The organism is Desulfofalx alkaliphila DSM 12257 (assembly GCF_000711975.1).
GTDB lineage: Bacteria > Bacillota > Desulfotomaculia > Desulfotomaculales > Desulfohalotomaculaceae > Desulfofalx > Desulfofalx alkaliphila.
The window spans coordinates 1-57051 of record NZ_JONT01000008.1; the positions used below are offsets into that span (position 1 = coordinate 1).

At 44.2% G+C, this 57051-nt stretch carries 63 protein-coding genes, 2 tRNA genes, 1 riboswitch and 1 other annotated feature (1 of these 67 only partly in view); of the genes, 41 read left to right on the forward strand and 24 right to left on the reverse strand.

What is annotated here, in order from left to right:
- The first annotated feature begins 352 nt into the window (after nucleotides 1-352).
- The 5 genes from BR02_RS0105410 to BR02_RS0105430 all read left to right on the forward strand — a co-directional run bounded on the left by BR02_RS0105410 (nucleotide 353) and on the right by BR02_RS0105430 (nucleotide 4661).
- A complete protein-coding gene (locus BR02_RS0105410; protein WP_274377115.1) occupies nucleotides 353-1234 on the forward strand; it encodes a putative PEP-binding protein in 882 nt (293 codons plus the stop codon).
- Nucleotides 1235-1304: 70 nt separating this feature from the next.
- The gene (locus BR02_RS0105415) at nucleotides 1305-2009 is read left to right on the forward strand and encodes a Crp/Fnr family transcriptional regulator (RefSeq protein ID WP_051688143.1); all 705 of its coding nucleotides are present in this window, start codon (nucleotides 1305-1307) and stop codon (nucleotides 2007-2009) included.
- Between the two features lie 158 nt (nucleotides 2010-2167).
- On the forward strand, nucleotides 2168-3778 hold the full coding sequence (locus BR02_RS0105420) for a DAK2 domain-containing protein (protein ID WP_031514974.1): 1611 nt from the start codon (nucleotides 2168-2170) through the stop codon (nucleotides 3776-3778).
- Between the two features lie 88 nt (nucleotides 3779-3866).
- Nucleotides 3867-4232, forward strand: coding sequence for a CGGC domain-containing protein (locus BR02_RS0105425; RefSeq protein WP_031514976.1), 366 nt, complete (start codon nucleotides 3867-3869; stop codon nucleotides 4230-4232).
- 147 nt (nucleotides 4233-4379) lie between these two features.
- A complete protein-coding gene (locus tag BR02_RS0105430; protein WP_031514978.1) occupies nucleotides 4380-4661 on the forward strand; it encodes a DUF503 domain-containing protein in 282 nt (93 codons plus the stop codon).
- 35 nt (nucleotides 4662-4696) lie between these two features.
- Here BR02_RS0105430 and BR02_RS0105435 read toward each other — a convergent pair whose 3' ends face one another.
- On the reverse strand, nucleotides 4697-4903 hold the full coding sequence (locus tag BR02_RS0105435; RefSeq protein ID WP_031514980.1) for a hypothetical protein: 207 nt from the start codon (nucleotides 4901-4903) through the stop codon (nucleotides 4697-4699).
- A gap of 139 nt (nucleotides 4904-5042) precedes the next feature.
- Here BR02_RS0105435 and BR02_RS0105440 point away from each other — a divergent pair, with 139 nt between their 5' ends.
- Nucleotides 5043-5684 carry a CBS and ACT domain-containing protein gene (locus BR02_RS0105440; protein WP_031514983.1) on the forward strand — a complete coding sequence of 214 codons (642 nt, stop codon included), beginning with the start codon at nucleotides 5043-5045 and terminating at the stop codon, nucleotides 5682-5684.
- Between the two features lie 131 nt (nucleotides 5685-5815).
- Complete coding sequence (locus tag BR02_RS0105445) at nucleotides 5816-6139, forward strand: hypothetical protein (RefSeq protein ID WP_031514985.1); 324 nt, start codon at nucleotides 5816-5818, stop codon at nucleotides 6137-6139.
- Nucleotides 6140-6168: 29 nt separating this feature from the next.
- On the opposite strand, the gene sdaAA is transcribed toward BR02_RS0105445, so the two are convergent.
- From sdaAA to upp, 3 genes are read right to left on the reverse strand one after another with little or no spacing between them, the layout of a single operon-like run.
- A complete protein-coding gene (gene sdaAA, locus BR02_RS0105450) occupies nucleotides 6169-7047 on the reverse strand; it encodes an L-serine ammonia-lyase, iron-sulfur-dependent, subunit alpha (protein WP_031514987.1) in 879 nt (292 codons plus the stop codon).
- 18 nt (nucleotides 7048-7065) lie between these two features.
- Nucleotides 7066-7749, reverse strand: a complete 684-nt coding sequence (gene sdaAB / locus BR02_RS0105455; RefSeq protein WP_238442409.1) for an L-serine ammonia-lyase, iron-sulfur-dependent subunit beta — start codon at nucleotides 7747-7749, stop codon at nucleotides 7066-7068.
- Between the two features lie 6 nt (nucleotides 7750-7755).
- On the reverse strand, nucleotides 7756-8394 hold the full coding sequence (gene upp, locus BR02_RS0105460) for a uracil phosphoribosyltransferase (RefSeq protein WP_031514991.1): 639 nt from the start codon (nucleotides 8392-8394) through the stop codon (nucleotides 7756-7758).
- A gap of 151 nt (nucleotides 8395-8545) precedes the next feature.
- Between upp and lgt the strand changes: the two genes are divergently transcribed.
- The gene (gene lgt / locus BR02_RS0105465) at nucleotides 8546-9328 is read left to right on the forward strand and encodes a prolipoprotein diacylglyceryl transferase (RefSeq protein WP_207640985.1); all 783 of its coding nucleotides are present in this window, start codon (nucleotides 8546-8548) and stop codon (nucleotides 9326-9328) included.
- 21 nt (nucleotides 9329-9349) lie between these two features.
- Here lgt and BR02_RS0105470 read toward each other — a convergent pair whose 3' ends face one another.
- The 3 genes from BR02_RS0105470 to BR02_RS0105480 all read right to left on the reverse strand — a co-directional run bounded on the left by BR02_RS0105470 (nucleotide 9350) and on the right by BR02_RS0105480 (nucleotide 11468).
- Complete coding sequence (locus BR02_RS0105470; protein ID WP_157834928.1) at nucleotides 9350-10396, reverse strand: GNAT family N-acetyltransferase; 1047 nt, start codon at nucleotides 10394-10396, stop codon at nucleotides 9350-9352.
- A gap of 127 nt (nucleotides 10397-10523) precedes the next feature.
- Nucleotides 10524-11267, reverse strand: a complete 744-nt coding sequence (locus tag BR02_RS0105475) for a tRNA 2-thiocytidine biosynthesis TtcA family protein (protein WP_031514996.1) — start codon at nucleotides 11265-11267, stop codon at nucleotides 10524-10526.
- A 21-nt stretch (nucleotides 11268-11288) separates the two neighbouring features.
- The gene (locus BR02_RS0105480) at nucleotides 11289-11468 is read right to left on the reverse strand and encodes a hypothetical protein (RefSeq protein WP_157834929.1); all 180 of its coding nucleotides are present in this window, start codon (nucleotides 11466-11468) and stop codon (nucleotides 11289-11291) included.
- A 153-nt stretch (nucleotides 11469-11621) separates the two neighbouring features.
- Nucleotides 11622-11768: riboswitch (SAM riboswitch) on the forward strand.
- Between the two features lie 97 nt (nucleotides 11769-11865).
- Here BR02_RS0105480 and BR02_RS0105485 point away from each other — a divergent pair.
- The 9 genes from BR02_RS0105485 (at nucleotide 11866) to BR02_RS0105525 (ending at nucleotide 22620) form a co-directional block, all read left to right on the forward strand.
- Nucleotides 11866-13065: a homocysteine biosynthesis protein gene (locus BR02_RS0105485; protein WP_031515000.1), complete on the forward strand. Its 1200-nt coding sequence runs from the start codon at nucleotides 11866-11868 to the stop codon at nucleotides 13063-13065.
- Nucleotides 13066-13095: 30 nt separating this feature from the next.
- Nucleotides 13096-13497 (forward strand): NIL domain-containing protein, encoded by a 402-nt coding sequence (locus BR02_RS0105490; RefSeq protein WP_031515002.1) that lies wholly within the window; start codon nucleotides 13096-13098, stop codon nucleotides 13495-13497.
- Nucleotide 13498: 1 nt separating this feature from the next.
- A complete protein-coding gene (locus BR02_RS0105495; protein WP_031515003.1) occupies nucleotides 13499-14239 on the forward strand; it encodes a UPF0280 family protein in 741 nt (246 codons plus the stop codon).
- 109 nt (nucleotides 14240-14348) lie between these two features.
- Complete coding sequence (locus tag BR02_RS0105500) at nucleotides 14349-16070, forward strand: DUF342 domain-containing protein (RefSeq protein ID WP_031515005.1); 1722 nt, start codon at nucleotides 14349-14351, stop codon at nucleotides 16068-16070.
- A 322-nt stretch (nucleotides 16071-16392) separates the two neighbouring features.
- Entirely contained in the window at nucleotides 16393-16998 is a 606-nt protein-coding gene (locus tag BR02_RS0105505; protein WP_051688144.1) for a 4Fe-4S dicluster domain-containing protein, read from the forward strand.
- Between the two features lie 16 nt (nucleotides 16999-17014).
- Nucleotides 17015-17866: a CoB--CoM heterodisulfide reductase iron-sulfur subunit B family protein gene (locus BR02_RS0105510; protein WP_031515009.1), complete on the forward strand. Its 852-nt coding sequence runs from the start codon at nucleotides 17015-17017 to the stop codon at nucleotides 17864-17866.
- A 67-nt stretch (nucleotides 17867-17933) separates the two neighbouring features.
- On the forward strand, nucleotides 17934-20942 hold the full coding sequence (locus tag BR02_RS0105515) for a CoB--CoM heterodisulfide reductase iron-sulfur subunit A family protein (RefSeq protein ID WP_031515011.1): 3009 nt from the start codon (nucleotides 17934-17936) through the stop codon (nucleotides 20940-20942).
- A 99-nt stretch (nucleotides 20943-21041) separates the two neighbouring features.
- Nucleotides 21042-21488, forward strand: coding sequence for a hydrogenase iron-sulfur subunit (locus tag BR02_RS14365; RefSeq protein ID WP_157834930.1), 447 nt, complete (start codon nucleotides 21042-21044; stop codon nucleotides 21486-21488).
- Nucleotides 21489-21504: 16 nt separating this feature from the next.
- Nucleotides 21505-22620, forward strand: a complete 1116-nt coding sequence (locus tag BR02_RS0105525; RefSeq protein ID WP_031515013.1) for a Coenzyme F420 hydrogenase/dehydrogenase, beta subunit C-terminal domain — start codon at nucleotides 21505-21507, stop codon at nucleotides 22618-22620.
- Between the two features lie 69 nt (nucleotides 22621-22689).
- Here the strand turns inward: BR02_RS0105525 and BR02_RS0105530 are convergent, their stop codons facing one another.
- Nucleotides 22690-23370, reverse strand: coding sequence for a Crp/Fnr family transcriptional regulator (locus tag BR02_RS0105530; RefSeq protein ID WP_031515015.1), 681 nt, complete (start codon nucleotides 23368-23370; stop codon nucleotides 22690-22692).
- Nucleotides 23371-23647: 277 nt separating this feature from the next.
- On the opposite strand from BR02_RS0105530, the gene BR02_RS0105535 reads away from it, so the two are divergent.
- The 4 genes from BR02_RS0105535 to BR02_RS0105550 all read left to right on the forward strand — a co-directional run bounded on the left by BR02_RS0105535 (nucleotide 23648) and on the right by BR02_RS0105550 (nucleotide 26946).
- Nucleotides 23648-23836: a 4Fe-4S binding protein gene (locus tag BR02_RS0105535; RefSeq protein ID WP_031515017.1), complete on the forward strand. Its 189-nt coding sequence runs from the start codon at nucleotides 23648-23650 to the stop codon at nucleotides 23834-23836.
- A gap of 99 nt (nucleotides 23837-23935) precedes the next feature.
- On the forward strand, nucleotides 23936-25567 hold the full coding sequence (locus BR02_RS0105540; RefSeq protein WP_238442410.1) for a [Fe-Fe] hydrogenase large subunit C-terminal domain-containing protein: 1632 nt from the start codon (nucleotides 23936-23938) through the stop codon (nucleotides 25565-25567).
- Nucleotides 25568-25674: 107 nt separating this feature from the next.
- The gene (gene glsA / locus BR02_RS0105545) at nucleotides 25675-26586 is read left to right on the forward strand and encodes a glutaminase A (RefSeq protein ID WP_031515021.1); all 912 of its coding nucleotides are present in this window, start codon (nucleotides 25675-25677) and stop codon (nucleotides 26584-26586) included.
- Nucleotides 26587-26679: 93 nt separating this feature from the next.
- Nucleotides 26680-26946, forward strand: coding sequence for a TM1266 family iron-only hydrogenase system putative regulator (locus BR02_RS0105550; protein ID WP_031515023.1), 267 nt, complete (start codon nucleotides 26680-26682; stop codon nucleotides 26944-26946).
- Between the two features lie 11 nt (nucleotides 26947-26957).
- Here BR02_RS0105550 and BR02_RS0105555 read toward each other — a convergent pair whose 3' ends face one another.
- The 4 genes from BR02_RS0105555 to BR02_RS0105570 all read right to left on the reverse strand — a co-directional run bounded on the left by BR02_RS0105555 (nucleotide 26958) and on the right by BR02_RS0105570 (nucleotide 29547).
- Entirely contained in the window at nucleotides 26958-27953 is a 996-nt protein-coding gene (locus BR02_RS0105555; protein ID WP_031515025.1) for an inorganic phosphate transporter, read from the reverse strand.
- A gap of 66 nt (nucleotides 27954-28019) precedes the next feature.
- On the reverse strand, nucleotides 28020-28523 hold the full coding sequence (locus BR02_RS0105560; RefSeq protein WP_051688145.1) for a MarR family winged helix-turn-helix transcriptional regulator: 504 nt from the start codon (nucleotides 28521-28523) through the stop codon (nucleotides 28020-28022).
- A gap of 127 nt (nucleotides 28524-28650) precedes the next feature.
- The gene (locus BR02_RS0105565; RefSeq protein WP_031515029.1) at nucleotides 28651-28890 is read right to left on the reverse strand and encodes a hypothetical protein; all 240 of its coding nucleotides are present in this window, start codon (nucleotides 28888-28890) and stop codon (nucleotides 28651-28653) included.
- 42 nt (nucleotides 28891-28932) lie between these two features.
- Nucleotides 28933-29547 carry a YigZ family protein gene (locus BR02_RS0105570; protein WP_031515031.1) on the reverse strand — a complete coding sequence of 205 codons (615 nt, stop codon included), beginning with the start codon at nucleotides 29545-29547 and terminating at the stop codon, nucleotides 28933-28935.
- A gap of 110 nt (nucleotides 29548-29657) precedes the next feature.
- Here BR02_RS0105570 and BR02_RS0105575 point away from each other — a divergent pair, with 110 nt between their 5' ends.
- From BR02_RS0105575 to BR02_RS0105630, 11 genes are all read left to right on the forward strand, one after another.
- A complete protein-coding gene (locus tag BR02_RS0105575; RefSeq protein ID WP_034638927.1) occupies nucleotides 29658-30890 on the forward strand; it encodes an HD domain-containing phosphohydrolase in 1233 nt (410 codons plus the stop codon).
- Nucleotides 30891-30985: 95 nt separating this feature from the next.
- A complete protein-coding gene (gene hslO, locus BR02_RS0105580) occupies nucleotides 30986-31861 on the forward strand; it encodes an Hsp33 family molecular chaperone HslO (RefSeq protein ID WP_031515035.1) in 876 nt (291 codons plus the stop codon).
- Between the two features lie 82 nt (nucleotides 31862-31943).
- Nucleotides 31944-32019, forward strand: a tRNA-Asp gene (locus BR02_RS0105585).
- A gap of 3 nt (nucleotides 32020-32022) precedes the next feature.
- Nucleotides 32023-32097, forward strand: a tRNA-Gly gene (locus BR02_RS0105590).
- A gap of 96 nt (nucleotides 32098-32193) precedes the next feature.
- Nucleotides 32194-33081: an RluA family pseudouridine synthase gene (locus tag BR02_RS0105595; RefSeq protein ID WP_031515037.1), complete on the forward strand. Its 888-nt coding sequence runs from the start codon at nucleotides 32194-32196 to the stop codon at nucleotides 33079-33081.
- 19 nt (nucleotides 33082-33100) lie between these two features.
- Nucleotides 33101-33655, forward strand: a complete 555-nt coding sequence (locus tag BR02_RS0105600) for a hypothetical protein (RefSeq protein ID WP_031515039.1) — start codon at nucleotides 33101-33103, stop codon at nucleotides 33653-33655.
- A gap of 123 nt (nucleotides 33656-33778) precedes the next feature.
- A complete protein-coding gene (locus tag BR02_RS15865; protein WP_034638929.1) occupies nucleotides 33779-34624 on the forward strand; it encodes a spore coat associated protein CotJA in 846 nt (281 codons plus the stop codon).
- Nucleotides 34625-34651: 27 nt separating this feature from the next.
- On the forward strand, nucleotides 34652-34918 hold the full coding sequence (locus BR02_RS0105610; RefSeq protein WP_031515041.1) for a spore coat protein CotJB: 267 nt from the start codon (nucleotides 34652-34654) through the stop codon (nucleotides 34916-34918).
- A 13-nt stretch (nucleotides 34919-34931) separates the two neighbouring features.
- A complete protein-coding gene (locus BR02_RS0105615) occupies nucleotides 34932-35504 on the forward strand; it encodes a manganese catalase family protein (protein ID WP_031515043.1) in 573 nt (190 codons plus the stop codon).
- 200 nt (nucleotides 35505-35704) lie between these two features.
- Nucleotides 35705-36079 (forward strand): hypothetical protein, encoded by a 375-nt coding sequence (locus tag BR02_RS0105625; protein WP_031515045.1) that lies wholly within the window; start codon nucleotides 35705-35707, stop codon nucleotides 36077-36079.
- The gene (locus tag BR02_RS0105630) at nucleotides 36079-37125 is read left to right on the forward strand and encodes a phosphodiester glycosidase family protein (protein ID WP_031515047.1); all 1047 of its coding nucleotides are present in this window, start codon (nucleotides 36079-36081) and stop codon (nucleotides 37123-37125) included. Before BR02_RS0105625 ends, BR02_RS0105630 begins: the two co-directional genes overlap by 1 nt.
- A gap of 77 nt (nucleotides 37126-37202) precedes the next feature.
- On the opposite strand, the gene BR02_RS0105635 is transcribed toward BR02_RS0105630, so the two are convergent.
- From BR02_RS0105635 to BR02_RS0105650, 4 genes are all read right to left on the reverse strand, one after another.
- Nucleotides 37203-38780, reverse strand: coding sequence for a sodium:solute symporter family protein (locus BR02_RS0105635; RefSeq protein WP_031515049.1), 1578 nt, complete (start codon nucleotides 38778-38780; stop codon nucleotides 37203-37205).
- A gap of 18 nt (nucleotides 38781-38798) precedes the next feature.
- On the reverse strand, nucleotides 38799-38906 hold the full coding sequence (locus tag BR02_RS16085) for a symporter small accessory protein (protein ID WP_420795380.1): 108 nt from the start codon (nucleotides 38904-38906) through the stop codon (nucleotides 38799-38801).
- Between the two features lie 57 nt (nucleotides 38907-38963).
- Nucleotides 38964-39338: a binding site (T-box leader), on the reverse strand.
- A 106-nt stretch (nucleotides 39339-39444) separates the two neighbouring features.
- Entirely contained in the window at nucleotides 39445-40302 is an 858-nt protein-coding gene (locus tag BR02_RS0105645; RefSeq protein ID WP_337999124.1) for a helix-turn-helix domain-containing protein, read from the reverse strand.
- A 66-nt stretch (nucleotides 40303-40368) separates the two neighbouring features.
- Complete coding sequence (locus BR02_RS0105650) at nucleotides 40369-40956, reverse strand: DUF6657 family protein (protein ID WP_031515053.1); 588 nt, start codon at nucleotides 40954-40956, stop codon at nucleotides 40369-40371.
- A 234-nt stretch (nucleotides 40957-41190) separates the two neighbouring features.
- Here BR02_RS0105650 and BR02_RS0105655 point away from each other — a divergent pair, with 234 nt between their 5' ends.
- On the forward strand, nucleotides 41191-41523 hold the full coding sequence (locus BR02_RS0105655; RefSeq protein WP_031515055.1) for a hypothetical protein: 333 nt from the start codon (nucleotides 41191-41193) through the stop codon (nucleotides 41521-41523).
- Nucleotides 41524-41579: 56 nt separating this feature from the next.
- On the opposite strand, the gene BR02_RS14740 is transcribed toward BR02_RS0105655, so the two are convergent.
- On the reverse strand, nucleotides 41580-42101 hold the full coding sequence (locus tag BR02_RS14740; RefSeq protein WP_051688147.1) for a MarR family winged helix-turn-helix transcriptional regulator: 522 nt from the start codon (nucleotides 42099-42101) through the stop codon (nucleotides 41580-41582).
- Nucleotides 42102-42242: 141 nt separating this feature from the next.
- On the opposite strand from BR02_RS14740, the gene BR02_RS0105665 reads away from it, so the two are divergent.
- Nucleotides 42243-42674 (forward strand): peptidylprolyl isomerase, encoded by a 432-nt coding sequence (locus BR02_RS0105665; protein ID WP_031515058.1) that lies wholly within the window; start codon nucleotides 42243-42245, stop codon nucleotides 42672-42674.
- A 53-nt stretch (nucleotides 42675-42727) separates the two neighbouring features.
- On the opposite strand, the gene BR02_RS0105670 is transcribed toward BR02_RS0105665, so the two are convergent.
- From BR02_RS0105670 to BR02_RS0105680, 3 genes are all read right to left on the reverse strand, one after another.
- The gene (locus BR02_RS0105670; protein WP_031515060.1) at nucleotides 42728-43102 is read right to left on the reverse strand and encodes a hypothetical protein; all 375 of its coding nucleotides are present in this window, start codon (nucleotides 43100-43102) and stop codon (nucleotides 42728-42730) included.
- Between the two features lie 50 nt (nucleotides 43103-43152).
- Nucleotides 43153-43776, reverse strand: coding sequence for a flavodoxin family protein (locus tag BR02_RS0105675; RefSeq protein ID WP_031515062.1), 624 nt, complete (start codon nucleotides 43774-43776; stop codon nucleotides 43153-43155).
- Between the two features lie 113 nt (nucleotides 43777-43889).
- Nucleotides 43890-44153 (reverse strand): hypothetical protein, encoded by a 264-nt coding sequence (locus tag BR02_RS0105680; protein ID WP_031515064.1) that lies wholly within the window; start codon nucleotides 44151-44153, stop codon nucleotides 43890-43892.
- Nucleotides 44154-44388: 235 nt separating this feature from the next.
- On the opposite strand from BR02_RS0105680, the gene glgP reads away from it, so the two are divergent.
- The 5 genes from glgP (at nucleotide 44389) to BR02_RS0105705 (ending at nucleotide 51782) form a co-directional block, all read left to right on the forward strand.
- Nucleotides 44389-46932: an alpha-glucan family phosphorylase gene (glgP, locus tag BR02_RS0105685; RefSeq protein ID WP_031515066.1), complete on the forward strand. Its 2544-nt coding sequence runs from the start codon at nucleotides 44389-44391 to the stop codon at nucleotides 46930-46932.
- 198 nt (nucleotides 46933-47130) lie between these two features.
- A complete protein-coding gene (gene murJ, locus BR02_RS0105690; protein WP_031515068.1) occupies nucleotides 47131-48693 on the forward strand; it encodes a murein biosynthesis integral membrane protein MurJ in 1563 nt (520 codons plus the stop codon).
- 77 nt (nucleotides 48694-48770) lie between these two features.
- A complete protein-coding gene (locus tag BR02_RS0105695) occupies nucleotides 48771-49373 on the forward strand; it encodes a YjgB family protein (RefSeq protein ID WP_031515070.1) in 603 nt (200 codons plus the stop codon).
- 93 nt (nucleotides 49374-49466) lie between these two features.
- Nucleotides 49467-51287, forward strand: coding sequence for a translational GTPase TypA (typA, locus tag BR02_RS0105700; protein WP_031515072.1), 1821 nt, complete (start codon nucleotides 49467-49469; stop codon nucleotides 51285-51287).
- A gap of 48 nt (nucleotides 51288-51335) precedes the next feature.
- On the forward strand, nucleotides 51336-51782 hold the full coding sequence (locus BR02_RS0105705) for a YaiI/YqxD family protein (RefSeq protein WP_031515074.1): 447 nt from the start codon (nucleotides 51336-51338) through the stop codon (nucleotides 51780-51782).
- On the opposite strand, the gene BR02_RS0105710 is transcribed toward BR02_RS0105705, so the two are convergent.
- Complete coding sequence (locus BR02_RS0105710) at nucleotides 51779-52006, reverse strand: hypothetical protein (protein WP_031515075.1); 228 nt, start codon at nucleotides 52004-52006, stop codon at nucleotides 51779-51781. The two genes, BR02_RS0105705 and BR02_RS0105710, sit on opposite strands and share 4 nt — an antisense overlap.
- A gap of 409 nt (nucleotides 52007-52415) precedes the next feature.
- On the opposite strand from BR02_RS0105710, the gene BR02_RS0105720 reads away from it, so the two are divergent.
- On the forward strand, nucleotides 52416-53774 hold the full coding sequence (locus BR02_RS0105720; RefSeq protein WP_031515077.1) for a glucose-6-phosphate isomerase: 1359 nt from the start codon (nucleotides 52416-52418) through the stop codon (nucleotides 53772-53774).
- A 25-nt stretch (nucleotides 53775-53799) separates the two neighbouring features.
- Here BR02_RS0105720 and BR02_RS0105725 read toward each other — a convergent pair whose 3' ends face one another.
- From BR02_RS0105725 to BR02_RS0105735, 3 genes are read right to left on the reverse strand one after another with little or no spacing between them, the layout of a single operon-like run.
- The gene (locus BR02_RS0105725; protein WP_031515079.1) at nucleotides 53800-54555 is read right to left on the reverse strand and encodes an amino acid ABC transporter ATP-binding protein; all 756 of its coding nucleotides are present in this window, start codon (nucleotides 54553-54555) and stop codon (nucleotides 53800-53802) included.
- A gap of 8 nt (nucleotides 54556-54563) precedes the next feature.
- Nucleotides 54564-55247, reverse strand: a complete 684-nt coding sequence (locus tag BR02_RS0105730) for an amino acid ABC transporter permease (protein ID WP_031515082.1) — start codon at nucleotides 55245-55247, stop codon at nucleotides 54564-54566.
- A 24-nt stretch (nucleotides 55248-55271) separates the two neighbouring features.
- Entirely contained in the window at nucleotides 55272-56102 is an 831-nt protein-coding gene (locus BR02_RS0105735; RefSeq protein ID WP_031515083.1) for an amino acid ABC transporter substrate-binding protein, read from the reverse strand.
- Between the two features lie 174 nt (nucleotides 56103-56276).
- Here BR02_RS0105735 and BR02_RS0105740 point away from each other — a divergent pair, with 174 nt between their 5' ends.
- On the forward strand, nucleotides 56277-57051 hold the start of the coding sequence (locus BR02_RS0105740) for a cell division protein FtsA (protein WP_031515085.1). Its footprint extends 1031 nt past the window's final position; only the first 775 of its 1806 coding nucleotides appear in the window; it begins with the start codon at nucleotides 56277-56279; the stop codon falls past the right edge of the window.

The window sequence follows — 57051 nt, forward strand, 5'->3', positions numbered from 1 at the left end:
AGGCCCTGCAGGGCCGATGGTGCTGGGGCATAGCCCTGGGAGAGTAAGGTCGCTGCGTGCCCTCTGGGGTATTGCCGAAATAAATTTTAGCCCCTGGGTATTCCCAGGGGTTTTATTTTTTACCTTGTTTAATTTACCGTAGTGCAAAATTGTTGTTAGAAAAAAGAAAAAAGAGACCACTGTTATTAGTAAAACAAAGTCGACGAAAACCCAAATTACCAAAGGAGTGTCTCTTGTGAATACTATTTTACTACAATAATGAGAAAAATCATTGGAAAAAGAGCAAGGAATTTGGTATAGTTTTATTTGCCATGTTATACCTTCGGAGGTGTGAGAACTGGAAAATTTAAGTATTCATGCAGATGTTTCTAACCTTGAAGAGTTGAAAAGGGCAATTAGCAATGGGGCCGAAGGTATTGGTGTTTTACGTACAGAGTTTTTGTATGGTAGTTCTGATAGTCACTCTGAAGAATATCATTTTCAAAATTACCGAGAGGCTATTAAATTGGCTGACAATAGACCCATTACCATCCGTACCTATTGTGGTGGCGCAGGTGACCCTTTAATGGGGCAATGGGGAATTAGACATAGCATGGCCAATGAAGAGCAGTTTATTACTCAAATACGGGCCATATTAAGGGCCAGTGCTTATGCTCATGGCAATAATGTAAATATTGTATTGCCGGGTATAGCAGATATAGAGGAGTTTAAATGGGCTAAGGATAAGATAACAACAGTAAAAAATCAACTGAAAGATGAAAATCAAGAAATCAGTGGCTATGTGCCCTTGGGCATAATGATAGAAATACCGGCAGTTGTATTGAGTCTAGAGATGTTTACCCACGAAGTTAACTTCTATCTGGTTGACTCTGACAAATTACTCCAATACATTATGGCCATAGATACGAGAGCCCCTGCGGCTCCAACACTTAATGATCCTATGCATCCTGCTATGCTGCGCACTTTAAAAAGGATAGTGGAATGTAAACCCGGGCAAAAACTAAATATATCAATATGCGGCAGGCTGGCTGAAATTGAATGTGCAATTCCTTTATTTATTGGATTGGCAATCCGCAGTATTGCAATTGACCCATCTTTGATTGCTAAACTGTTCAATTATATGAACGGTATTGATAAGGAAAGTTCTGTAAGGATAGCTGCAAAGGCATTAGCCTTATCCAACTCAGACAGAATAAAGAATTATGTGCATGCAGCCATTGACAAACTTAGGTGATGGGATGAAGTTGCTAGATTAAAGAAATACCCTTAAGCTCGGAATATGTGATATAATAACATCTGATTGTATGCAATTGGTGGATGCAAGGGGGGGAAAGACTTTGGGTATTAATAGCGGTGGCGAGGATTTAACTCTTAATGATAAGGAAAAACAATTAATACGTGCAGTTGGGGTGTTAATGCATTACCCAAAGGGACATACCCTTTTCTCTGCGGGTGATGTGGCTGATAAAATATATTTAATTGAAACCGGATATGTCAAAATCTATCGTATAGCCACTGATGGCAGGAGAGTCACCGTAGGCTGTATAAGAAGTCCCGGAGAACTAATGGGACTTGCAGAGGCTTTACACCATGGTGAGCGCACTTGCTTTGCAGGGGCAATAAATGATGTTAAGGCCATTGTGGTAAGAAAATATAAGTTTCAAGAGTTATTGTTACAGGAACCAAATTTGTCCATAAAAGTCGCCAAACTGTTGGGTGCAAGGATGCGTGAGGCTGAGGCCATTGTTCATGAAATGGTGTGTTGGCAAGTTTCAGGTAGACTGGCAATGATGTTATTGAAGGTTTCTGAGTTATGTGGAATAAAAACCGATCGGGGTATTAAAATAGATCTAAGACTGACCCACGAAGAAATGGCCAACATGATAGGTACATCACGGCAGACAGTTACTTCTGCCCTCAACACCTTTAAACAGGAAAAGAGTATTGCAATGGAAGGCAGAGATATTTACATTACCGATGTTGAAAAGCTTACCAGGTGGATTATGTGATCAAACCAGCTTAATAATAGGCTGGTTTTTATGTGGCTATGGTTGGTTGGGTGCCATAAAGAGTAGAATGGAAAATTTAAAGGCAGGAAACACGACAATAATCTAGAATAACTACTAAGGTTAGAGTAATTTAATGATAATTTGGGGGAGCGTTAGCTTTGAGTATTTATTCCTTAGACGGTGCAGGTTTAAAACGGATGTTAATGGGGAGTATTAATCTGTTGGCAACTTCTAAGCAAGAAATAGATGCACTTAATGTATTTCCGGTACCTGACGGAGATACCGGAACTAATATGTATTTAACCTTTCTTGAAGCTGCTAAGGAGATTCAAGCGGCAAAAACAAGTCATGTGGGAGAGATAATGGAAGCAGCGGCCAGGGGCTGTCTGATGGGAGCCAGGGGTAACTCCGGTGTTATTTTGTCGCAAGTTGTAAGGGGATTTGCCAACTCTTTAAAAGGTAAGTCAACGGCCACTGCAAAGGATATGGCCAAGGCCTTTGCGGAGGGAACAAATTTAGCCTACCAGGCAGTGGCTCAGCCTGTGGAAGGTACGGTGCTGACCGTATTGAGAAAAAGCAGTGAAGCAGCACAGCAGGCGGCCGATCGCAGCCCAGACTTACTGCGTTTTATGATCACTGTCTACAGACAGGCTGCAAGGGCATTGGATGAAACACCGGAACAACTGGCGGTTCTTAAAGAAGCAGGCGTGGTGGATGCCGGTGGCAAGGGTTGGGTGATAATACTCCAAGGGATACTCTATGCCTTACGCAGGGTCGAAGAAATAGAGCTGCTGCAAGATTTTGCATCCAGCCAAAAGAAACGTCTGGCCGAATTCACATTAAAAGAAATAGACAGTGATATTCATTATACATACTGTACCGAATTTATATTAAAAGGTACTGACCTGCCCATAGAAAAAATTAAAAACGAGTTAAGCCCCTATGGGGACTGTTTAATGGTTGTTGGCAGTGATCAAGTATTAAAGGTGCACATCCACTCCAACCATCCAGGCTTGGTCATTGAAACTTGTCTAAATTATGGTACTTTGCATCAAATGAATATTAGTAACATGCGTGAACAGAATTTAAGTCTTGAGAAAGGCCAAGCCGATAAGCCCCTGGCTGTTGTTTCTGTGGCAGTGGGCGAAGGAATTATTAAGATTATGGAAAGCTTGGGAGTAGATAAGGTTATTACCGGCGGACAAACCATGAACCCCAGCACCGAGGAAATTTTGCAGGCTATTGAAAAAGCACCGTCTCAAAACATTATTGTGTTGCCAAATAATAAAAATATTGTTTTGGCTGCCAAACAAGCGGCCCTGATGACTGAAAAATCTGTTGAGGTGGTAAACACCGTTTCTATTCCCCAGGGTTTGACTGCGCTGCTGTCATTAAACCCAGAGGGCACCTTGGAAGAAAACGCCGACAGAATGCAAGAAGCCCTTAAGCTGGTGAGAACGGGAGAAGTAACCACCGCAGTGAGAAATGTAAGCATCAATGGTCAAGCCATTAAGGAAGGAAATATTATAGGCTTAGCCGATGAACAAATTGTTGCATTTGGCAATGACACCTATCTGGTATTAAAGCAGTTGATGGAAAAGTTAACCTCTGGCGGAGAGGAGTTAATCACCCTCTACTACGGTGAAGATCAAAACGGTGAAAGTGCAAGGCAAACTGCAGAAATGCTGCAGCGTGATTTTCCTAACTTAGAATTTGAAGTTCATTACGGTGGTCAACCCCTGTACCCGTATATAATATCCGCTGAATAATAATAAATTGGTTTGGGCACAGGCAGGACTTAAAGACCGTTTAATAGAATACCTCTTAGTAGAGTTCATATCACTAGGGGGTATTATAATGTCAAAATCCATAGCAATTTTTTCTTGTAAAAAGATTCGAGATGTCAATTGCATTGCATGTATTAAGTGCTTTAAGGCTTTCTCAGATCGCGCCGGGGAATTTGAACGCTATCTAGATGAAGATGACGTAGAAATAGTGGCCATGAGTCATTGTGGCGATTGCCCGGGTCTATTAATTCCCCGTACCGTCTTGCTGCTGGAAAATTTGAGGGCACAGGGACGTGAGGTTGATACCATTCACTTTGGTACTTGTTTGGTAAAAGCCACTGAAACTGCTGCATGCCCAATTAACTTAGAAAAAATGAAAAATATTTTAGAAACTAAATTTAATAAGAAGGTTGTAATTGGAACTCATAACTACTAAATAAAAAGTCGGTGTGATTCACCGGCTTTTTGTTCATATCTGGCTTTGATTGCATATGGCAGCATTATTAGTTAATATAACTACAGGGGCGGCATATTCATTTGCAGGCCTTGAACAATAACTTTATTATATTTCAGGGGGCAAATTATGGTAGTGGGAACACTTACGGTTGAATTATTTGTTGGGCAAGCAAGCACTTTAAAGGACAAGCGCAGAGTCTTGAGGAGTATTTTAGACCGGGTGAGGGCTAAATACAATGTTTCTATTGCCGAGGTTGATAGGCAAGACACCTGGCAGCGAGCCACCCTGGGAGTGGCCTGTGTGAGCAATGAAACAGCCCATGTGCAAAGCGTTTTAAGCAAGGTGGCAAGGTTTATCGAATCCCTGGGAATTGCAGAAGTTATTTCATTGTACACCGAGATACTATAATACTATTATAAGCCCCAAGGTTATGTGGCCTGCCTTCAATCACTTGTACTCTTATTGGCGTCTGCCTGAAAATTATCAATAAAAGCCTGTGCCTTTTCTATGGTTGGAAATCCGGTAAATCTCAATGTTTCTTCTACATTTTGAATATTTTCTATGGCTTCGTTCACAGGCGTTCCTGCAGGCACAATTTCACTTAGATATTGCAGATGACCTTTAAGGCGATAACATATAACATCAAACACCTTGAAAACACTCCTTTCTATAAACATTATACCATAAAATAAGGTAAAAGCACCGAACATAATACTTGTATTTGGGTATTGCTTTGGGTTCTTTGTTAAGTTACAATACGTGTAAAAAATTCATTGAGGGGGAATTTAAATGTTTGTAGCTGATTATATGACTACTTCACCAATTACCGTTAGTAAAGATACTTCTGTTATTGAAGCCCTTGATATATTAAAAAAGAATAAAATTCGACAACTCCCTGTCACTTCAGGTTACAAACATATTGGTCTAGTAACCGAAAAAGAGTTACTTGCAGCCTCTCCTTCACCGGCTACCACCTTAAGTGTTTATGAAATCAAAGATTTAATGTCAAAATTATCGGTTGGCAGCGTCATGAATAAAAATCCCCTTACGGTTACACCATATTGTGCCATTGAAGAAGCTGCCTTGCTGATGAGAGAGAATAAGGAAAATAGCCTATTGGTGATAGACAAGGATGTGTTAGTGGGCATTATTACCGAGTCAGATATTTTTGATGCCATTATAAAAATGTCTGGTGCAAAAAGAGCAGGAACTCGCATTGTGATTGAAACCAAAAATAAAATTGGCTTAATAGCTGAAATCACAGGTATAGTAAGGGATTGCAATATAGATGTGGCCGGCATTGGTGTAATAGAGAGATCCGGGGGTATGGTGCAGATGATGCTGCGACTATGCACAGCCCAGCCCTTTGAGGTGATTAATGCTTTAGAGAAAGCCGGTTATAAAGTTGACCAAGCCGGTAGCTGTGGTTAAATGAACTTTAAAAAACCTTCTGACAATATGTTAGAGGGTTTAAGTTTTTATAAACATAAGTAATGCAGGAAAATGAAGAGTAATGCAAGAATATAATAGTATAATGCTAGGGAATTTAAGGGGTGTAATGGATGGGGATATTGGAGAAAAGACAGCCTTCTTTTATTACTTTTAGGGAGACTTTTTTAAATGCCGTTGAGCAAATAACGGGTAATATGGTTGAGCCATCTGCCTTGTGGAAAGAAATAGGTGATGAAGAAACAAGGGAGCAGGTATTGGAAAAGGTAGTGGATGACTTGGAAAAGGAATATGGCTTTAGAACAGTTATACCGAATAACTTGGTAGATTTTGATGGCGGAGTGGAGGGTGTGGCCAATCAAGTGCACCATAATTTTAATACCATGTATTTGATAGAAAAAATAAATGCCAAAATTATGGCCAGACGACAGTATTAAGGAGCGATTGACGCTCCTTAAATTATTTATCATGGGTTTGTAAATATACGTTTTTCCACTGCCTTGGCGGTTTTGGTGGTGGCTAAGCCGCCCATGGAGGTTTCCTTCAGTGTTTCCGGTAACGAGCGGCCTACCCGGTACATGGCATCAATCACTTCATCACAGGGTATTGCACTTTCTATTCCGGCCAGGGCCAGGTCTGATGCCACTATGGCCAGTGCAGCGCCGGTTGCATTTCGCTTTATACAAGGTACTTCCACCAAACCTGCCACCGGATCACAAACCAGTCCCAGCATGCTCTTTAATGCTATGGCCACTGCGTGGGAACACTGCCGGGCAGTGCCGCCTGACAATTGCACCACTGCGGCTGCAGCCATGCCGGAGGCGGATCCGATTTCTGCCTGACAACCACCGGCGGCCCCGGAGATGCCGGCCTTGTTAGCAATAACCAAACCAACGGCTCCGGCTGTAAACAGCGAATGGATCATTTCATCCCGGGAGGCGTTGAGATATGAGCCCACCGTTAAAATGCATCCCGGTACTATTCCGCAGGAACCTGCCGTTGGAGTAGCCACCACTGCTCCCATACAGGCATTTACCTCTGATGTGGCCAAAGCTGAGGTGAGCACCTCCATCATTAATTTACCGGACAGGGCTGTGGAGTTTTTATTATATGACGCCAATAGTTTTGCATCACCCCCGGCAAGCCCGCTGCGCGATTTTAGGTCTTCATTAATCCCCCTGGCAATGGCTTTTTCCATTATCGCCAGATGATCTGACATATTGCTAAATATTTCTTCCTCTGAAATGCCGGTGGTTTCTGATTCCTGCTTAATCATTACTTCGGATATCCTCATTTTTTCTGACTGGCATATATTAACAAGTTGTTCCATTGTTTTGAAGTACATGATTGTAACCGCCTTCTGCTATTTATTGTGAACCACCACATTTGTTACATGGGGTATTTTTTTTAGCTCTTTTGTAATCCTTTCCGGTATCACTTGATCGGTCTCTATGGTCATCAGGGCTTCAGAACCCCGTGACTTTCTGGCCACCTCCATATATCCAATGTTTATTCCCTCGGAGGCCAGCAATTTGGCAGCTGAAGCTATTACTCCATGGCGGTCAAAATGAAATATTATTAAGAAATTATTATCCGCCGAGATTTTAATATTAAAGTCATTGATTGAGATGATTTCTGCCCTGCCGCCACCGGGGGATATACCGACCACGGTTAGGCGGTGATTTTTATTGGCCATGGTTATCTTTACTGTGTTGGGGTGAGTGACGTCCTCTTCACTGGTTGTTATTGCTATATTTAACCCTAATTTTGCAGCGTGTTCCGCTGCTTGTACCAGGTGTGGGCTGTTTACACCGTAGCCCAGCAATCCGCCGATTAAAGCCAAATCGGTGCCGTGACCTTTATAGGTCTTGGCAAAGGAACGATAAAAAACCACTTCAATGTGCCGGGGCTGCCCATTAAAGATTTTACGGGCCATTAAGCCAATTTTTGCTGCACCTGCAGTGTGAGAACTGGAAGGCCCAATCATAGCCGGCCCTATGATATCAAAGACCGAGGTATATTTCATGTACTCAACCCTTCCACGCATACTATTTTACAGTAAAAATAGGCGGTCGCCGGCGTCGCCGCAACCCGGTATGATGTACCCCACTTCATTTAAACATTTATCAACCGATGCTGTGACAACTTTTATTTGTGGGTACTTTTGGTGCAGTTGTTTGATGCCCTCCGGTGCTGTAAAGGCACAAACTAAAACAATGGAAGCAGGGTCGATTCCCGATGCTGTCAGTATATCCATGGTTTTTACACAGCTGTTGCCGGTGGCCAGCATAGGGTCTAAAACATATACCCTCTGATAGGTGTCAAGCTTGTCTGGCAGAGAACGAAGATATACTTTGGCTTCCAGTGTTTGGTGATCCCGGGCCATGCCGATATGGGCAATTTTGGCCTCGGGTATTATTTCCAAAAAACTATTCACAAATCCAAGTCCTGCCCGCAATACCGGTATTAATAATACTCCCTTCATATCTAATTCTTCCACATCTGCCATTACATTTAAAGGTGTTTCTACCTGTGCCTGCCTGGTGGGCAAATCTGCAGTGGCCTGGTATGCCAGGCAAAGTCCCAGCCGTGACATACAGTCTCTGAAAAGGGCGGTGCCGGTTTTTTTATCCCGTAAAAATTTCAAGCAGTGTTTAGTAACCGGGTGTTCTACCACAACTACATTATCCAAAGGGTTGTCCTCCTTGCCAAATTATGATCTATATTATATATTAGCAACTATTGTTGATGAATAAAAGTAAAAACAGTGTAATTTGTCAAATCGGCCCCTCTTTCGTTATAATATTGCTTAATCCCTGCTAAAATATAAAAAAAACAAGGAGATGAAGTGTTTGATTGATCCCGTAGCCTTTACCATAGGATCTATTTCTGTATACTGGTATGGAGTAATTATCGCCAGTGCCTTTCTGGTGGGCATATTTCTCGCATACCGCCTTGCTCAAAGGACGGGTATAGATCCCGAGCATATTATTAACATGGTTTTACTGGTTATCCCTGCGGCTTTCATTGGGGCAAGGCTGTATTATGTTATATTTGAATGGCATCGTTACGCCGGTAATTTTTTGGAAATATTTGCCGTACGGCACGGCGGTTTAGCTATCCACGGGGGATTAATTGGCGGTGTTCTGGCCGGCTACCTTTACGTTCGCAAACATAGGCTGCCGGTTTATAAAATTGCCGATATTTGTGCCCCCAGCGTTATACTAGGCCAGGCTATCGGCAGGGGGGGGAACTTTTTTAACCAAGAGGCCCATGGTGGCCCTGTCAGTTACGACTTTATCAGCCGATTCCCGGAGTTTATTAAAAATCAAATGTACATTTACGGTCAGTATCATCATCCCACTTTTCTTTATGAGTCCCTGTGGAACTTGTCCGTTTTTGCTTTTTTAATGATATATTGGCATAAAAAACGTTTTGAAGGCGAAATTGCCTTTTTGTATCTTGGATTATATTCACTGGGCCGTTTCTTTATCGAGGGACTGCGCACAGACAGTTTAATGTTAGGGCCAATCATGATGGCCCAGCTGGTCAGTGTAGTGTTAATTGTCATTAGTGTGTTGGCAATAGTGCATTACCGCAAAAAAGAAAAACAGCAACGGCTGTAGGGCCGCTGCCGCTTTATGGCGCTAAGGCCTGCAATTTGTTGTTTTTCTATACACCCGAAATCTTTTTATAAGGTCGCATTTTAAAGTATCTTTTAGGATTCGGTTCATCATTGTGTTATTTTCTAATATCAGCGACAGCTCAGCATGGGGGTAGCCCTTTCTCAATAGCCTGGCCATGGTCTCGTGCATCAACAGGGCCGCCACCCCTCTGCTGCGAAACTTTGGTACCACTCCTAGCACTGCAACCCGGCAGCCGTTAATAAAGCCCTTAGAGTCGATATTGGGCAAGGTGAGGCAAATACCGGCAGGCTCTCTGTTTACCTCGGCAACTAACAAGAGATCGGGTTCAGCAAAGGAACGGTAGCTGTTTAAATAGTTTGCCGCATCCCCCACAGAAAGCTGTTTGCTTCCCCAATTACCCTGCATTGTTTGGTTATGCACGTAGGAAAGTATTTGTGCCTCCCTATGGATGTTATTAAAGTTGATCTTTCTTATTTGCACCCTTTGTTTTTTTCTGACCTTTTCAGCCACCCGGGCCAGTTTGTGGGGGAAGGGGTGCTTGTGGGTCCAAAGGTATGCCAACAGGTCTATGTATTTAGAAAAACCGGCGTACTCCAATAGATGGGAGTAATACCCCAGATTATAGGGCATATTTTGTTGGGGGGCATAGTTAAAGCCTTCTATCAGCAGACCGACGCTGTCGTTTGTATTATAGCTGACCGGGCCGGCCAGATAACCATATCCCCTTGCTTTGGCCCAGCGACAGCCGGCTACAAACAGCTCTTTAACTGCCTCCGGGTTATTGGTGCTTTCAAAGTAGCCAAATAATGCGGTGTTCCTTTCATGGTGTTTGGGGTTGGCCATAATGGCCACCCGGGATGTGACGATGTTATCATCCACTGCCACCAGCAAAGCAACTTCCCTGGTCGGGATCTTAAGCAGAATGTTAGCTGTTTTTTGGACGCTTGCAGGTAGCCAAAAGGGGTCCCGGTAATATATGAACTGGGGCAAGCGGACAAAAATATCAAACTCCCTATTTGTTGAAACCTGATATACATTAATCCCCAAAGCAATCACTCCAAAAAAAATAGGCCGGCCTAAGGCCAACCTGAGAAATTTCCAGCTTATGCGTGGCTGGGCTTTCTTTATTGTATGGAGTTTGGGTAAATGTGTGATTGCAAATGCAATGTTTTTATTAACGCATTACTTTTGGCCACAGATTGCGTGCGTCAAAGTTTTTTAGGGCTTTAACAAAGTCATCCCTCATTCGCGGGTAGCGCTTGGATAATTCTGTCACTAACTCTTTAGCTTCCTCCCGCTTAGTTTTACGGTTTGCCGGGCATGGATTATGAATGATAGGAACTTGGGCCTTATTGGCCAATCTAATTACGTCTTTTTCCGGCAAATAAACCATTGGCCTGATGATGGTTAAGTCCGTCCTGTCAAGATAGGTGCGCGGTGAAAAGGTGCGAAATTGTGCGTTGTAGAAGAAACTCATAAAAAAGGTTTCAATTGCATCGTCCAGGTGATGGGCCAAAGCCACCTTATTGCAGCCAAACTCTTTGGCTGCACTGTTCAAAGCACCCCGGCGCAGGTTGGCACATAAGGCACAGGGGTTTTTTTCCTGTCTGGCATCAAAGACTATTTTACCGATCTCTGCCGGTTCCACATGGAGGGTTAAATCCAGCGAACGGCAAAACTCTTGAAGCGGAGTGATGTCCATATCCCATCCCATGCCAACATGAATCGGTTGTATTTTGAAGTTGTATGGATAATATTTTTGATAATAAGCCATCACATACAGCAAGGTACTGCTGTCTTTACCGCCCGATACCCCAATGGCTATCTTATCTCCGTCTTCAATCATTTTGTAATCGGCAATGGCCTTTACTGATTCGCTTAATACCCATCTTAAAATATTGCTTTTGTTTTTACCCATGATGTCTCCTTATTTAAAGAATTATTTTTCGGTAAACTGCCCTTTACAAAGGGGGCAGGTGTGGTCCTTACTGCCCTTTTTCACCATTACCGTTTTCTGGCAGTGGGGGCAAATTGCGTTTTTGTATCTTAACAATTTGTAAGGAATCATTAATATCATAAAGACAAAAATAAAAAGCCATAAATAAACTAAAAACTTCATAAACTCCACCCCTTTTAACAACCAATATTTTATCATAAAATAATTGAAAATGTGTGTTATTATTAAAGGAGCTTTTTGCATATCAATAAATTCCCATTGACAAGGGATAACAAACTTGGTAAACTATCACCATTCAATTAAATAATCAGTGTGCTCTTATCCGGAGTGGTGGAGGGATCAGGCCCTATGAAACCCGGCAACCGCGTTGGCAGTGGTTAACAGGCTACAGTTAACTGTTTTTAAACTGCTGACGAACTGGTGCTAAATCCTGCAAGGGAGTTTTCCCTTGACAGATAAGAGGTAGCAATTTTTGTTTGCAAACCTCTTCTGTGTGTGAAGAGGTTTTTTACTTCATGCACCGAGAAAGGGCACCAAAAAGACAGGAGGTAATTTAAAAATGGCTGTTGAAAAAACCTATGCTGAGATTAATGCTAAAATCAAAAGCGGCCAGGCAGTGGTGTTGACTGCCGAGGAAGTTGTTTCGCTGGTAGCTGAGAAGGGAGTTACCCAAGCGGCAAAAGAAGTGGATGTTGTTACCACCGGAACCTTTGGGCCCATGTGTTCCTCCGGTGCATTTCTAAACTTTGGGCATCCTAAGCCGAGAATGAGAATGAGCAAGGTGCTGCTCAACAATGTGCCTGCTTATGCAGGGATTGCTGCTGTGGACGCCTATATCGGTGCCACTGAACCAACCCTGGATGACCCCTTGAACAAAAAATTCCCCGGCGAGTTTCGCTATGGGGGCGGTCATGTTATAGAGGACTTGGTGGCCGGTAAACCCGTTAAATTAAAGGCACAGTCCTATGGCACAGACTGCTACCCCCTCAAGGAGCTAGAAACAGAAATTACATTACAAGATATAAACGAGGCATTTTTATTTAATCCTCGCAATGCATATCAAAACTACAATTGTGCAGTAAACTTAAGTGACCGGACAAAGTACACCTACATGGGAATGCTAAAACCGAAACTTGCCAATGCCCATTACAGCACCTCAGGGCAGTTAAGCCCGCTGCTAAAGGACCCACACTTTTTGACCATTGGCATTGGCACCCGCATCTTCCTCGGGGGCGGTGAAGGTTATGTTGCCTGGTATGGAACACAGCACTTCCCATCGATGCTCAATGCCTCGGGTGTGGAGCTACACCCAAGCGGCGGAACCCTATCGGTGATCGGTGATTTAAAACAAATGAACCAAAGATATATTAGGGGATGCAGTTTCATAGGTTATGGATGCTCCCTTGCGGTGGGCATCGGTATACCTATCCCCGTTTTAAATGAAGAAGTTATGTATTGGGTTTCCCGTTCAGATAAAGAGCTTTATGCTCCTATTGTAGACTACAGTGATCATTATCCCAACCGCACCGGCGAAAACCTGGGGTTTGTAAGTTATGCTGACCTAAAGAGCGGTGAAATCACCGTTAACGGTAAAAAAGTAAAAACTGCACCACTATCCAGCTATCCCATGGCGGTGGAAATTGCCACAGAGCTAAAGGAAAGAATTAAAGCCGGAAAGTTTGAACTAACCCAACCGGTGCAGCAGTTACCGTCAGCCAAGGATAACATTGTACCCAAGTCCTTAAACGTCAAAGAATAGGACGAAAAACAGTATAAAGGAGTTGTAAAAATGTCACCTAAAAAAATAATCCTAAGGTTTTCTGCGGAAACTTCTGAAAAACCGATTATTTACCACTTGGTTAAAGACTATAACCTTATGGTTAATATTATTAAAGCCCGTATTAATCCGGCCCGGGAGGGTACAATGGTGTTGGAGTTAACGGGAGACAGGTATGAAAGCGGTATTAAGTATTTAGAAGAGCAGAACATAAAGGTGCAAAAGTTGGCTGAACATGTGAACCACAACCGGCAGAATTGCACAAGCTGCGGAGTTTGTACCGATGCATGTCCAACCGGCGCCTTATTTTTAGAGCGTCCGGCCATGGAGGTACAATTTAACAGCGACAAATGTATAGTTTGTCAGATTTGTGTAAAAGTTTGCCCCGTAAAGGCCATGGAGGTTTGTTTTTAATTTGGAATACATGGAAAGAACATACCGCAAGCTACACCGCCAACAGGATTTAGTTCATTTTCAAGCGGTGGTTAAAGAAACCGATTTGGATGTTGCGGTGCTGCGAACACGGTTTAATGACCATTTGGTTAAATGGGTAGAAAATTTGGTCATGGAATACCGCTGCCCACTGGAGCAGTATATACAGCGCCACCCGGAATTTGCAAAAACGTTAAAGCCATTATCGCCCTTAGACGGAGCTCCTGCCATGGCTGTGGAAATGGCTGAAGCCGCTAAGCTTGCCGGCACCGGACCCATGGCGGCAGTGGCCGGTGCCTTTGCCCAGTATGTGGGGAAAAGGCTGCTTGGCCGTTCAAGGGAGGTAATAATAGAAAACGGCGGCGACATTTATATGCGCTGTACAAAAAAACGCAAAATAGGCATTTTTGCCGGGCAATCACCCTTTAGTAATAAAATTGCCCTGGAAATCCCGCCGGAGCAATCACCGTTGGGAATATGCACCTCTTCGGGCACGGTGGGTCACGCACTTAGCTTTGGCACTGCAGATGCGGTGGTTGTTCTTTCCCCTTCAGCCATATTGGCAGACGCGGTGGCAACGGCCAGTGCAAATATGGTGAAAGACGTGGAAGATTTACAAAAAGCAGTGGATTTTGCCACCTCGATAAAAGGAATAACCGGAGCGCTGGCCATAAAAGATGATAAGATGGCGGTAAAGGGTCAGGTAAGAATAGCACCCTTGTAAAGTGCTCACAATAAACCGGTAAAAGACAGAGCCGATCTTCTAAAAAAGGTCGGCTTTTGCTATAATGTAGTTAATACTACATTATTTGCTAAAAAGGAGCAAGATACAAATGGGAAATGATTTTGTACTAAATGAAAAGGGTAAATTAGTTTTTCCCGACGGCTGGGAGCGATCAGTGTATCTTGTTCCCCATTCTGATATTACAATTAGTATTAACGGCCAAGCGGTAATGGAAACAACAGAGGCAAATGCTGGGGATGAAATATTATTTTCTTCCAATGCTGAGCTAGTAGAAGGTAAGGTGAAGGTAAAGATCAGCGATGATCGTTTAAAGGCCTTTGTTCAATTGGAACCGGCCATCAGAGTTCTGCCTGCCCTTGATGTTGAAGTAACAAGTACCGGTGTTTTTGTTAAAGCCGTGCCCTTGGAGAAAGAGGAATTTACATTTGAAAAGGAACAGGTCACCCAGGAACTGCAAAGGGCCGGCGTGGTCTACGGGATAGATAACCAAGCCATCGCAGATCTTGTGAAAACTCCGTCAATCGGTAAAGTGCTGGTGGCCAGTGGGAAAGAGCCGGTGCCCGGTATAGATGAATCTGTAAATGTGCTTTTTGACAGAGAATCCACTAAGCGCCCCCAAGTAATGGCTGACGGTAGGGTTGATTTTAAACAAAAACGCCTTGCTTCAGTTGAATTGGGCCAGGTACTGGCAGTAAAAACTGCCGGCAAAGAGGGTGAACCCGGTTGTGGAGTTGACGGTCAGCCCTTACCGGCGCCTGAGCATAAAAAAATATCAATGGTGGCCGGTTCCGGGGTGGTGCTCCAACAGGACGGTTTAACTGCAATAGCCTCACAAAAGGGATTGCCCAGTCTGAAAGTTGCCGGAAACACCTGGACCTTTCAAGTAAAGCCTGTATTTCAAGTCAATGAAGTAAACTTGAGTACCGGCAACCTTGAGTTCAATGGCGACATTCGCATTAACGGTGATGTGGCCGAAGGAATGTCTGTTTTTGCTGCCGGCAATATAGATGTTGGGGGGGCCGTTTACGGAGCCAAACTAACAGCCCTGGGTAATGTTTCGGTGGGTAAGAACCTTATTGGTTCCACCATTAATGCCGGTGGTTCTTCCCAATATCTACAAGACTTTAAATCTAAATTTAAAACTTTAGAGGAAAGCTTAAAAGAAATAATTACTTGGCTTAATGCTCTCAAAGACAAATGTGCTGAGTTAAATAAACCCTTTAGTGCCGGCCAGATGATTGTGGCCCTCATAAACAAGAAATACCAAGATACCCCTAAATTAGTGGATGAACTGAACAGTCTTTTGAAAAAGAATCAAACGGTTGTAACGGCAGAGCTGGAGAATTTAATTAGGGAACTGGTAATAAAGTATAGACGCTTAGGCTGGTTGAAAATCCAAGATATTGAAGAAGTGGATGCCCTGCGGCAGAGGATGTTAACTGTGATGACCTCTATTGATTCAACTGACGAAAAACAAGGGGATGTTTTGATATCCTACGCAGTTAACTCAACCATCGATGCGGCCGGCAACGTTCATGTATGCGGCAGGGGCTGTATTAATACAGTAATCAACGCCTCAGGTAACGTTGTTATTGACTCAATATTTAGGGGTGGGAACATAAACTGTAAAGGTGTCATTAAGATCAATGAGGTTGGCTCTGAGATGGGTGTTAAAACCACCTTAAAAACAACCGGCGATGCGATTAAGATCGAAAAGGCCCATCAAAACGTGATACTTACAGCGGGAGCCCGCATTTACACTGTTAATAGTACCGAGTATAAGGTGTTTTTTAAGGAAGATGATGACTAAGGTAGAACCGACCGGGGGGTCGGTTTTTTTTATTTACTAATGTGAACATGGACACAAAAATAAGCAAACAATTATCAGAATATAAATGAAACAAAAATGAATATATTAGCTGTAGCGAAAAGGATAATTAACGGCAAAGTAGTATAATAGTTTTAAATACAAAAGGGGCAGTAGCCTCAAAATTATCCTGCTATAGTAAAAATATTTTTTGCTAATTTTAAAAAAAGCAGAATTTTGGACTACAAAAACCTATAATAATGTGATAAAATTTCACTATAGATAGTGCGATAGTTGCCACTGGTTTTTAAGAGGGGGTGGGATAGTGAATATAGTAACAAACCAGGGCTCGAAGGAACTAAATTTTACAAATTTTGTTCTTGAGGTTAAGGAAAGAAGTTGTCAACCGTTAGAACTGTGCTATCAATGCCAAAAATGCTCTGCGGGATGTCAAGTGGGTGATTACACAGATTTTCATCCCAGTCAAATTATTCGCATGATTCAATTTGGTTTAAAGGAGGAGGTATTAAAGAGCAAGTTCATATGGTTATGTGCCAACTGTGAAACCTGTGGCGCCAGGTGTCCCAATGGCATTTCCACTTCAGCAATCAGTGATGCTTTGCGGGAAATAGCCTTAGAAGAAAAAGTACCGGCCAGTGAAAAGAATATACCCATATTCCATGAAAACTTCTTAAATGCAGTGAAGTCCAACGGCAGGATACATGAAGCGACAATGTTAGCCATGTATAAGCTGAAAAGCGGGGATTTATTCTCCGACATTAAGATGGGGCTGGATTTATTTACAAGAGGCAAGCTACCCCTTTTGCCTGCTCGCGTAAAAACTAAAGGTAAAATAAGACAAATTTTTAATGATGTAGACAAAACGAAAATGAGTAACTGCAGCAATAATGACAATTCCATCTCTATGTAGAAGGGGGGGAGCCTAAGTGAAGTTTGCCTATTACCCTGGTTGTTCGCTGGAATCGACAGCCAAAGAGTTTGATCAATCAATACGCGCGATCAGCAGTGCGCTGGACGTGGAATTGGTCGAGCTACCGGATTGGACTTGTTGTGGTTCAACGTCGGCCCACGCCACTAATCATAAGTTGGCACTGGCCTTAGCCGCCCAAAATTTAGCACTGGCGGAGGAAAGCAAGTTGAACCCGGTGGTGCCCTGTTCAGCCTGTTACAACAGGTTAAAGACGGCTGAGCATTCAATCAGGAAGAACGACGAGCTGAGGGGCCAAATGGAAGGCCTGTTAGGCCATCGTTTTACCGGTGAAATCACTACAAAGTCCGCATTGGAAGCATTTGCCAATGACGTGGGCCTGGTTGCAATTGCTAAGCGTGTGGAGAAAAAACTATCGGGGTTAAAGGTGGTTTGTTATTATGGGTGCTTAACTTCGCGCCCTGTAAAAGAGGTAGCCTTTGAAGACCCTGAAAACCCACAGAGTATGGATAAGATAGTGAAGGCTCTGGGCGCAGAGCCAATAAACTGGTCCTACAAAACCGATTGCTGCGGAGCCAGTTTTTCCATTACCAGATCATCAATGGTTTATGGAATGACCGGGCGCATCTTAGATGCAGCGGTTGAAGCAGGGGCCCATGCAATTGTTACTACTTGCCCATTATGCCAAATGAACTTGGAAACCAGAAGAAAACCTGAAATGAAAATACCGGTATTTTTCTTTTCAGAGTTGATGGGCTTGGCCTTTGGTTTGTCAGAAACCCAAAGTTGGTTTAAAAAACATATGGTGGATCCCACACCGCTGATTAAGTCGCTACAGTTGACAGGATGACATAAATTAATTAGCTGATTAACGGGACATCCGGACCAAACTATGAGACTGGAGGTCTGGTGAAATTATGAGCCAAAATCAAAGTAAAAAAACAGGGGCAGTTTTGGTGGTTGGTGGAGGTATTTCGGGTATGCAGTCCGCATTGGATTTGGCTGAAACAGGTTACAAGGTATACCTGGTGGAACAAAAGCCTGCCATTGGGGGCACAATGGCCATGCTGGACAAAACCTTCCCCACTAACGACTGTGCCATGTGTACCATGTCGCCTAAACTGGTGGATACCGGTAGGCATCTAAATGTTGAAATTATTACTAACGCTGAAGTGTTAGGACTGGAAGGGGAACCGGGAAATTTTAAAGCCCGGGTATTAAAAAGGGCTCGCTGTGTGATAGAAGATAAGTGCATAGCCTGCGGCGCCTGTGCAGAGGAATGTCCCATAGAAGTTCCCAGTGAATTTGATGGCGGTCTGGGAATGCGTAAGGCTATTTATAAGATGTACGCCCAAGCCACTCCAAATGCCTACGCCGTAGACAAGGAAAACTGTATCGAATGTGGAGCCTGTGAAGATGCTTGTGAAGCTGGTGCAATCGACCATGATATGGAAGATGAAGAGCTGGTATTAGAAGTTGGTTCGGTAATATTGTCCCCTGGCTTTGAGCCTATTGATCCCACCCCTTACGGTGAATTGGGCTGGGGAATTTACCAAAATGTGTTGACCAGTGTTCAGTTTGAACGTATGCTTTCCGCCTCCGGTCCCTTTCAGGGACATGTCTCTCGGCCGTCAGATCAAAAGGAACCCAAAAGGATTGCTTTTGTACAATGTGTTGGGTCAAGGGACGTAAACAGAGGTAAAGACTATTGCTCTGCAGTTTGTTGTATGTATGCAACTAAACAGGCAATTATTGCCAAAGAGCATATTGATGGCTTAGATGCGACCATATTCTATATGGATATTAGAGCGTACGGTAAAGACTTTGAAAAATATTATGATCGGGCAAGATTGCAAAACGGCGTTAGATACGAAAAGTCAATGATATCATCGGTTAAGGAGCTGCAGCAAAGCAAAAACCTCTTGATACGCTACCGCACAGCCGACGGTGAGCTGAAAGAAGAAGAGTTTGATATGCTCATTCTGTCGGTGGGGTTGAAGCCCAGCTCTACGGCCAAAGAACTGGCTGAAGCGGTAGGGGTTGAGCTGGATGAAGACGGTTTTTGCAGATGCGAGGAGTTCAATCCCAGTGGCACCACCAGACCGGGGGTTTATGCCGGGGGAGCCTTTGTGGCACCCAAGGATATTCCTGAGACAGTGGGAGATGCCAGCTGCGCAGCTGCCCAAGCGGCACGGATTTTAAGTGAGGCAAGGGGTAGCCTGGCCCAGGTGCAAGAATTTCCGCCTGAGAAGGACGTTCTCAATGAGGACCCCAGGGTGGGAGCCTTTATTTGCAACTGCGGCATAAACATCGGTTCGGTGGTTAAGGTGCCTGAGGTGGTGGAATACGCTAAAAGCCTGCCCGGGGTGGTACATGCTGAAGAGTTTCTCTTTACCTGCTCCCAAGATAACATTGATAGGATCAAAGAGCGAATTAAGGAACATAAGCTCAACAGGGTGATGGTGGCTTCCTGTACACCAAGAACCCACGCACCCTTGTTTATGTCCAGCATTCGTGAAGCAGGATTAAATCCATATTTGTATGAACAAGCAAATATTCGTGAACATGCTAGCTGGGTGCATCGGGACAACCCCGAAGCAGCCACGGAAAAGGCCAAAGATTTGGTACGCATGGCGGTGGCCAAGGTGAAACTGGCTAAACCGGTACATACCTCTTCGGTGGATTTAAACCGCAAAGCTTTGGTGGTAGGTGGAGGGTTGTCAGGATTAACTGCTGCACTAAACTTGGCCAATCAAGGGTTTGGGGTTTATGTGGTAGAAAGAAAGCCGGAGTTGGGCGGCAATGCCCACCACGTAAAATACACCATTGATGGTTCAAATCCCCAGCAACTGATCAAGGATTTAAGTGCCCAAGCAAATGAACACCCACTGGTAGAAGTATTTACCGGGGCGGAAATTTCTGAAGTGGCCGGCTATTTAGGCAATTATAAAACTACCATCAATATCGGCGGCGAAAGCAAGGTGGTGGAGCACGGGGCTGTTATTATTGCCACCGGAGCCCAAGAAGCTAAACCCAATGAATATTTATATGGCGAAAATGAGGCCGTACTTACCCAAAGAGAATTGGAAGATAAATTGGCAAACGGCGGATTGAGCGGAGTCAACAATGTGGTCATGATCCAGTGTGTAGGTTCAAGGCAAGAAGGCAGACCTTACTGCAGCCGCATATGTTGTACCCACGCCATTAAAAATGCGTTAAAAATTAAAAAGGATAACCCAGATACCAATGTGGTCATCTTGTACCGGGACATCAGAACCTACGGCTTAAAAGAAAGGTACTACCGTCAGGCAAGGGAGCAAGGGGTTGTCTTTGTCAGATATGAATTGGAAGAAAAACCGCAGGTCAGTGCTGTTGGGGATAAGATTACAGTGTCTGTGACAGATCCGGTACTGAAGCAAAGGTTGGAATTAAATGCTGATTTACTGGTGCTGTCCACAGGAATTGTGCCGGAATCGGGCAGTGAAGAATTGTCGCAAATTTTCAAAGTTCCCCTTAACGCCGACGGCTTCTACTCTGAGGCCCACATGAAGCTGCGTCCTGTGGACTTTGCTGCCGACGGTTTATACCTATGCGGTTTAGCGCACTCACCTAAGCTAATCGGTGAATCCTTAGCCCAGGCCAATGCTGCTGCCATAAGGGCTGTAACACTGCTATCCAAGGATCGCCTGGAAAGCTTGGGTATTGTAGCAACTGTCAATGAGAAGTGGTGTAAAGGTTGCGGCTTATGCGTCAGCATATGCCCCTATGATGCCCGCGTCATGGATGAATCAAAAGGTGTTGCCGGTGTGCGTGAAGTACTCTGCCAGGGTTGCGGAGCCTGTGTGGCTGCCTGCCCCAGCGGTGCATCACAACAAAACGGCTTTGAAAAGGAGCAAATTATCGCTATGGTAGATGCTGCCTTATAGACTTATTCTATCCTGCTGGGTAGCCCCTCTCCGCAAGGGGTGGGGTGGATGCCAAGTATAAACAAGCTCCTCAAAAGGAGGAGAAAGGAGGTCTCCCTTGTGAGCATTCCAGAGCAAAAAATCGATGCCCAGTTTGAACCGAAGATTATTGGTTTAATGTGCAACTGGTGTTCATACACAGGTGCTGACCTTGCCGGTACCTCCCGTATCCAATATCCTCCCAACGTTCGTATTGTGAGGGTAATGTGTACCGGTTCGGTTGACCCAATGTATTTGATGCGTCCCCTACTAGAAGGCGCCGACGGTGTCCTGGTGGGTGGCTGACACCCCGGTGACTGCCACTATGGTAGTGGCAATTACAAAGCCCGTCGCAAAATTGCGATGGTAAAAGAAACCCTGACGCACTTTGGAATTGAACCGGATCGCCTGTGGTTCCGTTTCATCAGTGCCTCAGAGGGCAACTATTTCGGTCAAACAATTACTGAAATGGTTGAAAAATTAAAAGAGTTAGGCCCCAACCCAATGGCTAAAAAGTGGGAAACCTAGGAGGTGAGATAAAGCCATGAAAAAATTTATATTAAAGGTAGAAAACAATAACCCGCCTGCAGCAGTGGCCGGCTTTATGAAAAACCTTCTGGCCCAAGGGGTTGTGGAGGCATTAATGCTGCAACAAAATGTAAAAGGTGGCGTTGCGGTACAAACCTTGGTGAGAGATCCCCAATCAGTGGATGATGCAAACCCCTTGGCACCCATTAGCTTGCAAAACGCTGCTCGCCTAGTGGCTGATCTCACATACCGTGGTTTGCAGCAAAAGGTGGGTGTGGTGCTGCGTTCCTGTGAAGTGCGCGCCTTGGTTGAGCTGGTTAAGCTACAGCAGGCCAACATGGATAATTTGGTCATCATTGGTGTGGATTGCTTGGGAACATTTGACCCCGGCCAATACCGTGAGCTGATCAAGGCAGGAAAACTAAATGCCGCAGAATGGTTAGCCAAGGCCGCTAACGGCCAAACAGCCGTTGATAATATAGATGTGCGCTTATCATGCCGCATATGTAACCATGTTACCGCTGAACATGCAGACCTCCATATCGGTTGGGTGGGGATGGATGTAAACAGTGGTTTGCTAGTTGAAGTGGATGACGGCCTTGCAGACCAGGTTGGCGGATTAGGGCTGTCGGATGCCGGCGATCAAGCTAAACGCAATGAAGCTGTACAAAAGCTAATAGAAGCCCGAACAGAAACCAGGAACAACTTGCTGGCTGAATACAGCGAAAGGTTTAACAGCATGGATAAACTGATGGATGAGCTGTCTGCATGCATTAAATGCAGTAACTGCCGTCAGTCATGCCCCATTTGCTTCTGCCGCGAGTGTGTATTCCTAAGTCCCATTTTCCAGTATGATGCTGAAAAATACTTGCAGTGGGCTGAAAGAAAGGGCAGAATTGAAATGCCCACAGATACGGTGCTGTTCCACCTCACCAGAGTAAACCATATGGGTGCTTCATGTGTTGGATGTGGACAATGTGAATCCGCTTGCCCAAGTAATATACCGGTGGGACTAATGTTCCAGGTGCTGGGCAGCAAAATACAAGATATTTTTGAGTACGTACCGGGGCGCGACCTAGAAGAAGCGCTACCCCTTTCCACTTACAAAGAGGTGGAGCTTGAGCCCAGGTAAAGGTTGAACAAAAAACACCAGGTTGGCACTAAGTGAGCTTAACCTGGTGTTTTTTATGTCATTTATTAATTACAGTAAACTTCTTAATTTTTTACGATCCTTAATGATGATTTCTTGCCTGGTAACTTCCAAGGCCATGGTTTTTCGCAAGTCATTAATTATTCTGTTTACAGATTCCCTCGATGTTCCCACCATGTTTGCCAATTCCTGATTGGTTAAAGGAAGGCTTAATACCAGGCCCTCTTTTCGCTGTACGCCATGCTCAGTGGCTAATTCCAAAAGCATAAAAATCAACCTGCGCCGCACATCATTTAAGGCCAGGTTCATTGCCTTGTACTGGGCAATGCGCAGTCGGCGGGACATAATGCGCAGCATTGATAAGGCAATGCTAGGGTTGTTTTGAACCAGTTGTTCCATATCTTTATTAAGTATGGAACCCACTATCGACGGTTGTTGAACCTCGGCGGTGGCCGGGTAATCACCGCCATCAAAAATAACAACCTCGGCAAATACTTCTCCCGGGTGGACAAAATGCAAAATATGCTCTCTGCCGTCTTCGGTTTGCTTAGTTAACTTAATTAAACCGGACTTTAATATAAAAAGTGCTTCTCCCGGCTCTTCCTCAAAGAATATAAACTGGCCTTTATCATACTTTTTATCCTTTACTAACTTAGCCATTTCTGCCAATTGCGCATCATTTAATTGGGCAAAAAGAGAGCATTTTTTTAAATATTGGATAGTTTCCTTCATTATACATACCTCTTATTTAATCTTAATAATAGTTACCCACCGATGGGTTAGAGTGGTGCCCTTAAGGGCTCAACCCTCCGGTAAGGATTGTATTAGTAGGGGTAATACTTATATGTCGAGGCAAAAGATGGTGTATATAGTAACTTTACTATTAAAAGGTATATTATGCAAGAAAACAAGGGCTTTAATATATAATCTATTTCTTACTGACAGAACTGTTGTCTCAATGCCAAAAGTTTATTATGATTATATAAACATATATTTTAGGGGTGATATTTTGAGACCGGAGATAGACAAGGATAACTGTATTGGTTGCGGCAATTGTTATAATATTTGTCCCGCTGAACCCAACGTTTTTGAAGCTGATGACCATCATTGTCAAGTGGTAAATCCCGACGCATGCATTGGCTGTATGGAATGCGAAGTAAATTGTCCCGTCAGTGCCATAAGAATGATAGATGACTAGAAGTAAGTTTTTACAACGTAACTTATTTCGATCTTTTTTGCAGGATTTCCAAATAAATTATTGAAGATACTTAACATTAATATATCCTGCTAATGAAAGGTGATTGCATTGACCATCATTCAAACAAACCTAGACAGATGCAGAAAATGTTATGCCTGTGTTCGGGCATGCCCGGTGAAAACCATATCCATATCTAACGGTCTGCCGGATATTAAGGAAGATGGTTGTATAAAATGTGGTAGATGTATTTCAGCGTGTTCCATTGGAGCAAAGATGGTTAATGATGAATCACTGGTGGTGCAGAATTGGATTGCTCACGGAGACAAAGTTGCTGCCCTGGTGGCGCCCTCTTTTGTTGCAGATTTTAATCCGCCATTGGCACCGGGCTTGTTTCGCAAACTGGGATTTAGCAAAGTTTACGAAGTTGCCTATGGGGCTGAAATTTGCACCTTAGAATATAAAAAACTTTTTAAGGAAGATCTGCATCAAACGCTAATTTCTACCCCATGCCCTGCAATTGTTCAACTGGTTGAAAAACATTTTACCGGTTTAATTGAATATTTGGCTCCCATTGACTCACCTATGATAATACAGGCTAAAATTGTTAAAGAAGCGCTGCCCCATTATAAAACGGTATTTATTGGCCCCTGCATTGCGAAAAAACATGAAGCTAAGAATGGCGAACAAAAAAATATTGTTGATGCAGTGATAACCTTTAAGCAAATAAAAAAATGGATCGAGGCCTTAGATCTTGATGTTAGCACAGTGGAAAAAGTAAGTTGGGATAGTCCCGGTGCCGGCCTAGCCCGTTCTTTTCCAATCAGTGGCGGTTTATTGAAAACAGCCGGCATTGCAGAAAACGTGGCGGCCATGGATGTGGTTATCACAGAGGGTGCAAAAAAATGTATAGAAGTTCTAAAGGCTATTGAAACAGGGGATTTTGCCCCTAAATTTGTGGATATGCTGGCTTGTGAAGGCTGTATTACCGGGCCGGAGATGATAAGCAATGCACCATATGTTACTAAGGCCGGCCTGGTGGCTAAGTATATTCAATCTAACAGTGACCATCATATTCAATTAAAAGAGTTTTCTAGCAACATAAATTTCAGACGGACTTTTACCGCTAAACCAATAAAAAGGAAAAAGTACACCGATGCCCAAATATGGGAAGTATTAAAGTCAACCGGAAAATATTCTGAAGATGACTTAATTAACTGCGGTGCCTGTGGTTATGACACCTGTTGGGAAAAGGCAGTGGCATGTTTTGAAGGCATGGCTGAAAATGAAATGTGTCTTCCTTACCTTTTAATGCAGGTGCCATCCATTAAGCAGAATCTGGAGAAGATCAGCAATGAATTGATGGCATCCATTGAATCTGTTCATTTTGCCATGTTAACGATAAAAACAACATCGAAGCAGATAAGTGAAAAAGATAAATTGTTGCAAGAATTAGTTGATGATCTAAAAGATATATTCACTGCCATCCCCAATATAAAAAGTGAAGAGATATCTGAGGACTTAATAAAGCAGTTAAATGCGGTAGAAACAAAGGAAAACTTAAATAAAATAACTAAAATACTGTCTGAGATAAGAAAAGAAAATATGGTGGTTATGGAACAGGAACAAGCCATTACCAAGGTGGCTTCATCCCTGGAGCAAATTGTGGCCACCTATCAGCAGCTGGTTACCCTGGGGTCAGCACTGGCAAATATCAGCAGGAATTACAGTTAAGGACTTTTGAGGCATCACCTAATGGTGATGCCCTTGTTTTTCCATAAGTATAAAAATTATCGGGTTTACACACCATTTATAGAAATTATAAACATGAGGGATTATTCATGAAAGAACTTCTGGAAAAGATACTGGAAGAAAACCGCCACTGGACAAAAAAAGGAAAGGTGGCAACTTACATTCCTGCCTTGGCAAAGGCTGACCCCAAAATACTGGGCATAACCGTGATTGACATCGACGGCAAAGCAGTGACAGTGGGGGATTGTGACACTAAATTTACCTTACAGAGTATATCAAAACCGCTGGCACTAATGCTGGCCTTAATGGATAAGGGCACCGATGAAGTTTTTAGCAAGGTGGGCATGGAACCAACCGGTGACCCCTTTAATTCCATAATAAAATTAGAAACCCTTAGAACGGGTAAACCCTTAAACCCCATGATCAATGCCGGAGCAATAGCAACCACCGCTTTAATAGAAGGGCAAAGCGGAGGTGAAAAAATAGAAAGACTGCTTGAATTTGTACGTCTCTTGGCGGGCAACAAGGACATCAGGGTAAATGAAGAGGTGTATCGTTCTGAGCAAGAGACAGGCGACCGCAACCGGGCCATGGCGTATTTTATGAAGGATTTGGGTGTGCTTGAAGCAGATGTGGACCAGATATTGGAAGTTTATTTTCGGCAATGTGCCATAGAAGTAACCTGCTCAGATATTGCACATATGGCGCGCTGCTTAGCAAATAAGGGCAATATTGCAGGCAAACAAATTATTCCCCATGAAATTGTGCGGCTCACCAATACCTTCATGGTCACCTGCGGCATGTATAATGCTTCAGGGGAATTTGCCATCAAGGTAGGCATCCCGGCAAAAAGCGGGGTCTCCGGGGGCATTATGGCCCTGGTACCCGGTAAAATGGGCATAGGTATCATAGGCCCTGCCTTAAATAAAATAGGCAACAGCATTGCCGGCGTTCATATGTTGGAGGATTTATCCCGGGCCCTGGACCTGAGTATTTTTTAATCTGAGGTGAATAAGGGGGTGCATTTGGGAAGAGAATATAATGAGACAGCCGCTCTTTTAGGCATAGCCGGCTAAAGGAAAGGGGAATGGAAAATGGATCGGGATATTACCATTATTGGTTTAGTTGTGGATGAAAGGGCTTCCCACGCACCGGAGGTGCAAGATGTTTTAACCCGCTATGGGTCTAACATTTTGTCCCGCAGTGGCATACCTGCCCCCAGTAAGAATAGGGGAATCATTACACTGGTAATGGAGGCCGGTGAGCAAGAAAGACAGGAGATGGAACAGCACCTACAACAGATACATGGTGTTCAGGTAAAGACAATAAGTTTTGGTATTCCTGCCGATTCCTTTAACTGACGGATTTGAAATTATAAGAGCATAATTACCCGGCAAATTACTGCACCCAGTATTATACTTACCGGCAAAGTAATAACCCAGGCAGATATGATGGCAGAAACCGTCTGCCAGTTAATATTTGTTAATCCCTTGCTCAGACCGACACCGATTATTGAAGAGGAAATGACATGGGTGGTGCTTAGCGGTAGGTGCAGTATTGTTGCGCCAATGATAATTCCCGCCGAGCTTAGGTCTGCAGAGAAGCCGCCGGATGGATATAAGGGTGTGATACCTCTACTTACCGTTTGAATAATGCGCCATCCCCCCACCGCTGTACCTGCCGCCATTGCTATGGCCGCTGACAACTTAACCCACAGGGGAATGCAAAAATCTTGCTGCAGGCCGCCGGCTACCAAGGCAAAGGTAATGACGCCCATTGTCTTTTGCGCATCATTTGTGCCGTGGCTGAAGGCTTGAAAAGAAGCGGTGACAACCTGCATTTTTTTAAAGTAGAATTCAGTTTTGGCCGAACTTAGAAATGAAAGCAGCAAGCGGATTGCTGACATCATTAAAAAACCGAGGGCCACTGCCAATAGCGGCGAAATAATTAAAACCTTTATTATTATTAACAAACCTAACAGGTTGACCGCATCCCAACCCGCTGCGCCGGCAAGGGCACCGGCCAAAGAACCTATTAAAGCATGGGAGGAACTGCTGGGCAGTCCCAAGTACCAGGTAAGTAAATTCCAGCCAATGGCTGACAGGACCGCGGCCAATACCACATACAGCCCATTGTTAAGATGTGTAGGATTTGCAATGCCTTCCCCTATGGTGTGGGCTACACCGGTAAAGGCCAGTGCCCCCAATAGGTTGAGAAATGAAGCCAGAATTATTGCCGTCCGGGGAGATAATGCCCCGGTGGCTATTGAGGTTGCAACGGCATTGGCGGTATCGTGAAATCCATTAATAAAATCAAATATTAGGGCCAGAAAAACCACAAGCAAAATAAGAAAAATACCCTCTGTCATAAGTCCTCCTACCTTGGTTAACCTTTAGAAAAACTTATGTAAGAAGGTAATAAATAAACACCGACTTTAGTTAATTATTTCATTTTCCAGTTTACTGCTTGATTGTTTAACGTAATTTACAAAACTGTCCCCGTGAAAAGTTTTATTGAGGTTGTATAGCAAGTTAATATGCTGTTCAATATTATTACCTTTATCTTCCTTTAGAAATTTAAAAAACCTAAAGGTAGAAACATGCTGAATTGAAGAGTGGAGAATTTTTTCTCCTTTCTCTGTTATAAAGACGCGCTTAGTGCGAGCATCGTTGGTATCAACTTCTTTACGCACTAAACCTGCCTTTTCCATTCGCTCCACCAAGTCCATTACCGTTGAAAGGTGCCATATGCCATAATCACTTATTTGTGAAAGGGTGGCACCGTTTTCAAAATGAAGTATCCAGAGCAAATGATGTTGTGAAACAGTTAAACCGGTTTTTGTGGCTGAGTTCCGCCAATCTTCATCCACTGCCTTATAAAGACCTCGGATTAGGTTAAGCAGTGTATGCATAGTAACCAGATCTTTAGCATCTTGCAAAACACCACATCCTTTTTGTTAAGTAATTATACATAATAATCCAAAGTCCTTTTTTTGTAGATTAAATACTACAAATTTATGGTATGAATGTTAAAATAAAAAAGAGCCCTGTGGCTCTTTAATGAAACTAATGAACTTTTCTCCTGGCGTTAATGTAAAGACTCTTACCGTCATCACTGCCCTTGGTTTGATAATCAAAACCGTTTTCCCTGAGTAAACTTATAATTGTGTCTGTTTGACTTGCCTCCGATGACTTAAGGGTGATGTTAATTTCACCGCCCGGCCCCAGATCATTAATTGCTTGCTGTAATTGATTATTGACATCCCAGTCTGTGTCGGGATGCAAATTTAAGGATATCTTTTCCATCTTGTAGCCTCCTGTTCGGCAGTATTTTAACCGGCCGGCCCTTTAGATATAAGTTTCTTTGCCCTTTTCTATGGTTACCTGAGCTGCGGTGGCATCAATTAATTCCCTGGTGATGGATTGAGCGACCTTTGACAGGAAGTAGGCAGATATTTTTACATGCTGCTCATATGCTATTTCGACATGCCGGCCCTGGTTTTGTTCAATGATTTTCTTTACAAGTCCAAATAAATTATAATCTACGGTTATATGTAGTTGTTGATGTAATGTTTTTACTGCTATTCCCGCTTCTTCAATACCCAGGACGGCCGCCTCGGTATAAGCCCGCACCAATCCACCGGCACCAAGCATTATGCCTCCAAAATAACGGGTTACCACCACTGCGGTTTTCACCAAGCCCTTATTGTTGATAACCTCCAATACCGGTCTGCCTGCGGTGCCGCTGGGTTCACCGTCGTCACTGTAACGTTGTATTTGCTCATTAATAACATAGGCAAATACATTATGGGTAGCTTGTTTGTGCTCCTCTTTTATCTGTTGTATAAAATTTGCAGCCTCTTCTTCATTATTTACCGGGGATACGGAAGCTATAAACCGTGATTTTTTAATTACTATTTCCGAACGATTAGGTTTACATAACATAACATATTGCTTATCCATTAAATCCACCTCAAACTACATATTAAATTAAGTTAATACATTAAGCAAGGGATGGCAACTAGGAATCAATGCTCCTGATGTAGAAATAATGCTTAAAGGGAGGGAAACTCTTGCAAGATTTACGAATAAATTTTTTAAAATTACTGTCCGCCCTATCCCATGCCTTAGATTACAATGGCAAGGGATTGATGCACCATCACACTAGGGTAGCGCTGATAGCCCAGCAAATTGCCCAAGAACTTGAAGTGGAAGAAAACCATATAAATAACCTGGTCTATGCAGCTATGCTACATGATGCCGGAGCTAAAACTTTTCGGGAAAAGGCAGAGTTAGTAATTTTTGAAGTGAGGGAAACCTCTGATCACTGCGTTAATGGTCATCGCTTGATGAAATTGTCGCCATTGTTAAATCCATTGGCAGAAATTTTGTTGTGCCATCATGATAGGTGGGATGGAGGCAACAGCAGCGGTTTATCCGGAGACGGTATTCCACTGGCCGGCAGAATCATTCACCTGGCTGACAGGGTAGATGTGCTTATTGGCGAGAATGAACATATCCTCAACCAGCGGTATGAAATAAGCAAGAGAATCGATTATTATTCCGGGTCATTATTTGACCCTAGAATTGTAAAGGTCTTTAAGAAAATTGCCCAAAAAGAAAGTTTTTGGTTAGAGCTTACTTCTGTTAACCCAGAGCAATTATTGACGGCTAGAATTAAAAACTCGGAAAAGGTTGTTAACCTTACAGACTTATTGGGTATAGGGGAGGTCTTTGCACGCATTATTGACAATAAAAGCCCTTTTACCCACCTGCATTCCCGCTTGGTCTCTAAGGTGGCAGCCGGCATGGCCATGCTGGCCGGATACTCGGAAAACCAGGCTAAAGCTTTGCAGTTGGCAGGTTTACTTCACGATTTAGGTAAGCTGGCGGTTCCGGAATCAATAATAGAAAAGCCCGGTCCTTTATCCAATGAGGAATACAATATAATCAAGTGTCATACCTACTACACCTATAATATTTTAAATATGGTGGATGGTTTTGAGGAAATAAGTCAGTGGGCGGCCTATCATCATGAGTGTTTAAACGGTAACGGCTATCCGTTTAAAATCGATGCAAGTGGCCTATCTGCAGAGGCAAGACTTATGGCAGTCAGTGATATATTTACTGCCTTGGTAGAAGACAGGCCTTACCGCCCAGGGTTACCCAGGGATAAGGTGACAGAAATATTACTGGAAAAGGCAAGGCGCCAAGATATAGATATTGATTGGGTAGAATTGTTATTGGATAACTATGGTTTCTTTCTTAAACAAAAAGAAGCGATTAACCATGGGGCTGTTCAATAGCTGCTGCCTTGTTGACAAAGACTGATTATATTGTGTTTTCCGGCTTATTTATGCTTTAATAGAGCCAGGGGTATAATGTAGAAGGAGGGTTAACAATGAATGATTACTTAGTTCGAGCAGTGGCTGAAGATGGGCAATTTAAGGTGCAGTGCTGTGTTACAACAAATTTAGTGGAAGAGGCACGCAAAAGGCACAATATGTGGCCGATACCCACCGCTGCACTGGGCAGAACAATGACAGCTGCCCTACTGCTGGGGGCTAATATGAAAGGCGAGGATATTATTACCATTAGGGTGCTGGGAGACGGCCCCCTGGGGGCAGTGGTGGTCACCGCAGACGCCCACGGCAATGTACGGGGATATGTTCAGAACCCTCAAGTTCACTTGCCAACGGTAAGGCTGGGCAAACTGGCGGTGGGGCCGGCGGTGGGTAAAGGCTCATTGCATATTACCAGAGACCTAGGTTTAAAGGAGCCCTTTACTGGCACTGTGGAATTAATATCGGGGGAGATAGGCGAAGATTTGGCCCATTACTTAACATATTCTGAGCAAACTCCATCTGCGGTGGCCCTTGGTGTGTTAGTGGACACAGATAACAGCGTCCGGGCGGCGGGCGGAATAATTGTGCAATTATTTCCCGGGGCTGATGAAGAGGTGCTTAGCACATTGGAACGAAACCTTTCCACTCTTCCGCCGGTAAGCAGTCTGGTGGATCGGGGGGCCAAGCCTGAAACAATAATACATATGCTTTGCAAGGGCTTACCTATTAAGATACTGGATAAAAACGAGGTACAGTTTTCCTGCCCCTGCAATCGGGAACGTTTAGAATCGCTTTTGGTTAGTTTAGGCCCGGAAGAGATTTCTCAAATGATTAAAGAGCAAAAGGGTGCTGAAGTGCAATGTCACTTTTGCGCAGAAAAATATAAATTTAACGCAGATGATTTAAAAAGATTATTGGCAGAGGTAAAATAATTGTTGAATACCCTGCGATCTATATTGACTTTTGCATTTGAATAATGTATATTTATATATGTCGCTGATGAAAGCACTAGAAGGAGCTGTGGTGTAGTGGTTAACATGCCGGCCTGTCAAGCCGGAGATCGCGGGTTCAAGTCCCGTCAGCTCCGCCATTTGCGGAAGTAGCTCAGTGGTAGAGCATCGCCTTGCCAAGGCGAGGGCCGCGGGTTCGAATCCCGTCTTCCGCTCCAGTAAAGACCAGGTTATAGCCTGGTCTTTTTTTGTACCGTTAACCGGCTATGCCAGTTAAATAACCCTGGGATTATGTAAGGTAGTGATAAAAACCAATGGAAGTAAAATATATTATTACCGGGCGCGAGGCCGGGCGTACCGTGGAAAACTTTTTGTATAAAGATATGGGTTTTTCCCGCACCATGATTCGCAAGCTCAAAAGGACCGCCGGCGTTCGGGTAAACGGTAAACCTGTCTTTTTTAGTGACCGTTTAAAGGCAGGAGATATTTTGTATGTGCCCTTAGACCTTGATGATGACTGTGAGGCCGGTTTTGAGCCGCAGGATATCCATATAGATATTATCCATGAAGATCCGCATATATTGGTTGTTAACAAACCGGCAAATATGCTGGTACACCCGGTGGCCCATGAGCAGCATAACACCTTGGCTAACGCAGTTTTATTCCACTATTCTAAGCAAAATTTAAAGGTGGCCTTTCGACCGGTGTCCCGCTTAGACCGGGACACATCGGGATTGTTGGTGGTGGCAAAAAATGCCCATGTGGGCTACCAACTGGCTAAGCAGCTGAAAACCGGTGAATTTAAACGATACTACCTGGGGGTAGTGCATGGTTTGGTGCAGCAGCCACAGGCTGTGATAGCCCTTCCCATAGGGAGATGCAAAGATGGCAGGGTAAGGCATGAAATCAATTTTAAAGGGCGTCATTCCATTACCCATTACTGGGTGGTGAACCATCTAGGCAGTAATACGGTGGTGAAATTAAGACTGGAGACGGGCCGTACCCACCAGATTAGGGTGCATATGGGAGCCATTGGCTATCCCTTGGTGGGGGACACCCTTTACGGTGGGTCTTGCTGCGGTATTAACAGACAGGCACTACACTGCCAGCGGCTAATTTTTAAGCACCCTATTACAGGGGAGCTATTAACCCTTGATGCCCCTTTACCAAAGGATATGCAGAAGCTAATTAATGATATTTAGTTTATGGTATAATACCCTTATGGCTAAAAATATTATAGATTATAAAGAACTCTATAAAATTACCCGGGAAGTAACACCTTTGCAAGAAGACTGTGGATTGTTATGTGGTGGTATTTGCTGCCGGCCGGATAAGGATAACACCATTGGCATGTACCTTTTTCCGGGCGAAGAAGTAATGTTTACCGGAGATGAGGATTGGTTGGTATGGGAACATTTTCATCCGGAGGAGGATGATTTTCCGCCCTCTTGGAGTTACCCGGTTTACTTTATTAAATGTACCAGAAGCTGCCCCCGGGAAAAGAGACCGCTGAGCTGTCGGTTTTTTCCCCTGGCTCCTCATCTGTTAAGCGATAACACCCTATTGCTAATACATGAGACGGTGCAGCTGCCCTACCGCTGCCCCTTGATCACCAAAAGAATACCCCTAAGGGAAGATTTTATACAGGTGGTGGCTTATTGCTGGCAGCAGTTGTTAAAAGATGGGCGCATAAGGGATTTAGTAAAAATGGACTCACAGGATAGGGAAAAATACGGGCAAAAACCCTATATATTATGGTGGGAAAATAAGGCGTAATGCCTTATTTTTTTTGTCATCATACCATAAGGAAAAGGCCCGGAATTAGAAATATTATGTAAGTAGTGACAATTATTGGTTATTTCACATAGTATATCAAAAACCATGAAGGAGGTTCAGTTAATGAAAATTACTTTTAGACCTGATCATCAAAACCCCTACAAAAATAATTCAGGTAAGAAGTTTAAAATACAGCCCAGTAGACCCCCACAAGAATTAGAAGAACAGCTGGCACAAGAAGAGAAAGAGGAGGAGCAAATTAAACACACTGGGGAAGAGTATTTTGAACATAATGATGCAGAATCCCCGGGGGATTTTGAAGAGCATCATTTAGTAAATTTTGAGGATGACGAAGAAGAAGCCCTGCAATTCCCAGAAGAATCTTTTTTCCCAGAAGATATGAACTACGCTGAGGAAGAGGAGCAATACCACCTCCCCCATGAAGACTACCACCAGGTGCCGCTTATAGAAGAGCCACAGCGGTTTGATGAAGATCGCCCTTGCTATGATGCAGAACAGTCTCTACCATTCCCCGGGGAGCAGTATTATGTAAACCCGACAGAGGACCAAGAGTATTACCCTTATCAATCCCAGCACTATTCCGATACAGACTCCGACTATTTTGAAGAACAATACTATGGACAAGAGGAGGAAAGTGCAATGCCATATGTAAATCATGGGGGTCACCCGCCCTGTCCCAATCCCAATCCTGACCAACCCGACCACTGTCCTGACCATAGATGCAGACCATATCCTTACCCAGGCAATTATTACCCACTGCAGTGTTTGGGGTATGATTATATCCCCTGGCAGCATTATATCTGTACCTATGATCCCCGACAGGCCCTTATGAAGGGAACCATGTTTCCGGAATTATATAGTCCCTATTACCCTGACAGGAAACCGCCGGTGATACCGGAACCATATATGAACCTGTGGCAAAAATTATGTAGAAAAGGCAGAAAATAGAACTTTTGCAACAAGGAGGGGTTTGTAATGGCATGTTTAGACGGAAGATGTATGAAATTGCTCTACGATTTGATGGAGTGGGGCTTTGCTCAAACAGAGTTAATTTTATTTTTGGATACACATCCCGATGATGTTAGGGCCCTTGAGGAATACAACAGGGTAACCCAAAGGATGAACCAATTAACCAGGGAGTATGAAGCATATTGTGGTCCGCTGGTTGTTCAAGATTTTGCTTGTCCGCAGGAGTACTGGGCATGGTTGGAAACACCATGGCCATGGGAAATTGACTACTAGGGGGAAGTAACTTATGTGGGTATATACAAAAAGACTGCAACATCCTGTGCGGGTCTGTAAACCCGACGTTAAAATGGCAAAGTTTTTACTGACACAATACGGTGGCCCCGACGGAGAACTCTCTGCTGCACTGCGTTACTTAAATCAGCGCTACACAATGCCCACCAAGAAAGCCAAAGGGTTACTGACAGACATAGGCACTGAAGAATTGGCTCACTTAGAAATGATTGCCACCATGGTTTATAAATTACTCAAGGGTGTGCCCCCCTCTGTACTGCGCCGGGAGGGCCTGGGGGAGCACTTTGCGGTGCATAACAGTGCACTCTTTTATACCGATCCGGCCGGTGTGCCTTGGACCGCTTCCTATATTCAGGCCCAGGGCGACCCGGTATCTGATTTACATGAGGATATGGCCGCTGAACAAAAGGCCCGCCAAGCCTATGAACAGTTAATATCCCTTACCGACGACCCTTGCTTAAAAGACGGCCTGCGTTTTCTAAGGGAGAGGGAAGTGGTGCATTTCCAGCGTTTTGGTGAAGCGCTAAATGATGTGCAAGGGTTTATGGAATCAAAAAGGTTTTATTAATGCAAAAGCCCTGGTTGGTCAGGGCTTTTTATATTTTTAAGGCATGGGCAGAGGGCTGGGCGGCCGAGGCAAGAATTTTATCAGGGAAACATCTCTTTTCTTGTCTAATTTAGAAGGAATATGGGGGTTGATTTGTCGAAGGAAAAATCAAGGTTTTTTAATAAAAATTAACTGATGAATTGTGAAAGGTGTGTTAGGTATTGAATAATTCTCAGGCCCCCTCAAAAAAGGATAAGAAACAAGCTTTAGATCAGCCTAAGGTATTACCCTTAGTAATAGCAGTTGTGGTGTGGATAGCGATAGTAGCCGGTGCGGGGTACTTCATTAAAGATTACATAGACCGCTCCATTCAATCTGTGCAACAGACAAACGCCATGCATGTGCAAACCCTTGAAGACCGCCTAAGTGCACTGGGTGCAGAAATGGAAGAAATCAAATATGCGCTGCAGGATACAGACCAAACATTGGCCAGCTCTGACTCTACCCAAAGGGTGCTCAATGATAAAATTGAAGAGCTGGACAGGCAGTTAAAGGATCTGGAAAGAAGTCTGAATGTACTGAAGGAGGCGCCCTGATGCGGCTGGTTAACATCTTTTTTGCTTTCTTAATGGCACCTGTGTTAGCCCTGGCTATAGCTTTATACCACTTTGACAATAGGGTACAGGCCATGGGCCTGCCGGCGGGGGAAATTACAAGGTCAGTGGAAGTGGTGGAAGACAGACTGTATGAGGTGCAGAAAAATGTAGATTTTGTTTATCAATCAATTCTTGAACAGCAGCGTCAGTATGAAGAACAGCAAAGGATTTTGGAAGAATTGACCTTGCGGAGCCATGAACACCAACAATTATCGGATGAGATATACGAAGAACGTATTTTGGCAATGCTGGGGCCGCCCATTGAAACCCATCGGTCTGAACGGGTGGAGATTAAGGTATTTAAGCTTGATGAACTGGGCTACCGAGGCTTTATTGCCAAGGTAAAACTGTTTGATCCAACTGCCTTTAGGGTGGTGCTGGCCAAGGATAAGCTTGGTGAGGAGGAAACAACCGGCCAAGCGGTACAAAGAACGGGGGCCATACTGGGGGTCAACGGCGGTGGTTTTTATAGGTTTATGCAGAACGGCCGCCAGTATACTTTACCCATAGCCAATACCGTCATTGACGGCCGGTTAATGAATGAATTTTATCCCTCCGAGAAGGGCATGTTTTTTGCCGGTACCACCAGAGACGGTAAAGTTATTGGGGGTAACTATTTTTCCCAAAAGGAATTGATGGCTGAAAATCCCTGGCAGGGGGTTAGTTTTGTTCCCATACTGATAAAGGAGGGCAAACCGCTGCCGCTGCCCCGGGAATGGCAAAACACGCGGCATCCCCGCACCATAATAGGAGAGTATGCCAACGGGGATTTGATTTTAATAGTGGTGGACGGCAGACAGGCCAGCTGGAGCAGTGGGGTGACCTTGGAGCGGTTACAAATTAAGCTTATTGAATTAGGGGTTAAGGAAGGCTATAATCTTGACGGCGGGGGTTCCAGCACCTTTGTATATAAGGGTAAGGTGTTAAACCGCCCGTCAGACGGCAGGCAGCGGCCCATGGCTACCCATATTGTTGTGATGCCATAGCAAAATATTGATAGATGAAGAATTTTAGGGGTGAACAAAGGTGTTCACCCCTAAAATTGTTAGCTCATAATGACCCTTTACCGTCCCGCTTTGAGGCAGGATGGGATTAGAACGCTGGCCGGTTGGGTTAACAGGCTTACCGTTACCAGTACCAAAGCGGACAAAGGCAGACTAATTACAATTGGGTCTAAGAAATTCCATGGGAAGGGAAGTAGGTAAGGTTTCCCAAACAAATACATACAAATTCCCAAGGCGGTGGATTCTTTGGCGTGAACAAATACCATTAATAAGATGCTCACCGCAAAACCCGATACCATGCTGGCGATGGCGCCGGCCTTGGTGGCCCGGGGCCAGAACAGTGCTGCCGTATAGGCAGGTAAAAACGAAGCTGCACAAATGCCAAAGAATAAGGCCGTGGCCACTGCCACTATGCTCACCGGCAGTTTCAATGTCAAATATAGGGTAATTATCAGAGCAACAACAATGCCGCATCTGCTGATGGTTAAATCGTTCTTTTTATAAATGTCATAACTAAATGACGAACCAATTACATGGAACTGACCGCTCAAGGTGGACATGGCGGCAGACAGCAGAGTTAACATAAATATATAGGAGAACCATGGGGGCATGGCCGTGCCAATGTACAGCGGTATAATAGTATCAATATTGGGTTGACCGGTGGCCGGGTCAACGGCTGCCAGCAGTGATATTTTACCCATGGTTTCCACAAAGTACACATTAGTGAGGGCGCCAACCACAAAGACAATCCCGGTCATGCCCAGAATAAATATACCACCGGCTATCACCGCGCGGTTTAGTTCCCGCGGTCCTTTAACAGTAAGGTATCTGACCACCAGTTGGGGCTGTGCCAAAACACCAATACCAACTCCCAATACAATTGTGGTGACAAGGGTTAACCAGTATTCCGATCCGAAGGCAGGCATGCTGGTCCAACCTTGGTGGCCGCTGGCTTTCAGCGATTCCGGTACCAGACCTGTCAGTGATGTCAGGGACTGATGGGCAGCGGATACCCCACCCAGCTTTGTGTACGTAAAAACTAACAGTGTAATCATGGCGACGAACATAATGGTTCCCTGAAAGGCATCGGTGTATAATACGCCTTTGAGTCCGCCAGCTATAACGTAAGCAGCCACAATCACTGCGAAAATAAGTACAGCCCAAACGTAGGGGATATCAATAACCAGTTCCATAAAGCGGACGGCACCAATCATTACGGCGGCGGCATAGAGCGGCATAGTAACAAAAATTATTACAGCAGAGAATTTTTGCATAAAGGGAGAAGAAAATCTTTTGCCCAGCAACTCGGGGAAGGTATTTACTCCCAATTCTTTACCAATGACTGCAGTGCGCTTGCCATACACAACAAAGGCTATAAAAATACCTACAAAAATATTTAAAAAAGTAAGCCATAACAGACCCATACCGAATAGGGCAGCTGTTCCGCCAAAGCCTACAATGGCAGAGGTGCTGATAAAGGTAGCACCATAGGCTAAAGCCATTAAGACCGGGTGTGTTTGACCGCCGGCAATGAGATAATCCTTGGTGGATTTTGTCCTTTTATAACCCAGGTAACCCAGGCCCAAAACTATAAATAAATAAACGATGACAATTATACAAAGAACAAGGTTATTCATATTAAGACTCCTTTCAAACTATTTGTCGCTATTCCAGTTTATTGTCCCATAAACAATACACAATAGGCTTGCGCCAATACACAGTATATAGGCCAGCCATATTTGTGGATCCGGTAAGTTAAGCAATATAAGCCCTCCTTTCTGCCCAATAAATATTAGCTAAAATAAAAAGTCTCCACGTCCTATAGGGACGGGAGACCCGCGTTACCACCCTTATTGACATATGTTTACATATGCCCACTCGGTTAAGGTACAGGATAAAATTCCCCTTAAAAAAGAAAAAACTTTTCGCTACAGGGGCGACCATGCCGCGGTACCACCCTGCTTAGCAAAAAGCTCACTCATTTAAGGTACGGGAACTTTTTCCGATACCTCCTTCCTTTTAACGGTGGAAGAGTCCGGCTTAACCTACTTTCCTTTGACACCCGGTGGCAAAGGTTTCAATTAGCAACTCAGGAGAGAACTTCAATAAGCCATGCTTTAGGAGTGCTTACAGTCTATGACACTCCCTCCCTGTAAAACTGGGCCTTACCTACTTTTCTCCGTCATTGTCTTTGCTATTAAATTTACAAGATAGTAGCATAGGTAAAAACCTTTGTCAATAGGTATTTTTATTTTTTTTATTTATAATTATAAATACATCTTGCAGGAGCATCATTCTAAGCTATGCCTTTAGATAATAGTAGTCCAGGTGTTCCAAAAAATAATTTAGCTCATCAATAACTTCCTGCAGGGGAATCGCCTGGGCTTCCAATTCGAAAATTGGGCGCCCAAAGGCCGTTCCCATTTCATACCGCTGTGCTCTAAACTTAGTTGTGGTGGCTTTATCTTTTAGCCACTTTTTGGCCACGTTATATGGGGTATGAAAACAAAAACGGTGTTCTGCATATTTAACCGTGAACTCATACAAACTGTAGTAACGGTCGTTTTTTATACACCAGGGGCAGCCGCCGGTCATACGTGCGTAATCGTGGTAACTTTTTCGTTGCCTTCTGGCCTTTCTTTTACAACTGGGGCACAGGAGTACCCGTTGTCCTCCCTGGACAAGGGATATGGTTAAACCATGTTCCTCATTGTAATGCTCAACAAATTTTTTTAACACCTTTTCTTTTAAATCATATAGATAATGATTACCGGCCTTGGCATAATGGTTAAGGTGAAATAAAAAATATGATGCCCGTAATAAATTGGCTGTTTTTTCCGGGGCAAGATCTAAAGAAAGCAAAAATTCTTCCTTCCTGGATTTAAGGCCATGGGCAGCATTAATTCTGTTTGAGCGCATTAAAGCAGCCTTTTTTGCACCCATGGCGGTGTTTTCTTCTGATTCCCAGCGTCTTAATATCCTGGGCATTTGCAGTTGTAGCTTATCTACTTCCGCTGGGTGGTAGAGGTGCAGGTCGCCGTGTTTCATCTTTGTAATTTCTTCAACTTCGAGATAACCTTCATGTGTTAACCGTCGCAGCTTTGTGGGGGTAATGCCAAGGATTTTGCATACCTCGGCTGTGGTAAGTAGTTGTTGCATCGTCTTCAAACACACCGCCCCCTTACAAAAGAATTTATTAAACTGTAATATGGAATCTTGTAAAGTCTATTGCAGTGCCCTTAACCGGTCCTTAGCCTGCTGTAAAGCTTCTTCAAAACGCCGGTTAGTTTCACCCATGGCCTTGGCGAGCTCGCCTTTAAACTCCGGTTGGCTTTCCAAATCCACACTTATTTCGCCACCGTATTGCTCCTCTAATTGCTGCATGGCGGCCTGGTATTTGTGTCTTAGTTGAGCATGAACCCGGGCTTTAACTTGCTCGATAACCTGGAGGTAATAGTCAAAGAGGTGCTGCAGTTCCCCTGCTAGGTGTGACAATTGCTGTTTGTCTTCTTTTATGGCAAACAAACCTTGCAAGGCAATTTCATTTAGTTTTTGCCCATCTTCATTCATGGGCAGTGAGATATTCTGGATCAGTGTTTCTTGTATGCCTTGAATAATATAAGGGCGCTTTTCACTGCTGTGTGCCTCCAATTCAGACTTAATATCGGCCTTATTATTGATATACCTGCCGGCAATGGCTTTGCCAATGGGCATGTAGTCCAGTCGGTTTAACTCTTCGTCGGATACTTCTTTAAAGGTTGCCGCTCTCTCTAAAGCTTTTTCCAGTGCGGTTTTAATTTTACCTTCACCCATAGTTATTGCCTCCTTTAAATGAAAGCTTTAATATCTATACTATTTCGGTATCAGGCATTTTAATCCCTGCCGGTCAACTTATAATTCAAGGCACCGCAAGGGGCGGTGGGGCAGGCAGTAAAACTATAAAATACTTATTATAAGTATTAACCTTTAAAAATGCAATACAAACTATTTACTAAAGACTTGGGATTGTGTATACTATCACAAAAGGGATGCTGGAGGTGTATGCAGATGTCGATTAGCATATTTACCGGTAATATTCAAAACAATCTAAATGTAGATATTGCTGAACTTCCTGCGGCAGTGGAAGAAGACTATTTAGAAAACTTGAACATTTATTATCAAACACTCTTAAATACCTCACTGGTGGAAGCCAAATTAAATTGTCGTGAGTTTGAAAAGGCCGATTTAGAAGAGTTTTATCGTGAGGAGTTAAAAAATCAGCAAAACGCCTTTAGGGCGATAAAGCAAATAGTTGATGAGTATAAACTCAACCGGGATATTATAATCCAATTGATTCATGATGGGGTGCGCTTTAAAATTTCCAGCTACATAACCAAGTAACACCGGCCCACCGGTGTTTTAATTTTTGTCAATTATAAAGCCCGGTGCAGCCAATATTAATCCGCTGAACTGTTTAACGGGCAGTTGTCGCTGTGTTCCACACCGCACTTCAAACAGACTTCGTTAAAGTCTTTAATATCAGCCAGCCCGGCCTTAATAAATGCTTCCAGACCCCTGACCAAGGCCTTTTTATCGTCGGCAGACATCTTGCTTAGCACTGAATTCCATTGGTGCATTTCTGCTTGCTCTGTCTTGGCAATTAATTCTTCTCCCAATTTGGTTACCTTTAAGGCTGTGGCCCTGCGGTCACCTGCACAGGAGATCCTTTCAACCAAGCCCTTCTTTTCTAAACGATCTGTCATCTTTGTCACGGCGGCATTACTGATGCCCAGGCCCTCTGCGATGCCGGTCAGCAAATTATTATTGTGCCGGGATAAAAATTTAATGGCCTTGAGTTGTGAAGGGGTAATGGTGCCCACATCTTTGCGGTGGTTGGATAAGGACTCAACTTTTATTCTGTTATGCATACGGCTAAATAATTCTGCTAAATTTTTTGTTTCCTTTGCTTGGTCGTTCATGGTTTTCACTCCCAATAACAATGGCGTATAAGATTAAGATTAACCTTGTTAGTAGATTAAGTCAATAAGCAATTATTAGCTAGTATTTGATAATATTAAGGGGTATAATAGCATTATGTAAAAAATGTTAGGAGGAGTACCGTGAAAAAAGCGATTATTGAGACAGACAATGGTAAAATTGTTATCGAACTCTTTGAAAAGGATGCCCCGGGCACTGTGGAAAACTTCGAGTCACTAATTAAAAAGGGCTTTTATGATGGTTTAAACTTTCACCGGGTAATTCCCGGTTTTGTGGCCCAAGGGGGATGTCCATACGGAACAGGCACCGGTGGCCCGGGTTATACCATTAAGTGTGAAACAGAAGGCAACCCACACAAACACCTGCGGGGAGCGGTGTCCATGGCCCACGCCGGAAAAGATACCGGCGGCAGTCAGTTCTTTATTTGCTATGACACATTCCCCCATCTGGACGGTGTACATACTGTTTTTGGCAAAGTGATAGAAGGCATGGATGTGGTGGATAAAATTGCACCCGGAACAAAAATGAATAAGGTTACAATTGAAGAAGAATAAAAAACTGAGCTTTCCTCTGATCAATAAAAAGGTGCCGATCCCTTCGGCACCTTTTATCGTTTGGAGTTACCGTATTTATATTTTCTCTTGTCCTTTGCAGGGCAATTAAAGTTAAATTGACACTGTTCACCGCGGGGATAATACTTTCGCGAGTAGGGTATATATTCAGGGCGCAATCCCATGGCCAGCACCCGTTTAAATTCCAAGCCAATAATTTGGCAGACCTCAGATAACTTGCAGCACCCCTGGCGCAGGTTATCCCCGCCGTAAAACTTAAACTGCATAGCCAAAACACCGCCCTTTTTAATGTGGCGGTAAACAGTTACCAATTGCAGACCTTCTAAACTATGTAATTGCTCTGCCACTGAGCTGTCCTCGGTGTATACTGCCCAGTAACCTTGTCCTAAATACCAAATATCATTAATCATACTATAATCATTACTGGCTCATCTGGGAAAATCCTGCATCAAAACAACAATTATTTTGTCGAATGACCTTTCCGCCCCTCTTTTATTTTGTTTACCAACTCTTTGCCTGCATTATAAGCCTTGTTTACTAAGATTTCATCCTTTAATACGGCGCCCTTTTCGAAAAAACCTTTGGCAGTGAGTTGGTCTACAACACTGACGCCAAGGGCTTTTAACGGCAGCAGCATGGCTTCCATCACTATGCCAAGGCCCTGGTCGTTGGGCTGTTCACATACCGAATATATTAGGGCCTTTTTGTTTGGCGGCAAGAGGCTGCGCCATTGGTGGCGGTTTTCCGGATTAAAATAATAAAAGGGGTACATTCTATCAATTAAAATTTTCATTCTCGCAGTTATGTTGTAGTTATAGGTGGGTGAACCCAGTATCAACCCTTGGGCGGCCTTGATCTTTGGATACAATAACTGCATATCATCCCTATGGGCCTTACATACTCTTGCGGCCCGGCAGCATTCACAGGCAATACACTGTTTTAGGCGCAGGTTTCTTAAATGAACTGTCTCAGTCACAGCGCCTTGAGATTTTGCACCTTCCATGATAATATGCATCAATCTCTCGGTGTTACCATCCCGTCGCGGACTGCCGGTAAAACCAAGAATGTATACCTTTTCCTCCATGATGGTAATTGTACCTCCTCCAGCGGGATACACCAATGATACATTAAAAAGAAAATTCTGCCAAGTACTTTGGACGCCGGTGGAAGCCTTAATTTTGTCCTTGGTATAGGATGCTAGGGTTTCATGCCCACAAAGGGGTCATATTTATCCAATATTTCTTGGTCTAGATCATTTACTAAGTCTTTAAGGCGTGAATAAGGGTGGCAGGTGTTTTCGTCTAATCGGTGCACAATAAAATTATCCTTGCTTTTGGTTACCTTCATCTTAATGTTACCGGTGGAGAGATTTGCTTCGTTAAATTGTTGCAAGCAATAGTCTATATAAAGTAGGATTTTCATTTGCTTGCGCTTATTAAATTTTTTTTGGAGGATGGTCATATTATTCACTCCCAAGGGTTATTTTGATTTCGCTATAAATAAATTCTGCTATCACTTAAAATATACGACAATATTACCTAAAGTCCTGCCTTAAAATTCAATTACTTCTTAAAAGTTTTAACAATTAAATCTGTGCAGGGAAATTTATCTTTTATGCATTTCTCACCCTCAAACTTGGCAAAATATCTTTATAATTTTTGTGTTGGCCTATAAATAATGTTTGGAGGGTGGCTGCATGTTCTATTATAAAACTGTATCAGTAAACCCGAAGTTGCCAAGCAGGATCAACCGGCTACAAGAGCTGGCCTATAATGTGTGGTTCAGCTGGAATCCCAGGGCCACTGACTTATTTAAAAGGATTGATCCTTACCTTTGGGAGGATGTTTACCACAACCCGGTTCGCTTTTTAATTAATGTTCAGCAGGATGAAATAAATGCTGCCGCTGAGGATAGCCAGTATTTAGAAGAGTATGACCAAGTGATGGCTGACTATGATCAGTACATGCATGAAGAAAAATGGTTTCAAAGGAACTATCCCCAGCACAATGGTCAGCCAATAGCATATTTTTCTGCAGAATTTGGCCTGCATGAATCGCTGCCTGTCTACTCCGGGGGCTTGGGTTTACTGGCCGGTGATCATACCAAGGCGGCCAGTGATCTAGGCTTGCCCTTTGTGGGGGTTGGTTTACTGTATAAACACGGCTATTTTACCCAGCGCATAAATAATGAGGGCTGGCAGACGGCTGAATACCCGGAGTTAAACTTTGCGGAAATGCCCCTGAGAACGGTGGTGGATGATGAGGGCAGGGAGCTAATTATTATGCTCAATTTCCCTGGCCGCAAGGTGTATTTAAAGGTATGGAGATTAAATGTCGGTGTTGTACAGATATACCTTTTAGATGCAGATATTGCCATGAACAGTAAAGAAGACCGCCTCTTAACCTCCCAGTTATACGGCGGCGGCAAAGACATGCGTATTTCCCAAGAAATTATTCTGGGTATTGGCGGTGTCAGAGCTCTGCGTGCAATGGGCATCAACCCCTACGCCTGGCACATTAATGAAGGCCATGCCGCATTTTTGTGTTTAGAGCGGATGCGCGAATTGGTATCCGCCGGTGTGCCCTTGGCAACGGCAAAGGAGGCCATCCGGTCTAACACCTTGTTCACCACCCATACACCGGTGCCGGCAGGGCACGATATTTTTGATCGGGGCATGATTGAACACTATATGCGCAATATGTACGATGAACTGGGAATGGATCTGGACAGGTTTATGCAGTTGGCTTCCGGCCATGGGGGAAGCACCTTTAATATGACCCTGTTGGGAATGAACCTTTCAGGATATACAAATGGGGTCAGTAAACTGCACGGCAGTGTCACACGCAAGATGTTTCACCATATATTTAAGCCAATACCCCTTGAAGAAGTACCCATTGATTCGGTTACCAACGGTGTGCACACTAAAAGCTGGCTGGCCCAAGAACTGTCAGACTTATTTTCCCAATACCTTGGTGAAAACTGGCATAAGGACATTGCTAATAAAGAGGTGTGGGAGAAGGTTGAAAACATCCCTGACGAACAATTGTGGCAAACACATAAAAAGCTTAAACAGAAAACCATTGAGTATGCAAGGGGGATCATAAAAGAACAGCGCAGAAGAAACCAGGAAACCGCTAAACGCATACATGAAGTGGATAACTATCTTGATCCCGAAGCATTGACAATAGGATTTGCCAGGCGTTTTGCCACCTATAAAAGGGCAACCTTATTGTTTAGGGACAAGGAGCGCCTGGCCCGGCTATTGTCTGACCCTGAGCGGCCGGTACAGCTTATATTTGCCGGGAAGGCTCATCCTGCAGACCAACCGGGCAAAGAATTTATCAAAGTAATTAATGATATTGCCAATGAAGAACCTTTCAAGGGAAAGATTGTCTTTTTGCAGGATTATGACATAAACATGGCCAGGTATTTGGTTCAGGGGGTAGATGTGTGGTTAAACACGCCCAGATGGCCCATGGAAGCCAGTGGCACCAGCGGCATGAAGGCAGGAACAAACGGCATATTAAACTGCAGTGTGCTGGATGGGTGGTGGCCGGAAGCATACAACGGCCAAAATGGTTTTGCCATCGGTGAAGATATAGAATATCCCAGTGAAGAAGAACAGGATCACCATGATGCCTCTTACCTCTATTCCCTCCTTGAGGACGTGATTATACCTGCCTTTTACGAACGCAAGAATGGCATTTCGCCGGAATGGATAAAGCGGATGAAATCATGCCTAAGAACAATAACTTGGCAATTTAGTACCGAGCGGATGGTAAAAGATTATACGCAGAAATACTATGTTAATTGTATTGAAAAGGGAATAAAATTTCAGCAAAATAATTTTGAGCTGGCTGCCCAGTTAAAAGGCTTTAAAGAATATATTAAAGAGAACTGGCATCATGTAAACATTGAGCAGGTTAAAACCCATGGCAAGGATGATATGTCAATTGGAGAGGAACTGCAAATGGAGGCGGTGGTTAGGTTAGGGCCAATTTGGTATAAGGATGTCAATGTGGATATTGTATATGGCAAGGAGTCAGGGAATACATTAAAAAATATTCGCAGTATTCCAATGAAGGATGTGGAAAAGCTATCTGACGGACTATACCGTTTTAAAGGTTCGCTCAAGTTGGATCAGGGCACCTTGGGTTATGCCTTGCGTGTAAGGCCGATCAATGAACACTTTACCCATAAATTTGAGCTACCTTTAATAACATGGGCACCTAACTTTTAATGAGGCAAGTTCCTTCAAATGCGCAACAGCCCAATAAGGTTGTTGCGCATTTGATATTAAAGGCATAGGTAGCTACCTGTTGCTTTAATTTATTTTAAAATCTGTGCAATGGGATGATGGAAAATAAGGTAATTATGTTATAATAAGAGATTGTTATAGTATTCTTTCAAAAAAGATAAGAAGATTGGGAGAGAGTCAATGTCAACAGGAAAAGTTATTGCCAGGGCAACCCTTGTAATTATCGCCATGTCCATATTGTCGCGGTTATTGGGATTTGGCCGGGAGGTGGCCATAGCCCATGGATTTGGAGCTACCGCCGCCACCGACGCCTATGTTCTTGCTTTTACCATACCCTACCTCTTCATGGGCGTGGTGGGCGGAGCGATGGCGGCCACGGTGGTGCCGGTATTTACAGAGTATGTAACAAAGGGGCAAAGGGACGAGGCATGGAAACTATTTAGCAGCGTCATCAATGTGCTGGGATTGGCCCTGCTGGCGGTGATCGGCTTAGGGATCTTGCTGGCACCCTATGTAATTAACCTGATGGCACCCGGTTTTCCCACTGAAACGGAGAAACTGGCCGTGCTTTTACTTCAGATTATGCTGCCCTCAGTATTGTTTTTGGTAATGGGCAATGTTTTTATGGGCCTGCTCAATGCTAACAATGTGTTTGGGCCTTCGGCCTTTGGTCCCGGGGCAATGAACCTGGGGATAATTTTTTCGGCCCTGGTGCTTGGCAAGATATATGGCATTGAAGGACTGGCCGTGGGCACTGTGGGCGGTGCCGCCCTTTCGGCTCTGATACAGGTGCCCTTCCTTTATAAAGTAGGTTTCCGTTGGTACCCCACCCTGGATTTGCGCCACCCCGGAGTGCGCAAACTGTTTTCACTGATGCTGCCGGTGTTGGCATCCATTGGTTTTGCCCAGGGCTATATTCTTATTGAGCGCATGCTGGCCTCCGGTTTAGTTGAAGGCAGCATTGCCGCCTTGAACTACGCCTACAAGCTTTTGCTGCTGCCCCAGGGCTTATTTGTGGTGGCAATCAGCATGGCTATTTTTCCTACCCTGTCTCGGATGGTATCCGAAGGCAAGTTGGAGGAGATGGGCCAAATATTGGCCAAGGGAATCAGGTTTATTTTTTTAATTTCCATACCTGCAGGTGTAGGCCTGATGATATTAAGGGAACCTGTAATAAAATTGCTCTTCGAGCGGGGTGCCTTTGATGAGACAGCCTCCCATATGACCGCTGTGGCTCTTTTTTTCTATTCCATAGGATTGGTTGGGCAGTCACTTAGTCCGCTCTTGATCAGGGGGTTTTATGCTCTGCAGGATGTTTATACCCCCCTTAAAATTACCTTGGCCATGGTGGCGGTTAACGTTATTTCTGCTTTATTGCTTATCGGGCCTCTACAGCATGGGGGATTGGCATTGGCCAACTCCATCGGCATGACCTTTAATATGCTTATGCTGGTGTGGCTGCTGCAAAGGCGTATTCCGGGAATTGTAGATAAATCTTTAATACGCTTTTGTTCTGGCACCTTGGCAGCTGCCGCAGTGATGGCGCTGGCGGTGTACGGCCTTGACGGATTTTTAGCCGGTCTCTTTAAAGGCGGCACCCTGGCTTTGGCCGGCCGTGTGGCAATAGATATCATAGTGGGGGCTCTGGTTTACTTTGCAGTTGCCTTTCTTTTGCGCCTGGATGAACTTAAAATGGCCATGGACCTTGGAAAACAAATGTTAAATAAAGTCCGTGGTGAATAAGAGCTTATTTTCTTGGAACCTTTAGCACAATTAGAAAGTCATAATTGACAAACTGATTGAGTTTGGGGGAAATATAATTGTTTAAAAGACCGACTCTCTTAATTCTTTGCCTAAGTCTGCTACTTGCCGGCGGATGTGCCGATGAAAGGCAGACCGAAGCTGACATCTCAAAGAACCAGGAAACCAAGGCAGTGGTAAATGACTATGATAATGAACTGCTGCATGAGATTTTTCAGTTAGCGCAACAGGGAAAGGTTATAAACTGCGAATTCTCTGTTGAAAGCACCGTTATTGATACCGTCAAGGAAAAGTGGGGAGAACCGGACCGGGCAGATTATATTGCTGCCGCTAAAGGCACCTACGCCACATATTTGGAGCATGATGTGGTTTTTGGGTATAATAAGGGTTCTCAGATTTTTGATGTGCGTTCTTACCGGGACAAACTAAAGGAAATTACCTTGTCCGGCCTTTATGACACCTTGGGCAAACCGGATAATATTCATAACTACGACAGTGAAGTTATGTTAGTATACCGGGCTGGGGAAAAATATCAGTTGTTATTTATTTTTCCAAAAATCAATGAGCAAAACCCTGACCCACACCTGGACCACTATAATGTATTTTACCCCAGGGGGACCGTTAACCTTATGTCGGGGGACCCGGGGCTGGACTATTTGTAATATTCATGGCAGCTCTTCCTTGTTAAGTGGTTGTGGGGGCTGCTAATACTTGGTATACTTAGCTGTGCTTTTAAAGTTAGGGAGGAACAGAAATTGCAAGATATAAGAAATATAGCTATTATTGCCCATGTGGATCATGGCAAAACCACCTTGGTGGACGGCATGCTTAAACAGAGCGGAATTTACCGTGATAACCAACAGGTGGTTGAACGGGTAATGGACTCCAATGAATTAGAGCGGGAGCGGGGCATTACAATTTTGGCAAAAAACACTTCGGTCCGCTATGGGGGCACGAAGATAAACATTGTGGATACCCCGGGGCACTCTGATTTCAGCGGTGAAGTGGAAAGGGTATTAAAAATGGTGGATGGGGTCTTGCTGCTGGTGGACTCCTTTGAAGGCGCCATGCCCCAAACCAGGTTTGTTTTGCGCAAGGCGCTGGAATTAAACCTTATGCCCATTGTGGTGATAAATAAAATTGACCGGCCCGATGCCCGGGTGGAAGAGGTTGTGGACGAAGTATTGGAACTATTCATTGAGTTGGATGCTTCAGATGAACAACTGGACTTTCCCGTGGTATATGCCTCTGCAAAGGACGGAGTGGCCACCGCTGATTTATCCAAGCAGGGCAGTGATTTAAGGCCCTTATTTGAAACAATAATAGCTCATGTGCCTGCACCCACCGGGGATGCTGAGGGGCCACTGCAGCTGCTGGTAAATAACACTGAGTATGACCCCTACCAAGGCAGAATGGTGGTGGGGCGTATCAGCAGGGGCCGTTTAAAGGCGGGTCAGGGGGTGGCCTTGATACGCCATGACGGCACCGTCCTACCTGCCAAGTTGGGTAGATTATATGTGTTTGAGGGACTGGAACGGGTTGAAGTTGATCAGGCATGCTGTGGGGAGATTGTTACCTTTGCCGGTATTGCTGATGTGAGGATTGGAGACACTGTGGCAGATAAGGATAGGCCGGAACAGTTACCGCCCATTGCAATAGGTGAACCCACTTTAAAAATGAATTTTATGGTTAATGACAGCCCCTTCAGCGGGCAAGAAGGTAAACACTTAACCTCCAGAGAGATACGGGCCAGACTTTATAAGGAAATGGAAAAGGATGTCAGCCTGAGGGTGAGGGACACCGATAGCCCCGATGTGTTTGAAGTGGCAGGCCGTGGGGAACTGCACCTGTCTATATTAATTGAAACCATGCGTCGGGAGGGCTACGAACTGTCGGTATCGAAACCGGAAGTAATCTATAAGAAAGAGAATGAAGTACTGCTAGAACCAATGGAACTGTTGATAGTAGACATTCCTGAGGATAAAATGGGGCCGGTAATGGAGATGTTGGGCAACCGCCGGGGGGAAATGCTAAATATGATCAGCCTGGGTGGCGGCCAACTGCGTTTAGAGTTTAAGGTGCCTGCCCGGGGACTGATTGGTTTTCGCACCCAACTGCTCACCGAAACCCGAGGCCATGCGGTGATGAACCACATGTATCATGGTTATGAACCCTATAAGGGTGAAATACAGAGCCGCTACCAGGGTGTTTTGATTGCCTCGGAAGACGGTGAAGCCACCGTTTTTGGCCTGCATTCAGTACAGGACAGGGGTACCTTGTTTATATCACCGGGCACCCCGGTTTATGAAGGCATGATAGTGGGAGAACACTCCCGGGAGCGGGACTTGGAAGTGAATGTGTGTAAGAAAAAACACTTGACCAACATGCGTTCCAGCCATGCCGAAGGGGCGTTAAGGCTGGAAGAGCCGCGAAAATACAGCCTAGAGCAGGCGCTGGAGTACTTAGCTAAAGACGAACTGCTGGAGGTAACCCCCACCGGCTTGCGCATGCGCAAAAAATATTTACAAAAACACCAGCGGGAGAAGGCTGCCAAAAATGCTAACAAACCGGCCTAGCGACAGCCCATTATAGATTTGATATTTAAAGATTAGAGGGGTATTGTTTTGAAGATTATTGTTGATGCCGATGCCTGTCCCAAAACAGTACTGATGATTTGCAAGCAGGCGGCCGCTGAAAATAATCTGCAATTATGTACGGTGGCCAGTTTCAACCATCATATAAACTCTGATTACCACCTTGTGGTGGGCGACTCTCCCCAGGAAACTGATATAAAAATAGTTAACCTGGCAAAAAAAGGCGATATAGTTGTTACCCAAGATTGGGGCCTTGCTGCTATTTTACTGGGCAAAGGCGCAGGGGTAATTTCACCCACAGGAAGAATTTTTCGAGCCAAAACCATAGACTTTCTTTTGGAGGAGCGCGAGGCAAAGGCTAAGTTTCGCCGGGCCGGTGGCAGAACCAAGGGCCCGCGAAAGCGTACGTCAGAAGATGATGAGAGGTTTGTTTCCGCTTTAAAAACCTTGATAAATCAAAGACTGACCAAATACTAACTTAAACCTAAAATGCTTCTTAATGCCTTAATATGACGGCATTGAAAACCCTGATGGAAACGGGAGCGGAATATGAAAGTACAGCAATCACAGCTAGTGGGAGTGGTGGTTAATTCATAGCGGCAATCGTAATCTATCACATGGGCAAGTTCTTCAGATTCCAGATAGACCACCAGACCGTCAACTTCGTAAGGAGTATGGATTTTAACCTTATCCCTGCTCATTGTGTTCAACCCTTTCATGACTTAATCAACAAACATGGATATTTTAACATACATTACTTAAAAAAACATTAAGCCGGAGGTGGAATTTGTTGCAACCAACCTCCGGCTTATTGGTTTACAATGTTGTTTGTTTGCTTTTCCTGCTTCATTTGCTCCTTGTCATCGCTTAACTTTTCTAAACCAATGCTGCGCAAGATTTCTTCAATTAAGTCTTTACTCATCTGCTCACCTCCTTGTTATTAGGTTTATTATATACAAATATGGTCCAAATGCCAATTAAAGACGGTAAAAAACTATTAATATTTTTGCCTTTTTTTCAAATACTAAAATTTGTAAAGAGATAGTTTTTTATCTGGTGATGGGTTAATATTTATATGTATTGTAAGGTTCCGTTAGGAGGTTGATCTTGTTGACAAGGGGTTTAACATTTGATTATACCAAGGCCCTTAATTTCGTATCCGAGCATGAAATTGAGTTTCTTGAACCTGCAGTTAACACTGCCCACCGGCTATTGCACAGTAAAACAGGTCCGGGGAGTGATTATACCGGCTGGGTAGAATATCCTAAGCAGTATGATAAGGCAGAATTTGAACGCATTAAACTGGCTGCCGAGCAAATTAAAGACCGGTGCGATGCTTTGGTGGTAATTGGTATAGGCGGTTCATATATCGGTGCCAGGTCAGCCCTGGAGATGTTGGGGCACACCTTTTATAACCAGCTGCCCAAGACCAAGAGAAAAACACCGGAAATTTATTATGTGGGCAATAACATCAGCCCGGTATACACCTCACACCTGCTGGAACTGCTGGAAGGGAAAGAGCTTTGTGTCAATATAATTTCAAAATCCGGCACCACCACTGAACCGGCCATTGCCTTTCGTATTTTTAGGGAGCTGCTAACAAAAAGATACGGTAAAAAGGAAGCAAGAAAACGCATTTATGCCACCACCGACAAAGAAAGGGGTGCCTTGAAAAAACTGGCCGCCCAAGAAGGCTACCAAAGTTTTGTTATTCCAGATCAGGTGGGCGGTAGATATTCAGTGCTGACCGCCGTTGGTCTCCTGCCCATTGCAGTTAGCGGGGCGGATATAGACCAAATAATGTCAGGTGCCGCTGATGCCATGGATGCCTTTGGCAGTGCATCAATTGCCCAAAACTATGCCTACCAATATGCAGCGGTGCGCAAGCTTCTTTACCAAAAAGGCAAGACCATTGAACTGATGGTTAACTACGAACCTTCCTTGCATTACTTCTCTGAATGGTGGAAGCAGCTATTTGGCGAAAGCGAGGGCAAGGACGGCAAGGGGATTTTCCCTGCATCGGTCAACTTCTCCACCGATCTTCATTCCATGGGGCAATATATACAAGACGGAAGGCGCAACATCTTTGAAACGGTAATCCATGTCCAGGAGCCCCCACAGGATTTGGAAATAATGGAGGATGAAGAAGACATAGACGGGCTGAACTTTTTGACAGGCAAAACAATGGATTATGTAAACAAGAAAGCCTTTGAAGGCACCATGCTGGCCCACACCGACGGAGGGGTGCCTAACCTCCTTGTAAAGGTGCCGAAAATAAACGAGTACTACTATGGTCAAATGGTCTACTTTTTTGAAAAGGCATGCGGAATCAGTGGCTATCTTTTAGGGGTGAATCCCTTTAATCAGCCGGGTGTAGAGGCATATAAGAAAAATATGTTTGCTCTCTTGGGAAAATCAGGCTATGAAAAGGAAAAGGCTGAGTTAGAAAAGAGGTTAAAGGGGAATTAAATTTAAGGGGTGGCCGCTCCACCCCTTATAATAACTTGCTTAAAAACTCCCGGGTACGGGGGTGCTTAGGATTGCTGAAAATCACTTGGGGAGAATCTTCTTCAATGATTCTGCCATTGTCCATAAAGACCACCCGGTCGGATACTTCCCTGGCGAAACTCATTTCATGGGTAACCACAACCATTGTCATACCGTCCCTGGCCAAGTCTTTGATAACAGCCAGCACCTCTCCTACCAGCTCTGGGTCCAATGCGCTGGTGGGTTCGTCAAACAGCATGGCCTTGGGATGCATGGCAAGGGCCCTGGCAATGGCCACCCGCTGCTGCTGACCGCCGGAAAGTTGACTGGGGTATGAATCTGCCTTATCTGATAAGCCCACTTTAGCCAGCAGTTCCTCTGCCCGGGACCGAGCCTCTGCCTTAGGCATTTTGCTTACAGTTAATGGGCCTTCCATAACGTTTTGCAGTGCAGTTTGGTGGGGGAATAAGTTAAACCGCTGAAAAACCATGCCCACTTGACTGCGCAGTTTGGCAATGTTTTTTCTGCTATCGTCAACCAAGCGGCCATCGGGCCGCTTTACTTTGCCCACCGGCTGCCCATCTATGGTGATGTAGCCCCTATCAATTGTTTCTAAATAATTAAGACAGCGCAAAAAGGTACTCTTACCGGAGCCGCTGGGGCCGATTATTACCACCACTTCACCCTGGTTGACGGTTAAACTGACATCCTTTAAAACTTCTAAACTGCCAAAACTCTTGTAAATATTTTCTGCTTTAATCATGGGCAAGCTCACCTTTCTGTATTGTCACCGTCAGATAGTGCAAATCTTTTTTCCAGGCGTCCCAGAAGATAAATAAATACTGTGGTTAGGGCTAGGTATATTGCTGCCACTGCAAGGTATATTTCCATTGAACGGAAATAGGTGGTATTTAACAAAACCCCTGTTCTGGTTAATTCCACCATGGTAATTACCGAAACCAGTGCGGTGTCTTTCATTAACAAAATAAATTCGTTGCCCATGGGCGGGATTAACCGACGATAGGTTTGGGGTATAATAATTCTGCGCATGGCCTGGGGATAGGACATGCCCAGGGACAGGGCCGCTTCCATTTGGCCTTTATCAATGGATTGAATACCTGCCCTGATAATCTCGGCTATATAGGCGCCGCCGCAGATGCTTAGTCCCATAATTGCCGCTGTCTGGGGACTTAATTGAATACCTATGTGCGCCAAACCGTAGTACAGTATATACAACTGAACAAGAAGGGGGATTCCCCGGATGATCCAGGTATAAACCCCCCCAATTATTACCAAAATTTTAAAGCGCGAAATTTTCATTAGGGCAATGAACAACCCAATTAAGGTCCCGAAAAAGATTGCAGCCACTGATAATTCAATTGTTATTATTGCACCTTTAAACAGTACTGGAAGTATTTTTAGATAAAACTCGATGTCAATTGGGCCGAATTGCATTGTTTCACCCCGTTAATATTTTACTTAAGCTTCCGGAGACAAGTCAGCACCTTGGAACCACTTCTGGGAAATAGCGCTGAGGGTACCGTCTGCCATCATTTCAGTCAGAACCTCATTAATTGCTTCTCTTAGATCTGTATCTTCCTTACGAACACCGATGCCGTAATAATCGTCCACTAAAGGTTCGCCGGCAATTTTATAAGTATCGGGCTTAAGTTCCATGAAGTGAACGGCTGTGGTTAAGTCAACAACAATTACGTCAACCCGACCAAGGGCAAGATCCTGGAATGCTTCGGGATACTGGTCGTACAGCCTAACGTCTTCTAAACCTAACTCCTGGCAAGCCAGGTAGCCGGAGCTGCCGGTTTGGGTGGCAACAACTTTGCCCTTCATATCGTCACCAACCACTATATCGTCGTTGTCTGCCAGTACCACCATGCCAATGCCGGCTTCAACGTAGTGTCTGGTAAAGTCAATTTCTTGTTTACGCTCCTCGGTGATGCTCATGCCGGAAAGAATAATGTCAAACTGTTTAGATTTTAGTGCACCCATTACGCCGCCCCACTCGGTGGGCACCCACTGGATTTCTACGCCAAGACGTTTGGCAATTTCTTCACCCATATCGATGTCGTATCCAACCAGGTTGTTATTTTCATCACGGTATCCCATTGGTGCAAAGGTGTCGTCTAATCCGGCCACCAGAACCCCTTTTTCTTGAATTAATTCTAAAGTAGTCTTTTCGGTTTCTTGTCCGGACTGCTCGTCCGACGGCTGATCGCTGCCGCCGCAGCCCATGGCCACCAATGCCAGGCCTAAAACAAGCACCATTAGCCATAAATACTTGGTTCTCCGCATTTCTCTCCATCTCCTCCTAATAATAAAAGTTTCCCATTAACAGTTTAACTAACTAAAGAATTAAAGTCAATACTTAATACACCCTGTACAAAAAATAATCACCCAGCGGGAAAAAGGGAAAATATAACAAGGTGTCGAAAAATATAGTTAATAACATTCATAAGGTGTGTTTCAATGGATAACAAAATTTTTGCATTGGATATTGGTACCCGCAGTGTTATTGGTGTGGCAGTGGTACCGGAAGATGACAAATTAAAAATTCTGGCCCAATACTGCCTAGAGCATGACAGCAGGGCCATGTATGACGGTCAAATACATGATATTCCAAAGGTTGCCAAGGGTGTAGCTAAAGTAAAGGAAGAGTTAGAAAAGAAACTGGGCTGTAAGTTGGAAAGGGTGGCAATAGCCGCCGCCGGCAGGTCCTTAAAAACCAGAATTGCCCGGGTGGAAATGTCTGTTGAAGAGCATGCCGAGATTGATTCAGTCCTTGTTCAAAGCCTGGAAATGAGCGGATTGCAGAAGGCCCAGCAAGAATTAGCCGCAGAAAATAAAGAAGATACCTATTATTACTGTGTGGGCCATACGGTGCTCAGCTACTACTTAAATGGTTATGCCATTGCAAATTTGCTGGGGCACAGCGGCAAGACCATTGGGGCAGAAATACTTGCCACCTTTCTACCCGATTCGGTGGTTAACAGTTTGTACAGTGTATTGCACAAGGTGGGACTGGAGCCAACCGGTTTAACACTGGAACCCATTGCCGCCATTGATTTAGCCATTCCTGAAGACGTGCGCACATTAAACTTAGCCCTGGTGGATATAGGTGCCGGAACCGCTGACATAGCCATTACCAATGACGGTACAATTTCTGCCTATGGTATGGTGCCGGTGGCAGGTGACGAAATTACCGAGGCAATTATTGAAAACTTTTTAGTGGATTTTAAAACTG

Bases quoted from the DNA above. Each gene is read 5' to 3' on its own strand.
- BR02_RS0105415 (WP_051688143.1), top strand. From the start codon at position 1,305: ATGCAATTGGTGGATGCAAGGGGGGGAAAGACTTTGGGTATTAATAGC.
- BR02_RS0105425 (WP_031514976.1), top strand. From the start codon at position 3,867: ATGTCAAAATCCATAGCAATTTTTTCTTGTAAAAAGATTCGAGATGTC.
- BR02_RS0105430 (WP_031514978.1), top strand. From the start codon at position 4,380: ATGGTAGTGGGAACACTTACGGTTGAATTATTTGTTGGGCAAGCAAGC.
- BR02_RS0105440 (WP_031514983.1), top strand. From the start codon at position 5,043: ATGTTTGTAGCTGATTATATGACTACTTCACCAATTACCGTTAGTAAA.
- BR02_RS0105445 (WP_031514985.1), top strand. From the start codon at position 5,816: ATGGGGATATTGGAGAAAAGACAGCCTTCTTTTATTACTTTTAGGGAG.
- sdaAA (WP_031514987.1), bottom strand. From the start codon at position 7,047: ATGTACTTCAAAACAATGGAACAACTTGTTAATATATGCCAGTCAGAA.
- sdaAB (WP_238442409.1), bottom strand. From the start codon at position 7,749: ATGCGTGGAAGGGTTGAGTACATGAAATATACCTCGGTCTTTGATATC.
- lgt (WP_207640985.1), top strand. From the start codon at position 8,546: ATGAAGTGTTTGATTGATCCCGTAGCCTTTACCATAGGATCTATTTCT.
- BR02_RS0105475 (WP_031514996.1), bottom strand. From the start codon at position 11,267: ATGGGTAAAAACAAAAGCAATATTTTAAGATGGGTATTAAGCGAATCA.
- BR02_RS0105480 (WP_157834929.1), bottom strand. From the start codon at position 11,468: ATGAAGTTTTTAGTTTATTTATGGCTTTTTATTTTTGTCTTTATGATA.
- BR02_RS0105485 (WP_031515000.1), top strand. From the start codon at position 11,866: ATGGCTGTTGAAAAAACCTATGCTGAGATTAATGCTAAAATCAAAAGC.
- BR02_RS0105490 (WP_031515002.1), top strand. From the start codon at position 13,096: ATGTCACCTAAAAAAATAATCCTAAGGTTTTCTGCGGAAACTTCTGAA.
- BR02_RS0105500 (WP_031515005.1), top strand. From the start codon at position 14,349: ATGGGAAATGATTTTGTACTAAATGAAAAGGGTAAATTAGTTTTTCCC.
- BR02_RS0105515 (WP_031515011.1), top strand. From the start codon at position 17,934: ATGAGCCAAAATCAAAGTAAAAAAACAGGGGCAGTTTTGGTGGTTGGT.
- BR02_RS0105525 (WP_031515013.1), top strand. From the start codon at position 21,505: ATGAAAAAATTTATATTAAAGGTAGAAAACAATAACCCGCCTGCAGCA.
- BR02_RS0105530 (WP_031515015.1), bottom strand. From the start codon at position 23,370: ATGAAGGAAACTATCCAATATTTAAAAAAATGCTCTCTTTTTGCCCAA.
- glsA (WP_031515021.1), top strand. From the start codon at position 25,675: ATGAAAGAACTTCTGGAAAAGATACTGGAAGAAAACCGCCACTGGACA.
- BR02_RS0105550 (WP_031515023.1), top strand. From the start codon at position 26,680: ATGGATCGGGATATTACCATTATTGGTTTAGTTGTGGATGAAAGGGCT.
- BR02_RS0105555 (WP_031515025.1), bottom strand. From the start codon at position 27,953: ATGACAGAGGGTATTTTTCTTATTTTGCTTGTGGTTTTTCTGGCCCTA.
- BR02_RS0105565 (WP_031515029.1), bottom strand. From the start codon at position 28,890: ATGGAAAAGATATCCTTAAATTTGCATCCCGACACAGACTGGGATGTC.
- BR02_RS0105570 (WP_031515031.1), bottom strand. From the start codon at position 29,547: ATGGATAAGCAATATGTTATGTTATGTAAACCTAATCGTTCGGAAATA.
- hslO (WP_031515035.1), top strand. From the start codon at position 30,986: ATGAATGATTACTTAGTTCGAGCAGTGGCTGAAGATGGGCAATTTAAG.
- BR02_RS0105595 (WP_031515037.1), top strand. From the start codon at position 32,194: ATGGAAGTAAAATATATTATTACCGGGCGCGAGGCCGGGCGTACCGTG.
- BR02_RS0105600 (WP_031515039.1), top strand. From the start codon at position 33,101: ATGGCTAAAAATATTATAGATTATAAAGAACTCTATAAAATTACCCGG.
- BR02_RS15865 (WP_034638929.1), top strand. From the start codon at position 33,779: ATGAAAATTACTTTTAGACCTGATCATCAAAACCCCTACAAAAATAAT.
- BR02_RS0105610 (WP_031515041.1), top strand. From the start codon at position 34,652: ATGGCATGTTTAGACGGAAGATGTATGAAATTGCTCTACGATTTGATG.
- BR02_RS0105615 (WP_031515043.1), top strand. From the start codon at position 34,932: ATGTGGGTATATACAAAAAGACTGCAACATCCTGTGCGGGTCTGTAAA.
- BR02_RS0105630 (WP_031515047.1), top strand. From the start codon at position 36,079: ATGCGGCTGGTTAACATCTTTTTTGCTTTCTTAATGGCACCTGTGTTA.
- BR02_RS0105635 (WP_031515049.1), bottom strand. From the start codon at position 38,780: ATGAATAACCTTGTTCTTTGTATAATTGTCATCGTTTATTTATTTATA.
- BR02_RS0105645 (WP_337999124.1), bottom strand. From the start codon at position 40,302: ATGCAACAACTACTTACCACAGCCGAGGTATGCAAAATCCTTGGCATT.
- BR02_RS0105650 (WP_031515053.1), bottom strand. From the start codon at position 40,956: ATGGGTGAAGGTAAAATTAAAACCGCACTGGAAAAAGCTTTAGAGAGA.
- BR02_RS0105655 (WP_031515055.1), top strand. From the start codon at position 41,191: ATGTCGATTAGCATATTTACCGGTAATATTCAAAACAATCTAAATGTA.
- BR02_RS14740 (WP_051688147.1), bottom strand. From the start codon at position 42,101: ATGAACGACCAAGCAAAGGAAACAAAAAATTTAGCAGAATTATTTAGC.
- BR02_RS0105670 (WP_031515060.1), bottom strand. From the start codon at position 43,102: ATGATTAATGATATTTGGTATTTAGGACAAGGTTACTGGGCAGTATAC.
- BR02_RS0105675 (WP_031515062.1), bottom strand. From the start codon at position 43,776: ATGGAGGAAAAGGTATACATTCTTGGTTTTACCGGCAGTCCGCGACGG.
- BR02_RS0105680 (WP_031515064.1), bottom strand. From the start codon at position 44,153: ATGACCATCCTCCAAAAAAAATTTAATAAGCGCAAGCAAATGAAAATC.
- glgP (WP_031515066.1), top strand. From the start codon at position 44,389: ATGTTCTATTATAAAACTGTATCAGTAAACCCGAAGTTGCCAAGCAGG.
- murJ (WP_031515068.1), top strand. From the start codon at position 47,131: ATGTCAACAGGAAAAGTTATTGCCAGGGCAACCCTTGTAATTATCGCC.
- BR02_RS0105710 (WP_031515075.1), bottom strand. From the start codon at position 52,006: ATGAGCAGGGATAAGGTTAAAATCCATACTCCTTACGAAGTTGACGGT.
- BR02_RS0105725 (WP_031515079.1), bottom strand. From the start codon at position 54,555: ATGATTAAAGCAGAAAATATTTACAAGAGTTTTGGCAGTTTAGAAGTT.
- BR02_RS0105730 (WP_031515082.1), bottom strand. From the start codon at position 55,247: ATGCAATTCGGCCCAATTGACATCGAGTTTTATCTAAAAATACTTCCA.
- BR02_RS0105735 (WP_031515083.1), bottom strand. From the start codon at position 56,102: ATGCGGAGAACCAAGTATTTATGGCTAATGGTGCTTGTTTTAGGCCTG.